The organism is Oceanospirillum maris DSM 6286 (genome assembly GCF_000422865.1).
GTDB lineage: Bacteria > Pseudomonadota > Gammaproteobacteria > Pseudomonadales > Halomonadaceae > Oceanospirillum > Oceanospirillum maris.
Genome location: NZ_AUGW01000017.1, coordinates 1 through 57671 on the forward strand (window position 1 = coordinate 1; position 57671 = coordinate 57671).

General features: G+C 45.8%; 43 protein-coding genes and 3 tRNA genes (1 of these 46 running past the window's edge). 14 read left to right on the forward strand and 32 right to left on the reverse strand.

Features of this window, described 5'->3' with window-relative positions; all coding sequences use genetic code 11:
* A partial coding sequence (locus G517_RS0107945; protein WP_028303965.1) for a PD-(D/E)XK nuclease family transposase occupies positions 1-444 on the forward strand: 444 nt, incomplete at its 5' end.
* Between the two features lie 193 nt (positions 445-637).
* On the opposite strand, the gene G517_RS0107950 is transcribed toward G517_RS0107945, so the two are convergent.
* The 7 genes from G517_RS0107950 to G517_RS0107980 form a co-directional block, all read right to left on the reverse strand.
* Complete coding sequence (locus tag G517_RS0107950) at positions 638-2146, reverse strand: hypothetical protein (protein WP_028303966.1); 1509 nt, start codon at positions 2144-2146, stop codon at positions 638-640.
* Between the two features lie 138 nt (positions 2147-2284).
* The gene (locus tag G517_RS0107955; RefSeq protein ID WP_028303967.1) at positions 2285-4402 is read right to left on the reverse strand and encodes a CHASE2 domain-containing protein; all 2118 of its coding nucleotides are present in this window, start codon (positions 4400-4402) and stop codon (positions 2285-2287) included.
* Positions 4403-4567: 165 nt separating this feature from the next.
* The gene (locus G517_RS0107960) at positions 4568-6451 is read right to left on the reverse strand and encodes a PIG-L family deacetylase (RefSeq protein WP_028303968.1); all 1884 of its coding nucleotides are present in this window, start codon (positions 6449-6451) and stop codon (positions 4568-4570) included.
* Positions 6429-7628: a glycosyltransferase family 4 protein gene (locus G517_RS0107965; protein ID WP_028303969.1), complete on the reverse strand. Its 1200-nt coding sequence runs from the start codon at positions 7626-7628 to the stop codon at positions 6429-6431. The genes G517_RS0107960 and G517_RS0107965 overlap by 23 nt, the downstream gene beginning before the upstream one ends.
* Positions 7625-8902, reverse strand: coding sequence for an ABC transporter ATP-binding protein (locus G517_RS18310; protein WP_051206221.1), 1278 nt, complete (start codon positions 8900-8902; stop codon positions 7625-7627). Before G517_RS18310 ends, G517_RS0107965 begins: the two co-directional genes overlap by 4 nt.
* Entirely contained in the window at positions 8892-9698 is an 807-nt protein-coding gene (locus G517_RS0107975) for an ABC transporter permease (RefSeq protein ID WP_051206222.1), read from the reverse strand. Before G517_RS0107975 ends, G517_RS18310 begins: the two co-directional genes overlap by 11 nt.
* 85 nt (positions 9699-9783) lie before the next feature.
* Positions 9784-10536, reverse strand: a complete 753-nt coding sequence (locus tag G517_RS0107980; protein ID WP_028303971.1) for a Crp/Fnr family transcriptional regulator — start codon at positions 10534-10536, stop codon at positions 9784-9786.
* 462 nt (positions 10537-10998) lie between these two features.
* On the opposite strand from G517_RS0107980, the gene G517_RS20055 reads away from it, so the two are divergent.
* The 9 genes from G517_RS20055 (at position 10999) to G517_RS18335 (ending at position 21638) form a co-directional block, all read left to right on the forward strand.
* Positions 10999-12777, forward strand: a complete 1779-nt coding sequence (locus G517_RS20055; protein WP_051206223.1) for a FecR domain-containing protein — start codon at positions 10999-11001, stop codon at positions 12775-12777.
* Positions 12778-12839: 62 nt separating this feature from the next.
* Entirely contained in the window at positions 12840-13640 is an 801-nt protein-coding gene (locus tag G517_RS20060) for a SapC family protein (RefSeq protein ID WP_028303973.1), read from the forward strand.
* A 348-nt stretch (positions 13641-13988) separates the two neighbouring features.
* Complete coding sequence (locus tag G517_RS18325) at positions 13989-15683, forward strand: type I secretion system permease/ATPase (RefSeq protein WP_051206224.1); 1695 nt, start codon at positions 13989-13991, stop codon at positions 15681-15683.
* A 105-nt stretch (positions 15684-15788) separates the two neighbouring features.
* On the forward strand, positions 15789-17228 hold the full coding sequence (locus G517_RS18330; RefSeq protein ID WP_157833172.1) for an HlyD family type I secretion periplasmic adaptor subunit: 1440 nt from the start codon (positions 15789-15791) through the stop codon (positions 17226-17228).
* 70 nt (positions 17229-17298) lie between these two features.
* Positions 17299-18699, forward strand: a complete 1401-nt coding sequence (locus tag G517_RS0108010; RefSeq protein ID WP_028303974.1) for a TolC family protein — start codon at positions 17299-17301, stop codon at positions 18697-18699.
* Between the two features lie 26 nt (positions 18700-18725).
* Positions 18726-19802: a dTDP-glucose 4,6-dehydratase gene (gene rfbB, locus G517_RS0108015; protein ID WP_028303975.1), complete on the forward strand. Its 1077-nt coding sequence runs from the start codon at positions 18726-18728 to the stop codon at positions 19800-19802.
* Positions 19803-19850: 48 nt separating this feature from the next.
* Positions 19851-20735, forward strand: a complete 885-nt coding sequence (gene rfbA, locus G517_RS0108020) for a glucose-1-phosphate thymidylyltransferase RfbA (RefSeq protein ID WP_028303976.1) — start codon at positions 19851-19853, stop codon at positions 20733-20735.
* A complete protein-coding gene (gene rfbC, locus G517_RS0108025) occupies positions 20722-21252 on the forward strand; it encodes a dTDP-4-dehydrorhamnose 3,5-epimerase (protein WP_028303977.1) in 531 nt (176 codons plus the stop codon). Before rfbA ends, rfbC begins: the two co-directional genes overlap by 14 nt.
* Before the next feature lie 44 nt (positions 21253-21296).
* Positions 21297-21638: a transposase gene (locus tag G517_RS18335; protein WP_157833173.1), complete on the forward strand. Its 342-nt coding sequence runs from the start codon at positions 21297-21299 to the stop codon at positions 21636-21638.
* On the opposite strand, the gene G517_RS0108035 is transcribed toward G517_RS18335, so the two are convergent.
* Positions 21630-22844, reverse strand: a complete 1215-nt coding sequence (locus G517_RS0108035; RefSeq protein ID WP_169447906.1) for a glycosyltransferase family A protein — start codon at positions 22842-22844, stop codon at positions 21630-21632. The two genes, G517_RS18335 and G517_RS0108035, sit on opposite strands and share 9 nt — an antisense overlap.
* 445 nt (positions 22845-23289) lie before the next feature.
* Between G517_RS0108035 and G517_RS0108040 the strand changes: the two genes are divergently transcribed.
* Together G517_RS0108040 and G517_RS0108045 are read left to right on the forward strand one after the other, a co-directional pair.
* Positions 23290-24249 carry a glycosyltransferase family 2 protein gene (locus G517_RS0108040; protein WP_051206227.1) on the forward strand — a complete coding sequence of 320 codons (960 nt, stop codon included), beginning with the start codon at positions 23290-23292 and terminating at the stop codon, positions 24247-24249.
* A gap of 57 nt (positions 24250-24306) precedes the next feature.
* A complete protein-coding gene (locus tag G517_RS0108045) occupies positions 24307-27186 on the forward strand; it encodes a rhamnan synthesis F family protein (RefSeq protein ID WP_028303980.1) in 2880 nt (959 codons plus the stop codon).
* A 692-nt stretch (positions 27187-27878) separates the two neighbouring features.
* On the opposite strand, the gene rhtB is transcribed toward G517_RS0108045, so the two are convergent.
* The 10 genes from rhtB to recA all read right to left on the reverse strand — a co-directional run bounded on the left by rhtB (position 27879) and on the right by recA (position 36490).
* Positions 27879-28499 (reverse strand): homoserine/homoserine lactone efflux protein, encoded by a 621-nt coding sequence (gene rhtB, locus G517_RS0108050; RefSeq protein WP_028303981.1) that lies wholly within the window; start codon positions 28497-28499, stop codon positions 27879-27881.
* An 81-nt stretch (positions 28500-28580) separates the two neighbouring features.
* Positions 28581-29111, reverse strand: coding sequence for a 2-thiouracil desulfurase family protein (locus G517_RS0108055; protein ID WP_028303982.1), 531 nt, complete (start codon positions 29109-29111; stop codon positions 28581-28583).
* Positions 29112-29297: 186 nt separating this feature from the next.
* A tRNA-Arg gene (locus G517_RS0108060) sits at positions 29298-29374 on the reverse strand.
* 203 nt (positions 29375-29577) lie between these two features.
* Positions 29578-29654: transfer RNA gene (locus G517_RS0108065), tRNA-Arg, on the reverse strand.
* Positions 29655-29687: 33 nt separating this feature from the next.
* Positions 29688-29780, reverse strand: a tRNA-Ser gene (locus tag G517_RS0108070).
* Between the two features lie 77 nt (positions 29781-29857).
* Positions 29858-30046: a carbon storage regulator CsrA gene (gene csrA / locus G517_RS0108075; RefSeq protein WP_028303983.1), complete on the reverse strand. Its 189-nt coding sequence runs from the start codon at positions 30044-30046 to the stop codon at positions 29858-29860.
* A 460-nt stretch (positions 30047-30506) separates the two neighbouring features.
* A complete protein-coding gene (locus G517_RS0108080) occupies positions 30507-31739 on the reverse strand; it encodes an aspartate kinase (RefSeq protein ID WP_028303984.1) in 1233 nt (410 codons plus the stop codon).
* An 84-nt stretch (positions 31740-31823) separates the two neighbouring features.
* Positions 31824-34499, reverse strand: coding sequence for an alanine--tRNA ligase (gene alaS / locus G517_RS0108085; protein WP_028303985.1), 2676 nt, complete (start codon positions 34497-34499; stop codon positions 31824-31826).
* 266 nt (positions 34500-34765) lie between these two features.
* Entirely contained in the window at positions 34766-35248 is a 483-nt protein-coding gene (locus G517_RS0108090; RefSeq protein ID WP_036590883.1) for a regulatory protein RecX, read from the reverse strand.
* A 150-nt stretch (positions 35249-35398) separates the two neighbouring features.
* Entirely contained in the window at positions 35399-36490 is a 1092-nt protein-coding gene (gene recA / locus G517_RS0108095; protein WP_028303987.1) for a recombinase RecA, read from the reverse strand.
* 178 nt (positions 36491-36668) lie between these two features.
* On the opposite strand from recA, the gene G517_RS0108100 reads away from it, so the two are divergent.
* Positions 36669-38633: a DNA topoisomerase III gene (locus G517_RS0108100; RefSeq protein WP_028303988.1), complete on the forward strand. Its 1965-nt coding sequence runs from the start codon at positions 36669-36671 to the stop codon at positions 38631-38633.
* Here the strand turns inward: G517_RS0108100 and G517_RS0108105 are convergent.
* From G517_RS0108105 to G517_RS0108115, 3 genes are read right to left on the reverse strand one after another with little or no spacing between them, the layout of a single operon-like run.
* On the reverse strand, positions 38598-39101 hold the full coding sequence (locus tag G517_RS0108105) for a CinA family protein (protein WP_028303989.1): 504 nt from the start codon (positions 39099-39101) through the stop codon (positions 38598-38600). The two genes, G517_RS0108100 and G517_RS0108105, sit on opposite strands and share 36 nt — an antisense overlap.
* A 50-nt stretch (positions 39102-39151) precedes the next feature.
* The gene (locus tag G517_RS0108110; protein ID WP_028303990.1) at positions 39152-40654 is read right to left on the reverse strand and encodes a methyl-accepting chemotaxis protein; all 1503 of its coding nucleotides are present in this window, start codon (positions 40652-40654) and stop codon (positions 39152-39154) included.
* Position 40655: 1 nt separating this feature from the next.
* The gene (locus G517_RS0108115) at positions 40656-41249 is read right to left on the reverse strand and encodes an SCO family protein (protein ID WP_028303991.1); all 594 of its coding nucleotides are present in this window, start codon (positions 41247-41249) and stop codon (positions 40656-40658) included.
* A gap of 471 nt (positions 41250-41720) precedes the next feature.
* Between G517_RS0108115 and mutS the strand changes: the two genes are divergently transcribed.
* Entirely contained in the window at positions 41721-44312 is a 2592-nt protein-coding gene (gene mutS, locus G517_RS0108120) for a DNA mismatch repair protein MutS (protein WP_036590885.1), read from the forward strand.
* Here the strand turns inward: mutS and G517_RS21215 are convergent.
* The 11 genes from G517_RS21215 to glnT form a co-directional block, all read right to left on the reverse strand.
* Positions 44305-46203 (reverse strand): methyl-accepting chemotaxis protein, encoded by a 1899-nt coding sequence (locus G517_RS21215; RefSeq protein ID WP_051206228.1) that lies wholly within the window; start codon positions 46201-46203, stop codon positions 44305-44307. The two genes, mutS and G517_RS21215, sit on opposite strands and share 8 nt — an antisense overlap.
* A 390-nt stretch (positions 46204-46593) precedes the next feature.
* A complete protein-coding gene (locus G517_RS0108130) occupies positions 46594-47292 on the reverse strand; it encodes an aminomethyltransferase family protein (protein ID WP_051206229.1) in 699 nt (232 codons plus the stop codon).
* A gap of 1 nt (position 47293) precedes the next feature.
* Positions 47294-50302, reverse strand: coding sequence for an FAD-dependent oxidoreductase (locus tag G517_RS0108135; protein WP_028303994.1), 3009 nt, complete (start codon positions 50300-50302; stop codon positions 47294-47296).
* Positions 50299-50631 carry a sarcosine oxidase subunit delta gene (locus tag G517_RS18345; RefSeq protein ID WP_084632135.1) on the reverse strand — a complete coding sequence of 111 codons (333 nt, stop codon included), beginning with the start codon at positions 50629-50631 and terminating at the stop codon, positions 50299-50301. The genes G517_RS0108135 and G517_RS18345 overlap by 4 nt, the downstream gene beginning before the upstream one ends.
* A gap of 61 nt (positions 50632-50692) precedes the next feature.
* Positions 50693-51949: an FAD-dependent oxidoreductase gene (locus G517_RS0108145; protein WP_028303995.1), complete on the reverse strand. Its 1257-nt coding sequence runs from the start codon at positions 51947-51949 to the stop codon at positions 50693-50695.
* Positions 51950-52051: 102 nt separating this feature from the next.
* Positions 52052-52909, reverse strand: coding sequence for a bifunctional methylenetetrahydrofolate dehydrogenase/methenyltetrahydrofolate cyclohydrolase FolD (gene folD / locus G517_RS0108150; RefSeq protein ID WP_028303996.1), 858 nt, complete (start codon positions 52907-52909; stop codon positions 52052-52054).
* 8 nt (positions 52910-52917) lie between these two features.
* On the reverse strand, positions 52918-53784 hold the full coding sequence (gene purU, locus G517_RS0108155) for a formyltetrahydrofolate deformylase (RefSeq protein ID WP_028303997.1): 867 nt from the start codon (positions 53782-53784) through the stop codon (positions 52918-52920).
* 173 nt (positions 53785-53957) lie between these two features.
* Positions 53958-55292: an FMN-binding glutamate synthase family protein gene (locus tag G517_RS0108160; RefSeq protein WP_028303998.1), complete on the reverse strand. Its 1335-nt coding sequence runs from the start codon at positions 55290-55292 to the stop codon at positions 53958-53960.
* Positions 55293-55319: 27 nt separating this feature from the next.
* On the reverse strand, positions 55320-56003 hold the full coding sequence (locus G517_RS0108165) for a GltB/FmdC/FwdC-like GXGXG domain-containing protein (RefSeq protein ID WP_028303999.1): 684 nt from the start codon (positions 56001-56003) through the stop codon (positions 55320-55322).
* 33 nt (positions 56004-56036) lie between these two features.
* The gene (locus tag G517_RS0108170; RefSeq protein ID WP_028304000.1) at positions 56037-56933 is read right to left on the reverse strand and encodes a class II glutamine amidotransferase; all 897 of its coding nucleotides are present in this window, start codon (positions 56931-56933) and stop codon (positions 56037-56039) included.
* Positions 56934-57073: 140 nt separating this feature from the next.
* On the reverse strand, positions 57074-57671 hold the final stretch of the coding sequence (gene glnT / locus G517_RS0108175) for a type III glutamate--ammonia ligase (protein WP_102043362.1). 734 nt of this gene lie beyond the right edge of the window; only the last 598 of its 1332 coding nucleotides appear in the window; its start codon lies off the right edge, out of view; its stop codon occupies positions 57074-57076.

Here is a 57671-nt window from a genome sequence, read left to right on the forward strand (position 1 = left end):
CCCAACTTTACTAAAACAGAAGACCAGCTAGAAAGCCTACAGGACAAATGGTTCTTCCTTTTTCGCCACCTACACACCCTGCAAAAACAACCGCCGCTACTGCAAGAACGCATCTTCGGCAGCCTCTTCCGTAAAGCCAACATCGCCCGCTTTAAACCGGAAGAACGCACCGCTTATGAATCCAGCTTAAAATACTACCGCGACCTCAAAAACGTTATCGACACCGCACGGGATGAAGGCCGAGAAGAGGGAAGAGAAGAAGGTAGGGAAGAGGGAAGAGAAGAAGGTAGGGAAGAGGGAAGAGAAGAAGGCAGGGAGGAAGGCATCGTTGAGATGGTACACAATATGTTAAATGCAGGGTTAGCCGATACGCAGATCTTAAGCATCGCATCCATCACCCCGCAACAATTAGACGAAATCAAAGAAAAAAATAGAGAACCGTAGGGTGCGAAAGGGCGAGGCACGAGCAACGTCTCGCACCATTGCCTCAAAGCAAGCACCTGATGCACGACGCTTTCGACGGGCTAAAGCCCGACCTACGGTTATGCTTACAACCATACCCCGTGAAATGTAGGTCGCCCTTTAGGGCGCCAAATGATGATAATGATGCACCATTGATGATTACGCCGATCTCTATCTAAAAGCGCCAATCTATACCTAGGTTGACTCGGGTGGCGTTGTAATCGAACAGTTCTATATTGCTTCGCTGGGCGCTGCGCTGAAGACTTAATTCGGCATCTAAACTAGAGGTGATTTGCTGTCGGACTTGCCCGCTAAACTGGGTGTTACTCACTTTTCTGGCGTTATTGTTATCCAATAATGGGCTGTAACCTTTCTGGTCTTGGGTGATGCTGTATCGGGTGTTTAAGCTCCATAGGCGTGTGCCTTCTATATATTGCATGGAGACTAATAGGTCTGCTAGCTTTCGGTCTCCGCCTACGCGCTGGTTTAAGGCGTTGCTAAAGCCTATGCCGCCTTGGGTATATAGCTGTACGTTGGGTAACAACCGACATTGAACGCTGGGCTGAAAGCGGTATTCCATGGCTTCTTGGCTGTGATCCTGCGGGTAATACTGTCGGCTAAACTGCAATTCTAAGTCGGTATAACACTGGTCGTTAATCAGTCTACGGGACTCTAGCTGTAACTCTATAGACTGGTACAGACTGCTACTATTATACCAAAACTGTTTAGCGGCCAATCCCCAAGCGATGTGCGGGCCTGCACTGCTACTCGCTTTCATTTTAGGGGCGGTAATGACGTTTTTATACAGTAGGTCTAGTTGCTGCTGATCATGTCGTAAATCGCTTTTACGCAGCCGGTCTTCAATACCTGTGCGCGTATACAGATTTGCCTGCCAGTAACTGATACTTTTTTTATGCAGCTGGGCGTGTTTTACCCCTGCGCTTAGGTTAAGCACTTGGCCGCTAATCGGCTTATTGGATTCACCCAAAACTAAGGTGGTGTTTAGGCCGTCGGTTAATGTTAACTGGTTTAAATCTGCGGCGGTGTTTAAGTTGCTGTCGTAACCTAATGCGGCGGATAGTCTAAAGTCTGTCCGTTTAAACTGTTTTGACCAAGCCTCTTCCCTTTGTTCTAGGTAGGTTTGTACTTTTTCTGGCAGGTCTCTGCGCTTTAGTAGCTGTTGATTAAGGTCGTAGGCGGCGAGGGGTTGTCCTACGGCATTTAATACTTGGGCATAGTCTATTAATGCCTGCCCGTGATTAGGATTAAGCATTAAGGTACGTTCTAGGGTGTCTTGAGCATCGGCTAAGCGACCGGTGTACAACTCTGCAGCGCCCATAAAAGACAAAAACTCGGCATGATGATAACAGGCCATTTTGTAGGGCTGTAGTAATTGGTAGCGTATTACCCACGGTGAGGCCGAGCTTGTAGATGGAGCTTGATCACTGGCGTTAATCGCTTGGCGCACTAAATCCCTACACTGTGCTAAGTCTAGGTTTAGAGTCTGTTTCTGTGATGACAACATTAAAGGGGGGAGTTGAGCATAACTCTTAGAAAAAATGCTTAATCCCAGCAATAAGATAAGGAGGGACATCATTCTTTTAGTCGCTTTCTTAGCAATTCTTTTAATAGATACTTCTAACAATAGGCTATTGCCTTGATCCTTAAAGCGTAATTGCATCATTGCGAATTCTTAAATTGAAAGGGTTAGCATTTTATTATTGTAAGCCTTTTATTATTGCAAGCCACAAGGAGCGCGATTATGCCCTAAACGCAATAGCCTAACCAGTATCAAAATGTTTTTTTGCGATAGACTCCACATCTATTTTGAGGCTTGACGATACGCTTGTAGAGAGGCAACACCATTATCTTGGAGGTGATGAAAATCATCTATATCATCCAGATCACTTAGGTCATTAGGGGGAACTTGCTTTAATAGCTCCTGCTGACTGGGCGCATATAAGGCTTGCGGTCTACGTACGCCTTCTAGCAGATAAGAGCCGATTGCTTGGTAGCTTTGCTCTGGCAAATACCGAGCTAATGCTTGACTGCACAGTGTAGGGTAGGCCAAATCTTGCGTCATACTTTGTAGGCTTAATGCTTGCGTTACCGCTTCACCAAGGATCATTTGCGTGCGATGACGGGCGGAACCTAGTCGCCCTTGAGTAACGCTACCGGCAGCGATTCCGATACCTAGTCCTAAGGGAGCAATATCGGTGAGGGCTGTTTTCGCTAGCAAAGGCTGCACGGCTTGATGTATTGCAGATGCGGCAAGCCATGCGTTTTCTGCCTGTTGCTGGTTGCTCTGAGATGCAATACCGTCATCTTCCAAGGGCCAGACAGCAAGCAGGGCATCGGCTCTTAATTCATAGAGTGTGCCGTGGTGTTTGCTGATATCTTGGCTTGCTAAGGTGAAAAAGCCATGTAATAGATGCACCGTGGCCTCAGGCGAGCTTTTTTGCTGAAAGGCAGAAAAATTCCTTAAATCTGCGCTTAAAATAATGCAGCGTGATTTCTCAGCATGTAGCTGGCCGGTAGGCAAGTGAAAGGCTATCTCACTGGCGATATTCTCGGGCAGGTAGCTGCTAAGGTTGTCGTAAAGCCGTTGTTTCTCATGCCGGTTACGCAGGTATTCTAGCCCGGTCAACGATAGGGCTGTCACCATGCCATACAGCGCCAGCGGCAGCCACCCTAGCCAAAGTTGGTGCTGTACTCCCCAGTAATGTATGCCAATAGCCACCAAGGGTAGCACCAAGGGCGCACTAAGGAGGGCACCACGGGCTAGCCGGTTATGATGCACATTAACACGACTGGCCAGCAATAATAGAAGCAGCAGTGCCGAGCTAACCGAGGCGACCTGATAAAAGGTTTGTACTTTTGGGGTGTAAGGTACGCTCTGGTCTAGCAGGCTGGTAATCATTCGGGCTTGTATTTCAACACCCGGTGTTAAGCCGCTATGGGGGCTAGGCACAAGATCACCCAAACCAAAGGCGGTAGCACCAACGACAACCCAACGGTTTTTTAGGCGGTTAGGGTCGATACGTCCGGCGATCACATCCGCTGCGGATATTTGAGTAAAGCTGCTAGGTGCTTTGCTGTAATCAACCCGCATTAAACCTTTATCGTTTACAGGGACTTGCAGCAAGGGATAGTCTGGAGAGGTGATGACCCAAGGGGCTTGGTTGGCATCCGAGCCGGTTAGCCACTCCAGATCTGTAATATTCAAGTTCTGCAATAATGTGGCTAGTGCCAGTGAGGGGTAAACTTGGCCTTTATAGCAAACCAGAGGAGCTTGAAAGCGCACGGCTCCATCGGGATCAATTTCTGGGCTGATATGACCGGCGTTAATGCTCAAAGCACTTGAACCACCCGCAATATCGGCTGAATTAACAAGACTGGGGCTGTTGGCTAAATAACCGTGGGCAACGGGCATACTAGGGTGGCACGCTTGGTTCAGTGCGCTGGTTAGCTCGCCAGTTCGATAGGATTTCTGTTGAGGATCTAACAGGGGTATTTGACCAATAAGGGCGTTATTGGCTAACAGGGCTTGGTTAAGCTGGCGGTCGCCTTCACGGGCTTCTGGAAAAACAAGGTCATAAATTTGGCTGGTAACGCCGTATTCATTTAGCTTGTCAGATAGTTCTGCGAAGGTGGCTCTCGACCAAGGCCAAGCACCTAATTCTTGTAGACTCTCATCATCAATAGCCACAATAACAACCCGCTCTTCTGGCGTGGTGTCAGGCTTGACCTGCCATACTAGGCTACCTGTGCGCTCTTCTATTAGGCGAGCAGGCTCTTCGAACAACCACTGCAAACCGAAGACCACCACACTGGTCAGCAGGATAACGCCCAAGCGCGAGCCTAGCGGTGTAACGCTAAGACTATAAGGCAAGGATGCAGGCATCTGCTTTTGTTGTGTGGTGCTTGGCTTATGTTTCATTATAAAACCTAGTGGGCGGTTTTGTTATTGCGTCATTATTACAGGACGATCATTAGTATATTCAGTCTAGTGTAATAAGTTACGTCTTTTGCTGACGTGATAGCGATCACATCAAAACACGCCTTTAGCAAAACCTGCCTATTAAGTACTCTTTTTTTCCTGTTTTTAACGGAAATCGGTATCTGCGCCGAGCATCCAGCAATGGTTTTTAATCTGCGGGGTGAGCGGGGCATCAAGGGTATCAGCCGGTAGGGCCATACGCCCTTGGTCAACCACGCTAGACTCCCCTGAATGATGCAGGCTTTGTGCATGGCGCTGTAGTTCATCTATCGCTAACCGTGTGCCCCATGCGGTAGTGCATTCTGCGCCTTGTTTGTAGCTGTGGTTAATAATAGCGGCGATAAGTTTCTGGGCACTGTCAGGGTGATTTCCCGCTAGGGCTAAGTCCATAATTTCTACCCGAGGAGTAGCTGCGCTATCAAACTGGTGCTGAATAATGGCGACACCACTTAATCGCCCCCAGCGGTAAAGGCGCAGTATTCGGTAGTCTTTTTTGGGGTGCTGTCGAAACCGCTGCTGCCAATAAGCCCCTGTTTTTTTTAGCCAAAATACATTATCCGCATCGGCCATAAAGGGCTTGAGTGCATTTACCCACTGCCATGCTTTCTGCTTACGGCATGATGTTGTCGTCACTTGCCAGCCTAAACCCATTCGATTGGGTGGGCTGCGGTGTTCCCAGTAAGCCAGATCGTCACCTTCTTGATACAAACCAAGCCGTATACCCAGCGTTAGGGCGCGGGCGGTGGGAAATCCGTAGGCCATTTGGTAAGCACGCTGTGAGCCAAGCTGCTCCTGTAGAAAAAGCCGACTGACAGCGGCAAAAACACCATTCTTTTTGGTCGCAAAACGATAGGGGCGAGCTACCATCACATCGGCCTGCTGGGCAGCATTTAACGTGCTGCCGTGCCAATGGCCTTGGCGCGCTAATGCACCGTAGTAGGCGATAACCGCCTGATTTTGATCAACGGCGACGGTTCCAGCCTGCGGCTCGTGGCCGTATTTTTTCAGCCACCAATCGGTCTCTGGGGTGTGTTCAAATACATTAATAAATAGGTTGCGTAGCTCCGCGGCATCTTGCTTACAGGCGTAACGCACCTGATACTTTTTTGTGGGAGCTGTAGCTGTGGTAGCTTTGGCTTTATCCAGGAAAGCACTGGGGGAGCTATCCAGAGTTTGTTCCGTTTTTTGTCCCACAAGCTGAAGATGATAATAAGCTTCGGCATATTCACCCTCTGCGGCCAAGTGCCCGCTTAACAGGCTTCGATAGGCCGCTAGTGCTTCTGTCGCCCGTAAATAATGACCACAGGATAACGCGGTTTTATGCTGTTGAAGGGCGGCCATTTTTTTATGCCAAACCGTGCTGATATTCAGAATATGAGTGGCGGGTAGCGGTGTCCACACTTCGTAAAACAGTATACCTTGGGATAAAACCGATTCTTTATGGGTGGACGCTTTATCGTCCGCTTCGTTATAAACAGTGTCTCTGTATACAGACAGCGCCCTATGACCTGTGGCGGCGTGGTCAGGATGCATATCCTGTAACCACGGAGCGATGATTACGCTAGGTTGGTAGCGGGTAATACTGGCTTGTATCTTTTCCTTTAGGCTGGGCTCTTGGCTCAAGCTGCCATCGGCAAGCTGCCAACACTCCCATGTCAGGCCGTCACCAAGCTGTTTGATCGCCTGATCGAGTTCTTGCTGTCGACGTTGGGCGGCACCTTCTGGTAAGCCACCGGCACCGGAGCCATCGCTGACAAGAATCAGGTGCGCAGGTATGTTCTGCTCTGCAAGTAGCGCCAATAAGCCTCCGCAGCCAATACTTTCATCATCGGGGTGCGGTATAAGGACAAGGGCTTTTTTGATCTGCTGAATATCCAGCGGCTCTGGTGGTATCTGCGCTTTAGCGGCTAAAAGCGCTAAGCTGGCAGTTTCTGTTGCTGTTTCTGTAACAGCCACGCTAAGTTGGTTACTTGATAAGCTGCTGTTCATAGTGATCCGCTATCTGTTCCCACGCCAGCCAAGCCCCACTCTCTTGCTTAGCTTTGTTGCGCCAGTAGTTGTAGTTGTTTGGTTGGTTAAGTACTTCCGCCATAGCAGCCCCTAGCCTTATAGCTCCTTGGTCGCTGTTATCAACGGGAATAAGATAGGCCCCTAAGCCTAATACTTCGCCACTGCCACCTTGGCTGGGTGCAATGACAGGCAGTCCCGCGGCTAAAGCTTCTCGGTTGGCTTGCCCGTAAGACTCTGCGGCACAGGTGCTAACGTATAAATCCGCAGCGGCTAATGTCCAGCTAATATCGGCCTCAAACTGAATGATCGGTTTATGGCTCAAATTCAGGCTGGCGGCTAAGTCCTGTAAGGGCTGGGGATCACCACCACCGGCGATAATAATCTGCACCGGCGTATCGTATTTATGCTCAAGCTGGGCACAGGCTTTGATCAGCAAAGGGAAATTCTTCACCGGCGCTAATCGACCTACCGCAACAACGGTCAATGTCTGATCGGTGGCTAGCTTGCCAAAGTGTCTCAACCCAGCGGCTTTGCTGGGCAGTTCAATCTCGGGGCGTCCGTATCCCATAACACTGATGTTATGCTGCGCACGCTCTAGATGTAGGTCTCTTACCAGTGCTGCCTTTGCGATATGAGACGGTATAAACACATGGTCGGCATGTATTAAAACTCGGCGTTCGGCTTTTAATAGACACTTATACATTTTATCGGAAATATCTAAGCCATCTTGAGTCACCGCCCATGTAAAACTGCCTAGGCCGTGCTCTGTAACGATCAGCTTAAAAGGTCGTCTTATATATTTTCTTCGCAATAAACCTAGCTTTATCCCCCAAACCAGCCAAGGATCATGAGCCCAGACATGGGTGGCATGGGTGGCGATTGCACGGGTAGCCGCAGCAATCCCCTGAACGATGCGCTCGGCTATGGCAGGAGCTAGATTAGTCAATATAGGTCTTAGCCACCGGCTAATTTTAGGGTGCCATTGCTGATGAGTATAAAGACAGCTGTCTTTAGAAAAATAGTCAATGTGGTGGCCTCGGTTCGCTAACGCTTGCAACAATGGCTGTAGGGTTTTACCTAAGCCGTAGGCTTTGTCTTGTTCGTTTTCTCGGGTAACAATCAAGAGCCTCATGGGGCTGTAGCTTAATGAACTCATTTTTGTGGCACTTTTTCTGTTTTTTCTTCTATTTTTTCTACGGTTGTCTTAGCTTGTGCTTCACTGTGCCATTCTCGCTCTAAATGAAACACGCCCTGCTCTAAGCTAAAATCTGGTGATTGCATTTTAAAACGAGCGGCGGGGATCTGTTGATCGTAAAACAGGATGCCTTGCTCACATAGCAGGTAAACCTCAACCCAGTATTCACCTTTTAATAGGGGTAGCTTGGGAAAATCCAAGCGTACATCGCCTTTGCCATCATCGCTTTGCTGCTGTTTATATTCGTCGATATGAGAGCCTGCACTGGCAATTAAGCGCCCGTCAGCCCCATGAACAGTGGCCGCAAGAGAGGGTGCGGGGTGTCCAGCGGCACCTTGCCAGCTCACATAGATACTTAAACAACTTTGTCCAGTAATGCCTTCGGGGACTTTTGTTTGAGTTGCGGTCTTACCATCAAGGGTGATGCGTACCTGTTTAAACTGTGGTCGCCCCGGATCTTGTGGCTTGTCGGGCACGGGAAGCGAGGTATCCCCCTGTTCAACACCATAAAGAAAGCTTTCGTAGCGGTGAATCACATCAGCGGGATTACCTTGAGCAACCACTGTTCCTTGGTGTAACCAAAGCGCACGATTACAGATCGCTTCCACTTGATACAGGTTATGAGAACAGAACAAGATAGTTTTACCGGATTCTTTTAACTGCATAATGCGGTCAAATGATTTTTTGGCAAAAGCGCCATCACCAACACTAAGAGCTTCGTCGATGACAAGCACGTCGGGATCAACACATACCGCTACGGCAAAGGCGAGCCGTACAAACATGCCACTGGAGTAGGTTTTTACCGATTGATCGATGGCATCGCCTATTTCAGAGAAACGGTGAATCTCATCAAACTTTGCCTCTAATTCACTACGACTTAAGCCTAAAATAGCGCCGTTGAGGAAGACATTCTCACGCCCTGTAAATTCAGGATTAAAGCCAGAACCAAGCTCTAATAAAGCCGCTACTCGTCCTTTGATCGAAACACTACCGCTACTGGGCTGTAGGGTGCCACAAATAAGTTGTAATAGCGTTGATTTCCCCGCGCCATTACGCCCCACTAAACCGATAATATCCCCTTCACCTACGGTTAAGTCCATAGGATTAAGGGCGATAAAAGGCTTGGACTTGGCTTTTACAAAGGGTAGAGATTCTATTAGCCGATCTGAAGGTTTACGAAACAGACGATAGGTTTTGCTGACGTTTTTTAATGCAATAACAGGATTAGAGGACATCGGCAAACCCTCGACGTAGTTTGGCAAAAATAAGCGCACCTAATAAGGCAACAAAAACGGAAAATGCGATAAAAATAGCTAAGGATGATGTATCAGGCCAAGGGTTGCCTAAGAAAATAGAGCGAGACAACTGTATAACCAGTGTTAACGGATTCAGATATATCCATTGTTGCGCCCAATCTGGCAACATAGATACTGGGTAAAAAATAGGCGATAAGAACATTAAGGGCGCGGTGATCATGGCGACAATATGCTGAGTATCCGTGAAATAGACCCCAAGAGCCGAAAAGGCTAGGGCCATACCTAAAAGCATCGGGATAAAGATCAACAACAGTAAGGGCAGGTAAATAATATTACTCGGAATACTACCGGCCAAAAAGGTTGCCCCCAGCAGTAGCACGCCTAAACTAATAAGCGCTTGAAACCCCGAAGACAAAACAATAATCCAAGGCAGCAACTGCAGTGGAAACACGACTTTTTTCACTAGATTGGGCTGGCTCAGAATTGCGCTAGCGGCGCGGGTCATAACATCACTAAAAAAGGTAAAGAAGATTAAACCGGCAAATAAATTTAAGGCAAAATGCCCGCCGCTGTTTGTGCTTTCAGCGACAGCACCAGGCCAACGTGCTTGAAAGACAAATTGAAAAACAAAGGTGTAAACAACCAGCATAATTAAAGGCGTTACAATCGACCAGCCAATACCAAGCCATGACCCTTTATAGCGCTGCACGACATCCCGCTGCGTCATCTGAAACAACAGACCAAAATACTCTTTTGGCCAAAAATATGTTCGCACTTTTTGTATCCCCTTTTCTTGCTTTGGTCGTTGTTTTATTAACAGCTATTGCGGTCAATTTTTATACAGGCCTGGTACGCCGACCCTACCCGTCGCCAAGGGCAAGATGATACAGTTTTTCCGGCTGTTTTATAATGAGGCTACTGGTGCCATTTCTTTGCACGATGTCTTCTGCCTGCAAGGATTGAAATACACGCGTGACCGTTTCTCGACTGGTATTGAGCATAATGGCCATTTCTTGATGGGTTGGCGGGTTGGCAATATTAATTTCTTGCGTAAGATCAGGAACCTTGGAACGGCCTCCTGCACCTTGCGAGCTAGCAACTGCTTGAGGGTTATCTATTAAATCCAGCCCGCTTAACTGGGCAAGCTGCCGGTAAATTCTCAAAGGAATACTGGTTAATGATAATACAGAGCGCTGTTGAGTCAGTTCAATCACCCAGCGTGCAAGACGCTGGCTTAACACTTTAATCAAGGGATGGATGTCATACATAACGCTCTCAATCGCACTAAAAGGTAATAGCACCACTTGAGACTTTGCCAAGGCCACGACAAACTCTGGGTTAGGATGATGGCCAAAAAGGCCGACTTCTCCACAGAAGTCCCCTGGCCTTACAAAGTAAAGGCCAACCTCTCTACCGTCCAAGGTAAAATCGACGCCTTGTAGACTCCCTTCAAAAAGAAAGCATAGGTTTGATTCAGCCTGACCGGGATCGATCACAATTTCACGACGTGAGAATTTGCGCAAGACAGCGTGGGCAGCTAGCGGCTCTAATGCGGAATCGGTTAATTCATGGAGAAGGTCAAATCGCCTTAGGACTTCAATAGAGACGGCCATTAATCCCTCAAAACAGCATGATCGAAAAAGCAGAATTAAATAAAAAACTGAATAAAAACAAGTAAAAAATAAAACAGTCGCCAACCCCATACCGTTACGTTTCAGGGATATTTCCAGTAGCCTTACATTTCAGCATTCAATCTTTAATCCTCTTTAAACCTTGATATACCAACCCCTAGCCCTGATATCGCTTTGGGTGGCGCGTCACCTTAGAATTTATGATCGAAACATTTAAGCATAGAATTTACGCATTATGTGTGATTGTCATCACGTATACTGCTCCACCGCCTTGCTATGATGATCGAATGGCAGGGATACAAAGTAAGCTTGAATGCCATGCTACAACTTAACGGACGTGTAACCAGCAGATTATCTATTAACCAGTTGATAGTATTGTCATTATTTATGTTTGCTTACAAGTACATTATGCATTTTTCCAATGCATCAGTAACAGGTGAGATTATGCAGCAGCAATCAACCAACAGGCACTTTACATCAAGCAAGCTTTGTTCAAAAACACTGCTTTTACCGCTTCGTGCCTTGCTTAAAAAGATGCGCTGGGTGCCTCTTCTTACCCTATTGGTGATATCTACCGTGGGATCACCTTTAACTTATGCGGCTGATCATAAGGTCGGAAAAATAACCTTAGCCCTAGGCCAAGCAGTTGTTGAACGTAGTGATGGCAAAAAGCAGGAAGCCAGCTCAGGCATGGAGTTGTACTCCGGTGATACCTTGGTGACATTTACCAGCGGTTATTTGCATCTACAGTTTATTGATAATGCGCTTCTGAGTATGCGCCCCGGTAGTCGGCTCTCTATCGAAATGTACGACTACGACCCAGAATCACCAGAGTTTAATGCGGTACGTTTTAATCTAGAGGAAGGTCTTGCTCGTTCCGTCTCTGGTAGTGCCGCTAAACAGAATAATCAGAAGTTTCGTTTAAATACGCCCATTGCGGCTATTGGTGTTCGCGGCACTGATTTTACAGTGCTAGCAGATGCAGACAGAGTTCGTACTTTTGTTAGCGAGGGCGCTATTGTTGTCTCTCCTTTTTCGAGCGAATGCCATTCGCTAGCGCTTGGCCCCTGCGCCAAAGACGGTATTGAGCTTAAAGGCAATAGCAACCAATTGGTCGAATTCAATTCATTTTCTGTTCGCCCCCAACTGCTTCAACTTGCCCTTGAAACAACGCCAACCTCTAACTTGCTATTAAATGATGAGCTTTTGGCGAAACTTACGCCTAGCTCTGGAAGCCTTCCTTTGGCAAGCTCTCAAATTCGCGTTGCAGCTCAGTCCTCAGAAAAACAAGACGACAGTAACCCGTCACAAAGTCAGACAGACTCTTCAAAAAACACCGCGAAAAACAATGTTGCAGATTCGACCGGAAGCGCTCAAACAAATACTGAGAATGGCACAAGTGCCACACAGACTAATGAGCAATCCCAGTCTGGGGATATTATTGTCGCAAATAGCGCAGGGGCTTCAAATACAGAGGTTTCAAATACAGGGATTTCTAGTACTGGGGCGTCAAGCAATACGGTAGCCTCTGGTGATACAAGTATCAATATTACATCCAGTGCGACGGAACCATCCAGCTTAGAGCAATCATCAACGGTGACGATTTTGGCGGACGCTAATGACCAGCACGCCGATCAGTTTGGTGGAGCGGAAGAAGTTGATGTTAATGAGTTTATGCCTAAAGATATCCCAAAGCAGCAAGATATGCTCTGGTCTTATACACCTTCCGACAAATTTAGCGCACCTGCGTTTATATACTCAGATCAACTCGTCACCGCAGGTATTAACAACAAGACGATAGACAAAAGCTTGATTGTAGCAACGGACAGGTTCTCACTCTATCGCCCCAATGAGCTATTCGAGACGATCAATCCAGAGAGAGGCAACATAAGCTTTACTCTGCAGGATGCGGCGGCATTTTATTATGCTGGAGGTAAACAGTTCGATCTCAATGTTGACAGTAGTATGTTGCAGATAGATTTTGGCAAAGGCAAGTTTTCTACCGCGCTTCAACTAAGCCATGAAGAAACAGGGCAGATTAGCTTTAGTACGTCTGGCGAGGTATTGAGTAACGGTCTGTTTAATAGCCAGCAACCCGATCAGATGCTGGAGGGGGCTTCTAGCTTAGATGCAAAAGCTGCCGGTTATTACTTTCAACAAAACATCCCTCACTTAGAGAGCACCATTGACGGTATAACGGTCTGGCAGGCTCCAAAGAAATAAGCGCGGGGATCAAGTCTCAGTAATGTTTATATTCATATTAATTAATTTCCATAGAGGGTTTTATGTCAAGCTTTGTTCCACTATCCCACAGCACTCATAAATCGGCCGGTTGGAATCTAATCTCTAGCTATTCCTTCGCCTCAGGTGATGCTCTGGCTCCTGTTAGCTTCGCTGAAATATCTCAGCTGTTACCACGCTATACGACGGCATTTTATCGAGCCAATCCTAGCGATCCACTTCAGCTTGTAGCTATTCAAGGTTTAGTTCCTGGTCAGAATCTCTTTGTAACGTCTCGGGGACAATGGCTAGGGGGTTATGTACCTGCGGTTTATCGTGGCTACCCGTTTCGCATGCTGCCCGTTCAAGAAAGCGACAAACTAGCACTCTGCATTGATGAGGATAGCCCCAACTTTAAAGCACAGTTGGATGAGGAAAGCCAAACTCTTTTCAGTGCAGAAGGGGAGCTGTCTGAACTTGCTTCTCGTGTTAAAGATTTCTTGATGGCACAGCACCATGAGCGCGCCAAAACAGAATCCCTTATCAGCCTGCTTGATGAATATGGTGTTATACAGCCTTGGCACATCAAGATCGACGGCTTGCCAGAGTCTATAGAGCCTCACTCCGGCCTGTACCATATCAGTGAAACAAAACTTAAAGATTTAACCGCAGAGCAGGTACAAGTACTGAATCTGCGCGGAGCCTTAGGTTTAGCTTATGCCCAGCTACTGTCTGAACACCGTATGCAGGAGCTATCCAGATTATTTGACCTTCACGCTCGCCATGCGCAAGAAAATGCAGATGCTAGCGACCTTGATTTAGAAAAGGTCTTTGGCGATGCTGAAGATGACCTTTTTCGTTTCTAAATCAACTAAAATACCTTAAACCTTGTTCTACCCCTATATATTCCACGTTTATATATAGGGGGTTTCCTTGGTGTGGTTTTTTGTTTGTCTGATTTTTTTTGCGTATGTTCTTTTTTGCAGGGTTTAAGAACTCTTTTCTTTATCGTGTACGACTTAAGGAAGGGCTCTTAAATGGCGCAGAGAGTGCAAAAGACCGAGGTTATTGACCCGACGTTGTTGGCCTCTTGTGTTTTTTATCTCTGCCCCCATTTGAATATTTTCCGGTTCTTGTTGCTTATGCTGGTGTGCTTAATAAAAAGCAGCCAAAAGCACCATTTCGGTCGTAAACACCATGAAAGAGAGTTGTAGATGAGTGTCGAAAGTATAGCCAGTGACCTAAAAGACGCACTGCGAGCCAGTAAAAAAGGCTTTATTGCAGCGGGCTTTTTTAGCTTTTTTATCAATATCTTAATGCTGACTGCTCCTCTATATATGCTGCAAGTATATGATAGGGTTGTAGCGGCTCGTAGCTTCGATACCTTGGTTTATTTGACCATCATTATGATAGGCATGTTTACCATTATGGGTCTACTGGAGTGGGTTCGCTCTAGGGTTCTTGTAAGGGTTGGTAATCAGCTAGATAACGCTTTAAGTCCACGCATTTATACGGCGATGTTTGAGCAAGGTATACGTCAGCCGGCAAAAAGAAACGCGCAGCCTTTGGCAGATTTAGCCACGGTTCGCCAGTTTATGACAGGGAATGGTTTATTCGCCTTTTTTGACGCACCTTGGATGCCTATTTATATCGGCCTTCTTTTTGTTTTTCACCCTGCTTTTGGTTGGTTTGCAGTGGGTGCGGGCATTGTTTTATTTATTGTTGCTGTCATTAACGAAAAAATGACTCGTAAGCCAATTACGGAAGCAGGCAGTGAAAATATTCAGGCCCAGAACCTTGCTAATAGCAATATCAGCAATACCGAAGTGCTTCATGCTATGGGTATGCTACCCAATATTCTGAGTCGCTGGAATGCAAAACACCAAGAAGTGTTATCAAAGCAAACCATAGCGAGCGATAAAGCTGGTGTCTTTGCCAATCTTAGTAAGATACTGCGCATGGTCTTCCAGTCTTCGATTTTGGGTCTAGGTGCTTTCTTCGTCATTCAAAATGAAATGAGCCCTGGCATGATGATTGCAGGTTCTATTTTGATGGGCCGAGCGTTAGCACCTCTGGATTTACTGATTGGTACATGGGCAGGCTTTAATGGAGCTAGAACAGCCTATGGCCGCCTTAATAAGCTTCTGCTCGACATACCCAGCAATCAGCGCAAAATGTCGCTGCCAAGCCCTGAAGGTACGTTGTCGATCGAAAATGTCCATGCTATTCCTCCTGGTGCAAAAGCTGCAGCACTTAAAGGGGTTAATTTCTCCGTAGAGCCTGGTAGCCATGTCGGTATTGTTGGCCCTAGTGCGGCAGGAAAATCGACGCTGTCTCGTATTATTCTAGGCCTGTGGCCTGTGGCTAGCGGTGTGATTAGGCTCGATAATGCTGATATCAACCATTATAACCGTGATGAATTAGGGCCGCACTTAGGCTACTTACCTCAGGATATTGAGTTATTCGACGGATCCATAAGTGAGAATATTGCCCGCTTTGGCGAATTGGATGCCGTGAAGGTTGTTGATGCCGCTAAAAAAGCAGGGGTGCATGAACTTATTCTTGAGCTTCCTGAAGGCTACGACACCTTAATTGGTAGTAATGCTGGGGCGTTATCTGGCGGGCAAAGACAGCGTGTCGGCTTGGCTCGGGCTTTATATGGTAACCCTAGATTAATTGTTCTTGATGAGCCAAATTCCAATTTGGATGATCAAGGTGAAATGGCTTTGGTTAATACCATGCAGATACTCAAACGTGAAGGTGTCACGGTTATTGTTGTTAGTCACCGCCCTTCTATTCTGAAAAATATTGATCAGCTACTGGTGCTTAAAGATGGAGTTATGCAGATGTTTGGTAGTCGAGATGATGTGATGCAGGCATTAGCCAAGCAGAAACAACAATCAGCATAAACGAATCCATTTTGATACCCGAGAGTTACCATGAAAAAGACACCCTTAAGTGAATCTAAGCTACAAGGGGCTTCGAAGAAGCCTCTTAGCGAGGATCAAAAAAAGATGCAAACAACTGAACCTGCCGCCAGCCAATCTACGTCGAGCCAATCTACAAAGCCTTCTGGTAAACTTGCAACGCTTGCTAATAAGCCAACAAGCAAGCCCGCGGCTAAGCCTGCGAGTCAATCGGCGGCGCAAGCTCAATCAGCAGTACCAACTAATGACCAGAAATATATCACTATTGGTCTTGCGATTTTAATCCTTAGCCTAGGAACCTTTAGCCTCTGGGCAACCTTTGCACCGTTAAGTAGTGCCGTCATCTCCCAAGGTGAGGTGATGGTTGACTCCTACCGCAAGTCTATTCAGCACTTAGAAGGCGGACTGGTTAAAGATATATTCGTCAGTAATGGCGATCTTGTTCAAGCAGGAGACCCTTTAGTTCAGCTTGATACTACTGCTTGGAGTGGCGAGACAGAAAGTAATCGCAAGCGGATGTTTAGTACCCTTGTGCAGTTAGAGCGCCTACGCAGCGAGCAGATGCTTCTTGATGATGTAATCTTCAGTCAAGAAGTGCTTTCAGCGGCCAAAGAAGACAATGATTTAGCCGGTGTATTAGAGCAAAACAGACAGCTTTATAAAGCCCGAGTTGCAGCCCATAAACAAGAGCAGGAAGCTTTGCTATCTCGTGCAGCACAGGCACGAGAGCAGGTTGAAGGTCTTCAAGATCAACAAGCGATCGTTAATGAGCAGATCAGTCTTTTAGAAAAAGAGTATGACGCTTACAGGACGCTTTTAGATGAAAAATTGGGCGATGGTCAACGGTCTAGGGAGCTGAGCCGTCAAATTCTTTCATCCAAGAATGAGTCTGCCCGTTTACTGTCTGATATTGCGAGAACAAAGCTGGTAACAACAGAGTATCAAGTTCAGCTAGTGAATAACCGCCAGAATTATCTTAAAGATATTGGCGAGCGTATTCAGGCGGCTCAGGCCGAGTACTTTGATACACAAGAACGCTATAGAGTATCTCTGAATCGTTTAAATCGAGGTACGATACGTGCGCCAGAGTCTGGCTATATTGTAGGGCTTAAAGTTCATACGGTAGGTAGTGTTATTCGCCCAGGCGATACGTTAATGGACTTGGTGCCAGAAAAAGATAAGTTTGTTATTGAGACTCAAGTGGCAACCACCGATATTAACAGTCTGTATCGTGGCCAAAAGGCGGATATTCGCTTCTCTGCATTCAACCAAAGAACCACGAAGGTTATCGAGGGTGAGGTGATGAGCATCTCTGCCGATCGTCTTATCAATGAAAAAACGGGGCAAGCTTATTACTTAACACGTATTAAAGTGACCGATGCAGGCCTTAAAGATATGGACGAAGATATGAATCTTATCCCAGGTATGCCTGCGGAGGTTATGATTCGTCGCGCTGATCGTACTTTGCTTAGCTATATGATAAAACCCATTGCCGATAGCTTTGCCCGTAGTTTTAGAGAGAAGTAATATTCTGCAAGAGAAGCCTTTAGCGCAAGCGTGCTAAAGCTTCTCTAAAGCAAATAGGAGCAGCAATTTAATGATATCGTTTTTTTCTCTTGGTCGATGCAATGTGCGCAAGAAGTATGCACATCTGTCGATATCACCAATAGTTATAGCTTTGCTACTCAGCCCGAAGCTGGCATCAGGCAATGAATTAACGTTTTACGATGCTGTAGAATCAGCGATGACCCACGATGCCGAGTACAGAGCTGCAAAAAGCACTTTCGAGGCTAACAAAGAGGATATTGCTATTGCCCGCAGTGCACTTTTACCACAAGTAACACTGTCTGCCAGCTACTCTTATGAAGACTCTACAAATATTTATACTGATCAAGATAGCAGCTACTATGACCCTAATCAGCCGAGATCTTCCGGCGAGCTTAACGATACATTTTGGCAACTTGCACTTAGTCAACCGTTAGTCGATTTTAGTGGCCGCAGAAGACTTAAAGCGAGCTATGCTGGGGTTGATGCTGCTCGCTACCGCTTTTTGAAAGCGGAACAAGATCTTGTCTATAGAACAACCGAGCATTATCTAAATGTGCTCTACAAAGCCCAACTTGTTTATTTGAATAAAAATATTCATGATGCTTTAACGCTTAAGTATGAACAGGCGAAACGAAAAACTGCTCTGGGTGTGGGTGACGAATTAGAATCCCTTGAAGTAGAAGCAAGGCGAGATTTAGCTCAAACGGATTACTTGAAAGCAAAAAGTGATCTCGAAGATGAGCAAACAAAACTGAATATTATTACTGGCCTGCAGTTTACTCCACCTGTTAAGTGGATTAAAAATGCACACCATATTACTCCGCCGATGGTGAATGAGCCTGAAGACGAAGTACTGATAAAAGCTTTAGACAACAATGACTATCAAGAGAGTGTTGCAAGGGTTCAGCAAGCAGATCTGACGCAATCTGCGAATAATGCTTTGCATTACCCAACACTGTCTTTGGGTGTACGATACAGCGAAAGAGAGTCTGATGATCCTTTTAGGGACAGTGAAAACTTAGTTGCATCGGTGAACTTCAACCTTGATCTTTATGGTGGTGGTAAAACAAGCGCCTATATCAGACAGTCCCTTGCCCAGCATCAAGCACAAAAGGCTAATGCTGAGAGTATCCTCTCTGATACAAAACAAAAAATTAGCTTGGCTCATGCTCGAAAACGCAATATTAGCGAACGCCTACAAGCTTTAAAGCGTTCTGCGCAATCAAGTCAGCGTTATTTAGATGCCGCTGAACGTGGCTTAGATTTGAACTTAAGAAGCCAAGTTGATGTTCTCGATGCTAGAACACAGATGCTGGATGTTCAGTTGCGCTTAGCAGAGGCGTTGAATCAGTATCTGCTAGCAGACTTACAGCTTCAGTATCAGATCGGAAAATTATCCGCTGACTACATCAATTTTTATGATGAGCTATTTAAGCAGGCAACCCTGTAATCAAATAACTGATATTGGAATTAAACATGCGCTTTTTAGTGACAGGTGGTGCAGGATTTATTGGTAGTGCTGTGGTTCGTTTTTTGATTCAACACACGGATCATGATGTTGTTGTTGTTGATAAACTAACCTATGCAGGGAATCTTAACTCATTAGATTCTGTTAGTAACAACCCTAGATTTTCCTTCTCTCAGGTTGATATTACAGATGGAGAAGCATTAGCCGCAGTATTTGAGCAATTCTCTCCTGATAAAATAATGCACCTTGCAGCGGAAAGCCATGTTGACCGCTCTATAGATGGGCCTGCAGATTTTATACATACCAATATTGTTGGTACGTATACGCTACTAGAAGCGGCTAGACATTATTGGCATTCCTTGCCTGATAAACGGAAGAGTACCTTTATTTTTCATCATATCTCCACGGATGAGGTTTATGGTGACCTTGAGTTTGATGACTCGTTGTTCACAGAAACGACACCTTATGCGCCAAGTTCACCGTATTCCGCCTCTAAAGCAAGTTCTGATCACTTGGTTCGTGCTTGGGGACGAACGTTTGAACTACCATTTGTTATCACCAATTGCTCAAACAATTATGGGCCTTACCATTTCCCTGAAAAACTCATCCCCCATATAATCTTAAACGCGCTGCATGGCAAACCACTGCCTGTTTATGGCGATGGAAACCAAGTTCGCGATTGGCTTTATGTTGACGACCATGCCAGAGCGCTTGTCAGCTGCGCGACAAAAGGTAAGCAGGGAGAAACCTATAATATTGGTGGCCATAATGAGAAGGCTAATATTGAAGTAGTAAGATCCATTTGCTCTTTACTGGAAAAACATTACCCCATTGCTAAAAATCCAAATAATCTCTCTGTTGATACCTATGAGTCTCTTATCACTTTTGTCAAAGATCGCCCAGGTCATGATAAACGCTATGCCATTGATGCAAGTAAAATAGAGAATGATTTAGGGTGGACGCCTGAAGAAACCTTTGAGAGTGGGTTAGAAAAAACGGTTATTTGGTATCTTTCAAATGAGGTTTGGTGGAAGAATGTTCTTTCAGGCGAGTATTTAATGCAGAGAGCCGGTCATTCTATTTAATATAGTATTCATATAATTAATTAAAAATAATATAGTAAAGGCTTAAAAATGAAAGGAATTATTCTTGCAGGTGGTTCAGGAACACGGTTGCACCCCGTTACATTAGGTGTTTCTAAACAGTTGTTGCCAATTTATGATAAGCCGATGATTTACTATCCGTTATCTGTACTGATGTTGGCGGGTATTCAGGAAATACTGATCATCACGCCCCCCCATGACCAAGCAAGCTTCCAAGCCCTACTTGGCGATGGCTCAGACTTTGGGGTTGATATCACTTATGCGAAACAAGAAGAGCCTAATGGTTTGGCTGAAGCATTTATTATCGGCGAAACTTTTATTGGAGATGACTCTGTTTGTTTAGTTCTGGGCGATAATATTTTTTATGGTCAAGGTTTTAGTGATCAACTGAAAAAAGCAGTAAAAACCAATGAGGGTGCTACTGTTTTTGGTTACTTAGTTAACGACCCTGAGCGCTTCGGCGTTGTTGAATTTAATAATGAAGGGCGTGCCATCTCGATCGAAGAGAAGCCCAAAAAACCGAAATCTCATTATGCTGTCACTGGGCTTTATTTTTATGACAACCGAGTGGTTGAGATTGCCAAGACAGTAACGCCTTCTGAACGAGGTGAGCTAGAGATTACCAGCATCAACCAAGCCTACCTAGACGCCGGTGAACTCAACGTACAGTTATTAGGTCGTGGCTTTGCCTGGCTAGATACTGGCACTCACCATAGCCTGTTGGAAGCGAGTATGTTTGTGGAAACGGTAGAAAATCGCCAAGGGTTAAAGATTGCCTGTTTGGAAGAGATTGCCTTTAACAATGGCTGGCTGAATGTTCAGCAGTTGCACAAAAAAGGCACCGCTATGGCTAAAACAGATTATGGGCAATATCTTTTAAATATTGCAGAGGACGCCAATAATGAAAGTCACTGACACTCTGCTAGATGGCGTAAAAATTATAGAGCCTGATGTCTATGGCGATAGCCGAGGTTTTTTTAAAGAAAGCTTCAATGCTGAGCGATACCAAAAAGAAGCCGGTATTGATCTGGCATTTGTGCAGGATAACTACTCTCGCTCTAGCTATGGCGTGTTAAGAGGTCTGCACTATCAGCAAAACTTCCCCCAGGGTAAGCTCGTTAGTGTCCTTCGGGGTTCTGTTTTTGATGTTGCCGTGGATATTAATCCAAATTCACCAACATTTGGGCGCTATGTTGGCGTCGAACTATCGGATGAGAACCATAAGCAGCTTTGGATTCCACCCGGTTATGCCCATGGCTTCTGTGTACTATCAGAAAGTGCTGATTTTTTCTATAAGTGTACGGAATACTACCACCCTGAAGATGAGGCTGGTGTGGCTTGGGATTGTGGTTTAATCAATATTCCTTGGCCTATAACTGAGCCAATACTTTCAGAAAAAGACCAGAAATATAAGGGTCTGAGCAGAGACTGATAAATCAAAAGCCTGTATGTTTTTACGCAGGCTTTTAGCTCGTTTTGAGGGTATTCATAGTTCTGTGTCACCCATTACGAAACCGTAGCCGTCTAAGTAAACAAGGGCCCGCTAATATCAGAGCAAAGCTGTATATGGCGGCGGTTGTTTGCTTGAGATATAACCCGGATATCCAGGCACAATGCCAGCGTCTTATGGAAAACGGTAAAAGCAAAATTCAGGCTTTAGGAGCTGGAATGCGCAAGCTGGTACAGATTTGTTTTGGTGTTGTAAAACATCAAAGCGAATACCACCCGCAAGTCGTTTTACATAACCCTTTACGGATGGTTCGGAGAGATGATATCTACATTTTGCATGATGTTATAGGAGTCGGGGTCCTACTTTAAAGCGTGACGGATTTTTCTAAAAACATTTTTTATGTTTTTAAACAAGTGTACTTTGATACCTTGTAAGTTACCGCCCGCCAATAAACTAAAAAATGTAAAGGTTTTGCGTTTTATTTTTACTAATAATGGAACTTTAGAAAGCATTTTTCCTACTTTTTCATATCCGGCGGCTATGCCCTTTTTTTCTTGTAGAAGCAGTGTAATATCAGCCAGACTTTTTCTTAAAGAGTCTAACTCTTCTTTTATGATGGCCTGCTCTTGTTCTCGTTGCTGGTTATTAGCCAGTTGTTGTTGCTGTTGTTGCTGTTGTTGTTGCTGTTGTTGCTGCTGTTGCTGTTGTTGCTGCTGTTGCTGTTGCTGTTGCTGTTGCTGTTCACGCTGACGGCTGCTGGCTAATTCTAATTGCAGCTCTGCAAACAGTCCTTCGTTGTGTTTTTTAGATTGTTCAAGACCAAAAAAATTCCAGCACATAAAAAGTAATGCATTAATTTGTTTGTCAGTATAAAAGGGTGTTGTTAATCTGAAAAACTTAGCCAATTCTGCACTGTAATCTTGTGGTTCCAGACCTATACCCATGCCACTTAACTGGGCGCTATACCAGGCAGTTACCCCTGGCACGCGTTTCATTTGTCCTTTAGCGACCAGTTGCACCCAAAAATTCCAGTCCTCATACATATCTAACCGGGTATCAAACTGGCAGGCCTGGCTTAATTCATTGTTTTTAAACAGGACTGAATGAATAGGTAAATAGCTTTCATAAACCAGCCGTTGTGAGTCAAACTCGTAATCAAAAACTTTCAGTATCTCTGGTTTAGCTGCTGAAAATACACAGGCAGTGTCTGAATAAACAGCAACAAGATCAGGATTTTCTTGTAACACCAGAAGCAATTTAGACACATGATCTGGATCTATCCAGTCGTCATCATCTAAAAATAACAGCGCTTCACCCTGAGCATTTTTTAAAGCCACATTAGCCGCGTTAGAGCGTCCTTGATTAACCTCTAAGTTAATGACATTAATTTTAACTTGCTGCTTGTTCGCTCGGTTTTCTAATTCAGGGTCAGGCGCTGACCCACCATCATTAACAATAATAATTTCTAACGGACGATGGGTTTGCTGTAATGCTGAATCTACCGCTTTAGCAAGAGTGACAGGGCGGTTAAAGGTTCTGATTAAAATTGAAACAAGGTTTGCATCTGTTGACACCATCAACTCCTATCCATGCTAACGTGCTGTATTTATTAATTATTTTAATGTGTTTATCAACCCCATAAAACCTTTTATTCGTTAGTGAGCTTTTTGGCTCTGTTTTAAGCTGGTTTTCGGCGTTCTGTTGCCTTGTGATAAACGAAGAGGCTGGATATGCTCAGCATACCAGGTTGACATTGTCTCAGATTTTGCTGAGCGAAGCAGAAAAGATTTAGCTCATTCGCAGCGATTGACGCAATGCAGAGCCAACAAAAATACTGCATACGCGCATCACTTTTTAATCTCAGGCCGTTTTGCTACAATCCGGATGTGCTGGTTTGGCTACTCTTGTCCGCATTCCTTTTTGGTGTCTACGGCTTATTTTTTGTAAGGACGGCTCCTGTCTGTTAGCTGCCTGGTTTATGTGTTGACTTAAATTTTGCTATGCAGGTTTTTTAAAAAAATGTCTGAGAACATCGCCAAAAAAGACCAGAGTGCTTCCTGCCCTAAAGTAGCTATTTTACTGTGTACCTATAATGGTCAGCACTTTCTTAACGCACAGCTTGACTCTTTTTCAGCGCAAACCCACTCCAGTTGGCAGGTCTATGCATCAGACGATGGTTCAACGGACACCACCTTACAAATTCTGAAAGAACGTCAGCAAAAGTGGCCCGATCAGGCGCTGGAAATCCTTTCCGGCCCAGCCAGGGGTTTTGCTGCCAACTTTCTTTCTTTAACCTGTAATACTGACATCGTCGCGGATTACTATGCTTACTCTGATCAGGACGATATCTGGGATGCAGACAAACTGGAACGTGCACTCGGTTTTCTTCAATCAGTACCTGCTGATATACCTGCTTTGTATTGCTCCCGCTCTCGCTTAGTTAATACTGAAAATAATGAAATAGGTCTGTCTCCTTTATTTAACAAAAAGCCCGGCTTTGCTAATGCATTGATGCAAAATATTGGTAGCGGTAATACGATGGTGTTTAATAATGCAGCGCGTGCACTATTAGTTGAAGCGGGTGAAAATTTACCGATTACTATCCATGACTGGTGGGCTTATATTTTAATTACTGGCTGTGGAGGTTTGGTGCATTATGATAGCCATCCTTCTATACGTTATCGCCAGCATCAGCATAACTTAATTGGTATGAACTCTTCTTTTGCTGCTCGTTTTAAACGTATATTGATGCTCTGGCAAGGTCACTTTAAAACCTGGAATGATCAGCATATTAGTGCTCTGCGTGTCCTTGATCACAGACTCACACCTGAAAACCGGCAAATAATAGATAACCTTATTGAAGCACGACAGAAAAAAATGATTTCGCGTTTGGTTTTAATAAAACGTTGCGGCTTTTACCGTCAGACTTTCCTGGGTAATCTGGGATTAATTTTTTCTGCTATTTTTAATAAAGTATAATAATTTATAATTTATTATATTAAACCTAATTAAATTTTACGGAAACTACTCCACGTTATGAACACCCTGATTCAATCAGCTAAAAATAAAGTATTACGGTTGCGCGAGCTTTTTTTATCGTTGGCTAAGCGTGTTTACTGGAAGCTACCAGTAAAGATAAGAAACCCATTGGTGAACTTTATTTATCGGGCTTTTCCTTGGGTTTTTTATGGAACCCCACACTTTAATATGTGGAAAAACAGCAAAATTATGACGCCTGCTATAGATCAGTGTGGCGACTTGGTTTTAATTGAAGACTTACCAGCAGCAAAAAAGTCACTGGGGCGCATAGCCATTCATCTGCACATGTATTACACAGATTTGTCTGATGAGTTTGTTGGCTATTTAAAAAACATGCCGTTTAACTATGATTTATATATTTCTGTAACGGATGAACAAAGCCAGGCCGTCTGTCAGAAGAAATTCAGCAATCTACCTCTACTTGGGCAACTTAAAGTAGACATAGTTGCTAACCGTGGGCGTGATATTGCTCCCATGTTTTGTGCATTTGGTCAACAGCTGGCTCAATATGATTACGTTGCTCATTTACACAGCAAGAAGTCTTTGTACAACAAAGGTGCTACCGAGGGTTGGCGTCAATACCTAGGCAGTAGCCTGCTGGGTAGCCCGGAGCAGATTCGCAGAATTTTTACTTTGCTACAGGGCAATCATGCCCGAGGCCTTGTTTACCCGCAGAATTTTTATCTGATACCTTATTTTGCCAACCATTGGCTTGCTAATAAGGCTTTGGGTGCTCAATGGTGTGCACGTCTGGGTATTAGCCACTGCCCTAATGTTTATTTTGATTTCCCTGCCGGTACTATGTTTTGGGCACGTACAGCAGCTCTAAAGCCACTGTTTGATGCCGGAATTACCCTAAACGACTTTGCTGAAGAAGCTGGACAAACCGACGGCACTTTTGCTCACTGCCTAGAACGCCTGCTAGGCTTGGTTGGCCCTAGCCAAGGCTATCCGATTGGGATTATTAAAGACAGGCAAACACCCAGCTGGTCAGCCTGGCGTTTTAATACCGTGTTAGAGCGTAGTTTTGAAACAATCCATAATGAGCTTAATGCTGCAAAAGTTAAGCTGATCGGTTTTGATATTTTTGACACCCTGCTCAGTCGCCCTATGCTCGACCCTGAAGCAGTTAAAGAAATTGTTGCGCTTCGGGCAGGCAATTCCGTAGGTAACCAAAATTTAGGCAAAATCTATCTGGAATACCGTGCACAGGCTGAATCAAGTGCCCGACAACAAGCCGGTCGAGATATTAATCTACACGTTATTTATCAACATTTTCAAAAGATGACCGGCCTACCGCAAGAACAAGTCAGTCAGTTGCAGGCATTGGAAGAGCAGGTTGAATACGCCAGCGTTAAACCGCGCAAAGGCGGTTTAGAGCTGTATCACAAGGCACTGGCCACCGGCAAACCTGTTGTGCTTATCTCGGATATGTTTCTCCCCATAGAACACATAAAAAACACTTTGCAACAACATGGTATTGAAGGCTGGCAATCACTGTATCTTTCCAGTGATATTGGTCTGCGTAAAGACACTGGCGAGCTATATAAGTACCTGCTCGACAAATACGCTCTGCAGCCCCAGGAATTTCTTATGGTGGGTGATAACGAGCGTTCAGATTTACAGATTCCACTCGATTTAGGCGCAAATGCACTGCATACCTTACGTGCCACCGATATTGCACGTTCACTACCTCGCTGGCGTCGACTGCTGGAAAGCATTGAGCAACAGGGCACTTTAAATGACCAGCTAACCTTGGGCTTAGTGTTACAAAAAAACTTTGCTGCAGTTTCTTACCCGCAGCTCAATCCCTACAACTTAATTAAACCAACAGCATTTAATGTAGGTTATAGCCTGGTTGGGCCTTTGTTAACGGGTTTTGCACACTGGCTGTCAGAGCAAGCGCGGGACAATAATATTGAGCGATTGTATTTTCTTGCCCGGGAAGGCGAGCTTATTAAACAGGTATTTGACCGCTGGACGGCTAACCTTGAAGTGCCTGCCAGCAGTCACTATCTGGTTGTCTCGCGCCGCGCCGTTAGTGTGCCATCGCTGAAAAACTTGGATGATATTCTGAAAATTGCACGGAGCAATTATTACGCTAACAACCTAGCTAGCTTTTTGAAAGAACGCTTCGGCCTTAGTTTAAGTACAGAGCAATGGCAAACCATCTCTGAGAAAACAAACTGGCAGGCAGATAAACAAGTTGAAGTACGCGATGGAAACACTGAGCACCTGCTCGAACTATTCAAGCTGCTGGAAGCTGATATTCTTGCTGCTGCAGCGGTAGAAAAAGCCGCATTACTGAAGTATTTAGCCAGTCAGGGAATGGAAGCTGGTGGCAAACAAACGGTCGTTGATGTGGGTTATGGCGCCACCATTCAGGGATACCTTAATGAGCTGCTAACCCAATCAACCCAGGGCCATTACCTGCTGACCGATGACCGTTCGGAGGCTGTAGCACAACGCCATAATGTTGATATTACAGGCTGTTACTATGGGCAGGTTCACCCTGCTGTTGGCGCACCCTTAATGTATCGCTACAATTTTGAGTTAGAAAAACTCTTAAGCTCTGACTCTGCACAAGTTGTAAAATACACCGAGACTGAGCAGCAAATAGCTGGTGTTTTCCGTGATTTGTCTTTACAGGAAACCGCTTGCCAACCGCTGCGGGAAGAACTACAACAAGGTGTATTGGCTTATGTCGACGATGCCATCAATATACGCGAGCAGCTACTGCCAGAGTTTGCACCCTCAACTCAAGTGGCTTGCCGACTCTATGAAACCTTTGTAAGCCAACTATCAGACGAAGAAATAACATTTCTGAAAAAAATAACTTTAGATGATTACTACTGCGGTCGCGGCCTTGTAAGCTAAAATGTAGGTCGCCCTTTAGGGCGTCAACGTGGGGCTTGGCATTTATTGATGGATTCTCGACGGGCTAAAGCCCTACCTTGTATCTCCCCTGGAACTGAGGTTAGCTACCTCTGTTCCGATGAGTTTGGTGACGCTGCGGCCGACCTTATCACTTGATGCTGTTATGTAGATCAGCGCCCAGACTCTTTTTTTCTCATGCATTGAATGGTATCCAAACACCTATTTTCAGTGATGCTGTATGTACAAGGGTAGTGAGAGATGCATTATATCGGTATTGATGTCGGTAAAGCGAAGCTCTGTTGCTGGCTACGTGATGTAGAAAAAACAAGGTCAAAACAAAGAAATTGTCATTGTTAGCGAATCTAGCAATATAAGTTTAATACAAAGAAATGCTAATAGCTCGGTAAAGAAAATACAACATGACGTTATTAGTAAAAACAGAGTCATAGACGAAATTTCTAGAGCGATATCCTTTTACAAAGCCAAAGTAAATAAGGGTAACCTCAGTACTTTGCTATTTTTTGTTTACTTTGATGAGTTTGACTACAGCATTGATTTAGAAATAGGTGGCATCCAAAACAATGAGGCTGCCAAAGCATTGGTATACATAAATGCAAATAGATAACTAGAAAGACTTCGCCTTCTCTTCCCTAGCATCAAGGGAAGAAGAGGCGTTCTCTTGGCCTCTAAAATCAACGACTATAAGACGCTAATGCTGTTCCCGCCGCCATAAACATTCCACCAAATATTCGGTTCTGAGATTTTTGATGTTTAGGATCTTTAAACCAACGGCTCAGTTTAGATGCCAAAGAGGCATATCCGATCATCACCATAATATCAACGATGATTAAGGTGCTTCCCATAATTAAAAACTGAGGAAGTTGCGGGGCATCAGCCACAATAAACTGCGGAAATAGAGCAACCAGAAAGACTGTTGCCTTAGGGTTAACCAGATTAACGAAAGCAGCCTGCCAAAAACGTTTCTTTGCACTTACCGTTAGCTGCTGTTGACCCTCTTCGATAGCCAGTGGCTTTTCTCGCCACTTTTGGTACCCCAGCCAGATTAAATAACCTGCACCTAACCATTTCACCAACGAGAAAGCCAACTCTGAAGAGGCAAGTAAAGCACCAAGGCCAACTCCCACAATCACAACCTGTGCGCCGTACCCAACCTGCAATCCAAAGATAGCGGGCATACTTTGACGCACGCCATAGCGCAACCCGTTACTCATCGTATTAACCGCTCCAGCCCCCGGCGAAATACTGATTAATACGGATGCCAACAAAAAGGCTAAAAAAAGCTCTAAACTCACGAAAAACCTCCTACGACAGAAAAAAACAGCTGTGGATAAAACATTCATTAATCTCCCTTGTGATATGACGTATAGGAAATGCTACTCACAGGACATGTTATTCACAGGGGCTTTTTGCTCTAAAGTCGATAAATAAGCTTGGGCTTGGTCAAGCTGATGCTCATTAAATACCTTAATACCCGCCTCTGTAAGAGCTGCGGCAGTAACACCTTGACCATTACGAAGCGCCTTACTAAATTCACCGCTATAGATCTGCTCGTTGCCACAGGATGGGCTATTAGCTTTCAGTATCGCTATGGCAATATCCGCCTGCTTTGAAAGCTCAAGTGTCTTGCGGGCTCCACGAACAAAATACTGACTTACATTGTGGCCCTGTCGAGTGACGACCTTACCTGCTTCGTGGAAAATATCCTGCCCATCAAAATCTGGCTGAATCTCAGCAGCAAGACGAGGGACAAGCAGCCCTCCCAGCATTTCAGGACAGACAGAGACAAGTCGCTCTTCTTTTTTCCATTGCTCTAGAACAGGGTGAGATACAGGACGCGAGGAGCCGTCATAACGCACGCGCTCACCCAGTAGACAGGCACTAACAAGTACTTTATTGCGGTTCATTATTTCTTCCAGATACTTAAAAAAGTAGTCTATCAGGCTTTAATCAACGGGGGAACTCCTGCTGCTGCAGGTGCTAATAGGGGAGGGCAATCTTGTTAGCATATTAGAATGCTCATTACCGTAAATATATTGTATAAAACGCAGACAAAAAAAAGCCGTAGTTCAAAAACTACGGCTTTTAAAAGATGGCCCGCTCGGGAGGATTCGAACCTCCGACCGCCTGGTTCGTAGCCAGGTACTCTATCCAGCTGAGCTACGAGCGGGTGAAACCTTTTACAAAGTAACTACTTTTTATCGATAATCTAAATAGTACTTACTTTAATAATCTTTGAAACATTAAAGCTGTTTCTAGCATGGTACTGAAATTATACGGCACTATTAATTAGTATGTTAGTTACTAATAGTAATACCTAATGTCGCGCTAAACCTAAATACTTATTTCAAGTAATTAGTCGACAATAAAAATTGGCCCGCTCGGGAGGATTCGAACCTCCGACCGCCTGGTTCGTAGCCAGGTACTCTATCCAGCTGAGCTACGAGCGGGTCACTGATCATCTAAACGATCAACTAAAATCGTGGCGGAGAAGGAGGGATTCGAACCCTCGATAGAGCTATAAACTCTATACTCCCTTAGCAGGGGAGCGCCTTCAGCCTCTCGGCCACCTCTCCAAACACGCGGCAAATAATACCACACTTTATTTTCTTGTCTACCCTTTTTATCAAAAAAATTTATTTAATTTCGATAGTTACGTATTTCCGTGAGAATCTTCTTTCTCTCTTTGGATACGCTGGTAGATTTCTTCACGGTGAACCGCGACTTCTTTAGGTGCGTTCACACCAATGCGAACCTGATTACCTTTAACGCCAAGCACTGTTACAGTCACTTCATCGCCAATCATCAGGGTTTCGCCAACACGACGGGTTAAAATTAACATGGTTGAATCTCCTTATTTCCTCGGGGGTACCATCTGCTATCTCGGTTAGCATCCGGCTCTATAAATAAGGTGGATGTAGAGGCCACCTTGTAAAAAAGAGCGCACATTATGCGGCAAATTTTCCTCAGCTCAACACTTTCCTGATATAACTTAGTGCAAGTTGTCGTTTAGCTGTAAAAAATCCACCACAAATACATCTTTAATATTCATTACTTATTACGTTAGCAGAATAAGAACAGATTGTCGGCAAAAGATCATTAAGAACAACATTCCAAGATATTGCATATTCAGTATATGAAATATTCACTTTTCCGTACATTCAAGATGCCAAATGGGCACAAAACGATAATAAGGGCCAAAAATGGCCCTCAAAAAAATAAAGCCCGCTAAATGATCAGCGAGCTCTAAATAAGCGTAGACGGTAATTCAGTGATTAACCGCTGAATCGATAAAGAAACATTTAATCTTCTTCTTTATCTAGACCGAATGCCGTGTGCAAGGCACGTACCGCAAGCTCCATAAATTTCTCATCGATAACCACAGAGATTTTGATCTCTGAAGTGGATACCATGCGAATATTAATGCCTTCGTCCGATAGAACTTGGAACATTTTAGACGCAACACCGGCATGAGAACGCATACCTACGCCAACAAGTGATACTTTAGCGATGGCATTATCACCGGAGATCTCTCCTGCGCCTAATTCGGCCACAACGCCTTCTAATACGCCCTGAGCCTTTTTATAATCGCCACGGCTTACGGTGAAGGTGAAATCGGTGGTTTTACCATCGGGTGCAACGTTCTGAACGATCATATCGACTTCAATATTCGCAGCACCCACAGGGCCAAGGATCTTAGAGGCAACACCGGGTACGTCTGGTGCGTTAAGAACAGTCAGTTTGGCTTCATTCGCAGTAAATGCGATACCTGAGATTAATGGATCTTCCATCGCGTCAACTTCCTCAGCAACAATCAGAGTACCGGGGCCTTTGTCGTCAAAGCTTGACAGGACCCGCAGGGGAACATTGTATTTACCCGCAAACTCGACAGAACGAATCTGCAGCACTTTAGAACCTAAACTTGCCAGCTCTAGCATCTCTTCAACCGTAATGGTTTCTAGGCGCTTAGCTTTTGAGCAAACCCGAGGATCTGTGGTGTAAACACCGTCAACATCGGTAAAAATTTGGCACTCGTCTGCTTTTAATGCCGCAGCCAGAGCTACACCAGTGGTGTCAGAACCACCACGACCCAGCGTGGTAATATTGCCGTTCCCATCAACCCCCTGAAAACCTGCAACAACCACAACACGACCTTCATTCAGATTCTGGCGAATCTTTTGATCATCGATTTGCTTAATGCGAGCCTTTGTATGGGAGCTGTCGGTCGTAATACTGACCTGAGGGCCAGTATAAGACACCGCTGGGCAACCTATCGTATTGAGCGTCATCGACAGTAGAGCGATCGTAACCTGCTCTCCGGTGGATATCAGCATATCCATTTCCCGGGGATTCGGTTCTTCATTAATTTCATGAGCCAGTGCGATCAAGCGATTGGTTTCACCACTCATTGCTGAAACCACGACAACAACGTCATGGCCTTCAGCACGGTAACCTTTCACTTTTTCAGCTACGGCCTTGATACGCTCGATAGAACCCACGGAGGTTCCACCAAATTTTTGAACGTAAAGAGCCATTATAAGCATTCCGTTAGGGTTTGTTGTTCACCCGGCAATACCGGGCTTGTTTTGGGTACGGCTTGTTTTAGGTAGTAGCAGAGCCTATGCCAGCTTTGCTTCCACCCACGCCTGTACCGATTCCAGGGCTGCAGGTAATGCTTTAGGATCACTACCGCCCGCTTGAGCCATATCAGGACGACCACCACCTTTACCACCCACTTGGGTCGCAACGTGGTTAACCAGTTCACCGGCTTTAACTTGGCCCGTTAGCTCTTTGCTAACACCTGCAATCAGTGACACTTTTTCGCCTTGAACCGCTGCCAATACTAAGATGCAACGACCCAGTTTGTTTTTCAGCTGATCCATTAGATCACGTAGAGATTTGCCATCTGCGCCTTCAACATGGTGAGCCAGCAATTTCACATCACCCAATTCAATCGCCTGACCCGCTAAATCAGAACCTTTAGCATTGGCCAGCTTAGCCTTAAGTTGCTCCAGCTCTTTTTCCAGCAGTTTACTGCGATCCATCGAAGCGGCTAAACGTTCAACCAGTTGCTCAGGCTTCGTTTTTAGCTGAGCAGCGGCTTGGCTTAACTGTGCCTCACGGGCTTGGGTATAAGCCAGAGCTTCTGCCCCAGCAACCGCTTCTACACGACGTACGCCAGAGGCAATACCACCTTCAGAGGTAATACGGATAAAGCCGATATCACCCGTGCGCTTGGCGTGAATACCACCGCACAGCTCAATAGAGAAGCTATCACGGCCTTCAGAACCTGCGCCCATGCTTAATACACGAACTTCACCGGTGTATTTCTCACCAAACAGCGCCATTGCGCCTTTAGCTTTCGCCGCATCCAGATCCATGATTTCGGTTTGAACGACAGTATTAGCCTGAATTTGGGCATTAACAATGGCTTCAGCTTCGGCCAATTGCTCAGCGGTAACCGGTTCAAAATGACTAAAGTCAAAACGGAAACGCTGACTGTCTACGAGTGAGCCTTTCTGTTGAACATGCTCACCTAAGACCTGACGTAAAGCCGCGTGCAATAAGTGCGTTGCCGAGTGATTACGAGCCGTGCGCTCACGCAGATCCGCTTCCACTTGAGCGGTGACGGTTTCACCTTTTTTCAGGCAACCTTCAGCAACAATACCGTGATGCACATGGGCACCGGAGGCTTTTTGAGTATCGCGCACATCAAAGCGATTTGCGCCTGCCGCCTTAGCCCCTGATATCTCAGTCCCTGATATCAAAGTACCGCAGTCACCAACCTGACCACCGGATTCAGCGTAGAATGGTGTCTGATCCAGTACGATCACGCCTTCTTCACCGGTGCTCAGCAGATCAACTTCCTGACCTTCACGGAACAGGGCAATAATCTTACCCTCTCCCTGGGTGGCTTCGTAACCGGTAAAACGGGTGTCCTGATCCACTTTAATTAGGCTGTTGTAGTCCAAGCCAAAGCTACTACCGGCACGGGCACGCTCACGCTGGGCTTCCATCGCCGCTTCAAAACCGGCCTCATCAACGTCCAGTTCACGCTCACGGGCGATATCCGCCGTAAGATCCATCGGGAAACCATAGGTATCGTACAGCTTGAAGACCACATCACCAGGAATAACCTTACCGTCCAGCTCCGCAAGATCTTGCTCCAGAATACGCAGCCCCTGTTCTAGGGTTTTAGCAAACTGCTCTTCTTCTGATGTCAGCAAGCGAACGATAGTGTCACGCTGGGTTTTCAGCTCAATGAAAGCCTCGCCCATTTCAGCCACTAAAGCATCGACAATCTTGTTAAAAAACAAGCCTTTCGCGCCCAGCTTGTTACCGTGACGGCAAGCACGGCGAATAATACGACGCAGCACATAACCACGGCCTTCGTTAGAAGGAATAACGCCATCGGCAATTAAGAAACTACAAGAACGGATATGATCAGCGATCACTTTCAACGACGGATTATCATCGTTAGCGCAACCCACCGCATCAGCAACCGCTTTTAGCAGGTTCTGAAATAGGTCGATCTCATAATTAGAGTGAACGTGCTGCATAACCGCACTGATACGCTCCAGACCCATACCGGTATCGACCGACGGTGCAGGCAGCGGGTGCATAACACCATCAGAGGTACGGTTGAACTGCATAAAGACCACGTTCCAAATTTCGATGAAACGATCGCCATCTTCTTCCGGTGTACCTGGCAAGCCGCCTTCAATATCGGCACCATGGTCGTAGAAAATTTCAGTGCAGGGACCACAGGGGCCGGTATCACCCATCGCCCAGAAATTATCTGAAGCGTACGGCGCGCCTTTATTATCACCAATGCGGATCATGTGCGCTTCTGGCACACCCACTTGCTTGGTCCAAATATCAAAGGCTTCATCATCCGTTGCATAAACGGTGACGTAGAGCTTTTCTTTTGGGATGCCCATATAAGCCGAAGAGGTTAAAAACTCCCAGGCAAAGTTGATTGCATCTTGTTTGAAATAGTCACCAAAGCTGAAGTTACCCAGCATTTCAAAGAATGTGTGGTGACGGGCGGTGTAACCGACGTTTTCAAGATCATTGTGCTTACCACCGGCGCGCACACACTTTTGAGAGGTGGTGGCACGGGTATAAGGACGTTTCTCTAAGCCGAGAAAGCAATCTTTGAACTGGTTCATCCCTGCGTTAGTAAATAACAGGGTTGGATCATCGGCGGGCACCAGTGAGCTACTGGATTCAATCTGATGGCCTTTTGACTTGAAGAAGTTCAAAAAAGCCTGGCGAATTTCTGCGCTTTTCATACAACTGGGTCCGTTGGCTAATACATGGTCTAAGGGCCTGTTCCTAGCAAGGAAGCGGGCAAGGAGGGAGAAATTATCCACCGACTATTATAATTATCCACCGACTATTATAAGAGTATAAATGTGGCTTATCTTTATCCCAAACAAAAGGCAAACATTATAAGACCTAACCACAGGAAAGGTAGTATTACTTTTTTGGGCGAAGCCAAACGGATAGATAACGACTGGATAATCACTGGACTGGATAACGGCTGGATAGAAAACCCTCACCCATCCGTTTCATGAAACCGCGCCTGCGCCCAACGAATATGATCACCGGAAAACCCCCGCTGATAAAGATGCCGTTGCTGTTTTTGTCGTACTTTGATCTCTTTGCTTGGCTGACGGAATTTTTTCTCTAATTGATTTAATGCCCGCTGATTCCATTCTGAGTCTTTTGGATCAAGATACGCTTCAACCAATAGGCTATCGATTTGGTATTGCTGAAGATATTGGCGAATATATTGAGGGCCGTAACCGCGCTCGGTTCTAGCTCGCACCAACATTTCAACATAGCGCTCATCACTTTGATAACCCAATGCCTGCAACCGTTGAATAACGCTATCCAACCATGCACTAGCCTGCTCATTCTCTCTATCCAGCTTTTGACTGAGCTTCTGACGCAGCTCCTTTTCGGCATAGTCTCGGCGGGAAAGGTATTCAATGGCCGAGTGAAAAAGCTCAGATTCTGTATCTACTATTTTTGCCATGCTTAAAGCCTTTACTCTTAAATTTTATATCGCTCTTTACACCTATCTCTATCTCGGCACCAGCCTCTGCACAGCAATAAAAAAGCCAGCTCCTTTTGGGAGCTGGCTTTTTCAATGATACAAGAATTCAGCACTTGAACACGTCAGTGTTTATTCTGCATCTTTTTCCGCTGCGGTATCTTTAGCAGCGTCTTTGCCTGCCTTAGACGATTTCTCGGAAGCTTTTTCCTTTGCGTCCGCTACTGGTGCTGGACTTAGTAACATCTCACGCAGTTTCGTATCAATTTCTTTCAGAATTTCAGGATTATCCAATAGGAATTGAGCGGCATTGGCTTTACCTTGACCAATTTTAGTACCGTTATAGCTGTACCAAGCACCGGCTTTATCCACCAGTTTATGCTGCACGCCCAAGTCGATAACTTCACCGGAGTGGAAGATGCCCTTGCCATACATAATCTGGAATTCTGCTTGCTTGAACGGCGGTGATACTTTGTTCTTAACAACCTTAACGCGAGTTTCGTTACCGATAATTTCATCACCCTGTTTCACAGAGCCAATACGGCGAATATCCAAACGTACAGAGGCGTAGAATTTTAGTGCGTTACCACCGGTTGTGGTTTCTGGATTACCAAACATAACGCCAATTTTCATACGAATCTGGTTAATAAAGATCACCAGACAGTTAGCGTTTTTGATATTGCCGGTAATCTTACGCAGGGCTTGGGACATCAAACGAGCTTGTAGACCCATATGGGAATCGCCCATTTCACCTTCAATTTCTGCCCGAGGAGTCAAAGCAGCAACAGAGTCAATAATGACCACATCTACGGCGTTAGAGCGTACCAACATATCGGTGATTTCGAGTGCTTGCTCACCAGTATCAGGCTGAGAAACCAACATATCATCAATATTGACGCCTAATTTCTCTGCATAGACGGGATCCAGTGCATGTTCAGCATCGACAAAAGCACAGGTTTTACCTTGCTTTTGTGCCTCGGCAATCACTTGCAGTGTCAGTGTGGTTTTACCTGAAGATTCAGGGCCGTAAATTTCAACAATACGGCCATAGGGTAAACCGCCAATACCTAAAGCAACATCTAGCCCCAGAGAACCGGTAGAAACAGCAGGCATTGCTTCACGGGGCTGCTCACCCATGCGCATTACCGCGCCTTTACCAAACTGACGTTCAATCTGGCCTAATGCAGCGGATAAAGCTTTCTGGCGATTTTCTTGATCAGACATGACACACCTTTTGATTGTGATCCTTAACTGCAAGATACTGTATATGAAAACAGTATAGGTGTACAGTATCCGCAGAATCTATCTAGAGCCTAAAAAGAGAGAGCCTGAAAAGAGTAAAAATCTCGTCAAGGCTATGCTAGAAATTATCAAGAATAAATCATAACGGTCTAATACGTCGATGAAACTTTATATTGCGGAAAAACCTAGTTTAGGTCGAGCCATCGCCGCTGTTTTACCTAAGCCCCACAAAAAGCATGAGGGTTATATCGAAGCCGCTAACGGTGATTGCGTTAGCTGGTGTATCGGCCATTTGCTAGAGCAAGCCGACCCTGAAACCTATGATGCCGCCTTAAAGAAGTGGCAGCTTAACACCTTGCCGATTATCCCTGACCAGTGGCAACTTAAACCTAAGCCTCAAACCCGCAAACAATTAACGGTATTGCGCCAACTGGTAAAAAAAGCGACGCAACTGGTTAATGCTGGAGACCCAGACCGTGAAGGTCAATTACTGGTCGATGAAGTTATCAGCTATCTGAAGCCCCCGATAAATAAAATCAAAAATGCTCAACGGGTACTGATCAGCGACTTAACACCGACAGCGGTTAGCAAAGCCTTAGCAGCCCCTAGAGCGAATCGAGAATTTATTCCTCTTGCAACATCGGCCCTAGCTCGCAGCCGTGCAGATTGGCTCTACGGTATTAATTTAACCCGAGCATTTACAGTTAAAGGTCAGCAGTCGGGTTATCAAGGCGTGTTATCCGTTGGCCGAGTACAAACTCCGGTACTAGGCTTAGTAGTGCGCCGAGATGAAGAGATCAGCCATTTTAAACCAAAGGATTTTTTCGAGGTCATCGCCCATATTCAACCTTCGCCTAATACCAGCGCGAATATTGACCCCAGCACGAATATTAACCCTAGCCCTGAAAACCAAGCACTGTTTACCTTCACCGCCAAGTGGCAACCTAGCGAAGCCTGCCAACCCCATCAAGATGAAGAAGGGCGCGTGCTCAACAGAAAGCTAGCGGAGCATGTTGTTCAGCGTATCCATCAACAGCCTGCAACCGTAACCTCGTTGGAAGAAAAGCAAAAAAGCGAAGCACCGCCCCTGCCGTTTAATCTATCCCAACTGCAGATCACCGCTAACAAAGCTTTTGGCTTATCAGCACAGCAGGTCTTAGACAACTGTCAAAGCCTATATGAGAAGCACAATCTGATCACCTACCCTCGGTCAGACAGCCGTCATCTACCTGCAGAACAATGGGGCGACCGGCATCAAGTGCTTGATGCGATGAAAAACAACCTTGGTAACGAACACCCTGCCACCTTTATCCCCCAAGCCAATACTGATCTAAAAAGCAAAGCATGGAACAGCGGTAAAGTCGATGCCCATCACGCCATCATTCCCACGGGGAAAAAGTCTGCTATAGGCCGCTTATCCTCGTCGGAACAGAAACTCTATCAGTTGATAGCTCAATATTATTTGGCGCAGTTTTTTCCGAGCTATCGCTATAAAGCTCAAACCGCAAAATTTGATATTAATGGTGGTTTATTTATTGCCAAGGCACGACAGAATCAGGAGCTAGGCTGGAAACCACTATTGAAGCAGCGACCAGAAGAACAGCATCTACCACCGATAAAACAGGGCGACACTTTTTATTGCCATCACGGTGAATTGCTCAGCAAACAAACCCAACCACCTAAGCATTTTAATGATGCGACTTTATTAGCGGCCATGACCGGTATTAGTCGCTATGTAAAAGACACTCGTATCCGAAAGATTCTCAAAGAAACCGATGGCCTAGGTACAGAAGCAACCCGAGCGGGCATCCTTGAATTACTGATTAAACGAGGCTTTATCAACCGTCAGGGCAAGCTTATTCTATCCACCGATTCCGGTCGCGCCCTGATAAAAAATCTACCAGAATCGACCACCCTACCGGATCGTACCGCCCAGCGGGAAAGTCAGCTAGACGCCATTAGCCAGAAAGCCCAGTGCTATTCTGATTTTATGCAGCCCATGGTAGAAGAACTGAAGCAGTTGGTTGAACAAGCAAAGCAGAGTCAAATGAGCGGACTTGCAGGACTAAAAGGCCAAGGCGGCTTTAAATCACGGAGCAAAAGAAGTCGGCGACAAAAAGCCTAATAAACCTTGCAAGGCGGCATCAATGGTCTGCTCTCGCACCGCGTCTCGGTCACCTTCAAACTGAAACCGCACAGCGTCCACCTGATCACCGGAGCCCCAAGCAACCCAAACCGTACCGACCGGCTTTTCAACGCTACCGCCACCGGGGCCTGCAACACCGCTAACAGCCACAGCATAAGAAGCCTCGCTATGGGCAATTGCTCCCTGAACCATCGTCTTAACCACGGGTTCACTAACGGCACCATGGCCCGCAATAACCACCTCAGGCACACCGAGCATACGATGCTTGGCCTGATTGGAATAGGTGACAAAGCCACTATCAAACCATAAGGAACTACCTGCTACCGCTGTAAGTGCCTGGGCGATTCCTCCGCCAGTGCAGGATTCAGCCGTTGCCATAACCGATTTCTTTTGCAGTAATTGTTCTGACAGCAGTTGAATGATCTGTGCGCGGTTCCCATTATCCATAACCATCTTAGCCTCTTAATTAACCCATCAATAGCATAGCAACGAGGTTATCAGGTTCGATAACCACTGATCAAAGTGTCTACCTGACAAATTTTCTCGTCAAGCAGCTCAGACATAGTGCGTGCTTTTTGCGCACCTTCAATCAGCCCTTGCCCTGCGTGAGCAACTGCTTGAACATTATTATGAATCTCAGAAGAGGCCGATGACTGCTCTTCACTGGCCGCGGCAATTTGCATATTCATCTGTTTCACATCAGTGATCGCCGCTTCGATATGCTTAATCTCTTCTCCTGCCGATTTGATCACATTCAATGTCTCTTGAGATCGAGCTTGCCCTTGCTCAATAGCATTTAAAACAAGGCCACTAATTTCAGTTAGTTGATCCGCAGTATTACGAATATCCAAAGTAAACTCTTGGGTACGTCTCGATAAAGTTCTTACCTCATCTGCAACTACAGCAAAGCCTCTACCGTGTTCACCAGCCCGAGCAGACTCAATAGCTGCATTCAACGCCAATAAATTGGTTTGATCTGAAATAGCACTAATGGAACCCGTGATATCTGAAATAGAAGTTACCTTAACGACCAGGTCGTTAACTTGAGCAATAGCACTTTGCAATGCTTGATCCGTTGTCTCTGTTTTACTAATAGATAAACGCACACTGGCGGAACCTTTAGCTGCCGCCTCAACGGCTTGGTTGGCAGAAACTGAAGCATGCTGGGCATTTTCAGCCACTTCATGGGTGCTTGCCGCCATCTGTTGAGTCGCATTAGCAGCAGAATCCATTTGTATTTGTTGCTCTGCAGAAATACGACGGGTGTACTCACTGACCTCTATTAACTCTTGAGAATTAGTATGCAAATGTCCCGATAAAGCCCGAACTTGCCCAACAAGCTCCGAGAACTGCTCCATCAGATGGTTAAAAGAAGCACCAGCAGCATTCCCCCCAGTAACACGACCTGAAATATCTTTTTCATTGCGGAACTGATCAACCAGTTCAATAACCTGAAATGCCTGATCCCGCTCCGCGCCCATCTGTTTGGCAAATACCACTAAGATACTAGATTCAAACACCACAAAAGCAGCATGTAAGAAGGTTACACTCCAACTGCAGCCATAGTTAAAGATCATTACCGGTGTATCGCCTAACTCGACACCAGAAAGCTGCAGTGCGGTCAGTAGTAAATGATGGGCCGCAATGACTCCGGCAGCGACAAGAACAGGTAACCAGTCACGATAAACAATCAATAACGCAAGCGCGCCAAAGATATGAAAGTGCATTTCAATACGCCCCATTTGAGCTTGAATCATGATCGCCGAGAAAAGCATGATACAGGCGGCAAATAATACCGAGCAGGCCCGAGTTCCTTTCAAAGAGGTATAACCAAGATAGGCTATACCACCGACTAAAAGCGACGCCACTAAAGCAAACCCCGTTGTGCCATAGCCGTAGGGGATCAAAAAACCCACTACAGGAATATGCAGCATCAACAACAGTAACATCTGCTTATCGACGGCCAGAAGCTGCTGTTTAGAATAGGAGTGTTGCGTCATTTCATTGATCCTTTCTATCAATATTATCGATTAAATGCGCAAGATCCTGCTCTACTCGGTCAAGATCTAGTGCTGGGGAGGTATAAATTAATTCAAGCTTTTTGTTGCCAGTAACAACATATAAAAAGCCACTATGATCAATTTCATAACCACCTTCTACAGGCCTCATGGCCGCCCCATCCGAAAAAATTTGCGCTAAATCTTGAGCTTTCTGACGGGTGTCTGGGCGCAAAGCAATAAAATTCTGCCCAAAACTAGCCATTGCTTTATTTAGTTTCTCTTTATCATCACGTTCTGGATCAAGAGTAATAAAAATAAAACGAACCGGTTCGCCTTCGAGACGATCGTGAAGTCTTTTTAAATTCATAAACTGCAGGGGGCAAACGGTACCGCATTGTAAGTAGCCAAAAAATACGATGGCTATTGCTGATTCATCTAAACGCAGCTCAGAAAACTTGGTTACATCTAGCTCTCTTTTTAAGCCGTAATACAGAGAGTTATTTAATAGCGACTGTAAAAATGGTAGTAAAGAAAAGAGTACTGCCACTAAAAAAAAGACAACAAACTTGCGCTTTAAAGCATTTAAAATAAACAAAAGAGGTCAAATCTCTAGAGGAAATATTAGTAGTAAATATCAGGGAGGCGAAATATATACAATCCGTAAAGACAAAACAATATTACAGTTATTTATTTTGCAACAAGACCGTTACTTATAAAAAGCCTCATAGCAAAAACACTTAAACTAAGATAAAAAATAAACGCACAAAAACACATACATACTACTGACCATATACCACCAACAAAAAGCACTCATACAAAATCCATATAAAATAAATGGATATAAATCATGCAATATTATTAACAACAAATAACTGGTAATATTTATTTAAAGCCACAAACAACCACTTTAAATCCATTTAAAATCAAACACATAGTAAGCAAATAAAACAATGAGATAATCAAAAGCAGCAAATCCCCCTTTTGTTGGCGGTATATTTTTTATGTTTTTCACCTGTATCCCTAGACCACATTTCAGTAAAATGGCCGGTTCGAATTCAGCAACCTTATGCCAACCAGGCAGATAGGAAATGCCGTGTCCAGCGAGAAGCATACCCCCATGATGGTGCAGTACTTTAGCATCAAAAAAGATCACCCCAATGAGCTTGTCTTTTACCGTATGGGGGATTTTTACGAGCTATTTTTCGAGGATGCAAAAAAAGCGGCCAACTTGCTGGATATTACGTTAACCGCCCGTGGAAAAACCGGCGGGCAGCCGATTCCAATGGCAGGTATTCCTTACCATGCAGCGGAAAACTATCTCGCACGGTTGGTACGTAACGGGCACTCTGTCGCCATCTGTGAGCAGGTGGGTGATCCTGCAACCAGTAAAGGGCCGGTTGAGCGTAAAGTAGTACGGGTTCTAACGCCGGGAACCGTGAGCGATGAAGCCCTTCTGGATGAACGCAAAGATAACCTTTTAGTGGCGCTAACCCGCCGCGGTGAACGGTTTGGCCTCTCAACACTGGATGTTTCTAGCGGTCGCTTTACCGTACAGGAGCTGACTAACGATGCGGCGCTATTGGCTGAAATTCAGCGCCTAAGCCCCGCTGAGCTACTGATTGATGAAGGGGAATTATTTGACTCAGCTATTAGCCAGCGCAAAGGCGTTCGACAGATATCACCCTGGCAATTTGACACCGAAAGCGCGACCACCCAGCTGTGTCGTCAATTTGAAACCCGTGATTTAGCAGGCTTTGGTTGCCAACAACTGGAAGTGGCGATTGGGGCAGCCGGTGCTTTGCTGGAGTACGTACGCGATACTCAACGTACTGGTTTACCCCATGTACGGGCGCTGCAAACAGAATCCAGCGATGAGTGTATTCAGATTGATGCGGCCAGCCGTCGTAATCTTGAAATTGATATCAATATCAGTGGAGGCACGGAAAACACTCTCGCATCGGTTATGGATAACACCGCTACAGCGATGGGTAGCCGTCAGCTTCGCCGCTGGTTAAACCGTCCTATTCGTTGTCGAGATCAGCTACATCTGCGTCAATCTTGTGTGCAGGCGATCCAGAACAGCTTTCAATGGCAGGGCATTTACGACCATCTCAAGGCGATTGGTGATATTGAGCGCATTCTAGCCCGAGTCGCCCTAAGAAGTGCCCGCCCCCGAGATCTGGCTCGCCTACGTGATGCCCTACAAGAACTGCCGGAATTTACAAATCTGCTGGCGGATATTAAAGAATCCGCACTGGATCACCTTCGCACAACGATTATTAACTTCCCGACCGAAGCCGACTTACTCCGCCGTGCCATCATTGATAACCCACCCGTTGTCATACGTGATGGCGGTGTCATAGCTGATGGTTTTGATGAAGAACTGGATGAGCTACGTCAGCTGAGTGAACATGCCGGTGATTTTCTGATCAAGCTAGAAGAACAGGAACGCGCCACAACCGGCTTATCAACCTTAAAAGTCGGTTACAACCGAGTTCATGGCTACTATATAGAAATCAGCCGAGCTCAGTCTGATCAAGCGCCAGCACACTATATTCGTCGTCAAACCTTGAAGAATGCAGAGCGCTTTATCACACCAGAACTCAAAGAGTTTGAAGATAAAGTTCTCAGCAGTAAGTCCCGTGCGTTAACCCGAGAAAAAGCATTATATGAACAGGTCATTGAGCAACTGAACGACAACCTAATGGGACTGCAGAATTTGGCAATATCTCTATCGGAACTGGATGCGCTTAACACCTTTGCGGAACGGGCTGAAACACTCGACTTCTCCCGCCCAACACTTATTCGAGATAGCGGCATTTTTATCGAAGGTGGCCGCCATCCTGTGGTCGAGCAAGTTTCTGATCAGCCTTTTGTGCCTAATGATTTAATCTTTTCTAACGACAGCCGGATGGCAGTTATTACCGGCCCGAATATGGGGGGTAAATCGACCTATATGCGGCAAATCGCCTTAATCGTACTGCTGGCTCATACCGGAAGCTATGTTCCTGCTAAGTCCGCCAAAATCGGCCCTATTGATCATATTTTCACCCGTATTGGTTCTTCAGATGACCTTGCCAGTGGCCGCTCGACCTTTATGGTTGAAATGACGGAAACAGCCAATATTCTGAATAATGCAACACCTTGCTCATTGGTTTTAATGGATGAAATTGGCCGAGGCACCAGCACCTTTGATGGCTTATCTCTCGCTTGGGCCTGCGCTGCACATTTGGCAAGACAGCTTAAAGCTTACACCCTATTTGCGACCCACTACTTTGAACTTACCGCGCTACCGGAGCAGTTTGACGGTGTTGTGAACCTGCACCTAAATGCGACCGAGCATAACGACAATATTATCTTTATGCACAAAGTACAGGAAGGCCCTGCCAGTCAAAGTTATGGTTTACAGGTCGCAAAATTAGCAGGGATTCCACCGAATGTGGTGGGTGAAGCAAAAGAAAAATTACTGCAACTGGAACAGCAAGACAGCCATTCACCGATATCACCTCAACGAGCTTACTCCCCCGTGCAGAACGATCTATTCTCTGTCGCGGAGCCAGACCCAGCCCTTGAAAGGCTAGAAGGAATTAGCCCTGATGATTTAACGCCTAAACAAGCCCTTGAACTGCTCTATGAACTAAAAGCTTTGATTAAATAGGGCGCTTATCCCTTAGGCTATCGACTATTTTAGGCGTGATTTTAAACTGAGCACAATGTTGGTCATAACGGACTTTAAGTTCAGGTTCTCCGATAAGGTTACCAAGTTCATCTTGGTAGCCCGCTTTTCCTTGTACTGGTTGCCCCTGCCAACGTTGTTCAACTTTATTACGTTCAGGCTGAGTGTTAAACCAGCGTATAAAGCGATTGGCCTGAGCCAATAATCGGTACCCTGAAGCAGAGCCTGATACCGCCATCGTGTAATAGAAAGGTTGCAGCTCAACATGTCCTGGGAGAATTTCTATCTTGTCATACCAAGGGCTACTGGAGCTTTTACACGCCCAATAATAGATCGGTAAATCAACACCAAAAGCATCAACCACCCCATCGGCTAAACAGTTATGAATTCGAGATTGATCTGAGTATGCAATCAAGTTACCCAACATAACCTTGCCGCCAAGTTTATTAGCATTAGCACTCCAGCGCAAGCCATTATCCTCCAATACCTGTAGGGCGGCAGGGTCATTAATAACACCTAATACTTTGCCTTCCAGATCCTGAATCGTTTTAATCCGATTATCACCTTTACGTCTTGCCAGCACCCAGTGTAAATAGATGTAAGCATCGGAATACGCCACATTGCCGTATTCCTCCGAAGGCGGCAAAGCGCTGATTACAATATCCGCAGGCGGAGCCCCAAAAGTTTTACCTGCGACCAACAGCTCCGTGCACATATCCCAAGGAGCTTCGATAAATTCACAGGTTACGCCAAGATAACGGGCGAAAGCTTGGGCATAATCAACATCTAAACCTTTTAAAGGTTCACCTAACCGTTCTCGAAAGGATAGGCCGACAAAGTTAGGCTCCAGCGCTACTCTTAAAGTCCCTCGCTGTAAAATATCATCTAACTGATCATGGCTAGGATCTGGTACTAAGTGTAGCTTTTGGCTTATTCGATCAAAGGCCGTCACGGCTTGATCAATCTGACCACTGATCAGATCAATTTTTTTGAGTCCCTCACTCATATCCTTAGCGACACTGCTAATATGTTGGCTTTTATTGTTGATTCGGTTCATCGCGCCGGAGCTTAGTTTTAACGTTTCAAAAATAACGCCGGTGTTATCCATGATAGCGCTGAGCTGCTGCTCTATAGACTGGAATAAAGTTGTTAACTGCCCCGTAGAACTTTGTATCGTATTCACAAGTTCGGAAAGCCTATCCATGTTACTGGTTCGGACATTGCTAAGCTCGGTATTTACGGCAGAAAAATCAAGCTGATCAGCGGCCTGTTGAGCTTGCTCCATAGTCACCGCTGCTAAACGACGGACTTCATCCGCAACAACCGCAAAACCACGCCCATGTTCTCCTGCTCTGGCGGCTTCTATTGAAGCATTCAAGGCTAGTAAATTAATTCCCTTGCCAATATCCTGAATACCATTGAGTACGGTTGTGACATTTTTAGACTTCTCATCCAAAGCGGTAGAGATCTGGCCTAGCGCCCCATTCAACGTATCATTGACCTGATTCACCTCTCGGTCCATCAGCTCCTGCATTGAGCCAACCGTTGTGTTGGAACTGTTAAGGTATTCTTTAGCATGATTTAGCTCATCATCCAGCTTATTAGCTCGATGACTCACCTCTGACAGAAAATTATCCTGGGCCTCCAAAGCCCTAAACATCTGCAAAGATAGTAAAGAGGTATGCTCACTAACCAACTGCACCGCTCGGTAAAAGCGTTTATTTTTTGGAGAGCTGAGCGCTTCATTAGTGCTAAGGTCGCCTTCTCGCAGGGCGCTTGATGCCGTATCTAAAGAAGAAGAGGAGGTCGTACTAGATATGGAAGTATCCTCTCGCGAGAAAGATTTAAATACAGATCCGAGCCTACTTTTCATTTTTATATCCTATAAACAGCATTCCAATCCCTGTCAGCAAGTAACAAGGGCTATTACTTAGGACAACGCAATAGCTATGCCAGACTTATCCTCTGTCTTAATAATGTGGCTAAAATAACAAAGTCACAGCCTAAAACGTCAAGCTCAAATATCCATGCCAAAAAAGCGCATACAAATATGTCACTCGATGCACTAAAAATGAGCACAACCTAAGCCATTCTTGTATTTCTAATCTGAGGTAAAAATAGGAATAACAGTGGGGAAATATAGAAATAGCAGAGGGAAATAATAGCTTGAGTTAACAGAATGAAGCGGCTCGCCTTTACATCGAGCCGCCTTATTATCAGTACTGTCGTTATCGATACTGTTGATGAGATAACTTAAACAAGATCAGATCAGACATGCCGTACCACATAGCCCACCTTGATACTCGGTGAGCGCATCCAGCAATATTCCAAGCATGTATTCGCCAGCAGTAGCATCACTTAGCAGCATAAAACACGGCACACCCTCTACCTGGTGACGAACAACAATACAGCTTGTTCTGGCTACCGACGTTTGAGCAATATGGCCCACAGGAAAAGCGTCTTCACGCAAGTTTACAGCACACAGTTTAGCCATAACGTTTGCGATATGTTCTCCGGTCAAGACAAAGCAGGCGTGGCTGTCTTCACAGAAAAGGGGATAACAGCTCGCTGGCGTTTGCGTATGCTGACGCGGTAATTCCATTACCGAGCGACCAAGGTCTTTTAAGCTACCCAGCACCCAAAATTCGGTAAGGCTCAAGCGTAGCACAAGCTCACCGTCTGGGCTTATAGCAGCTCGATTCGGCTTATTAGGCACGGCAATACCTTGAGAGGAAAGAAATGATTCAACCCCTTTCCCTCGGTAGCCAACTCGCGGCAATAAACTTAGATCAATTAATCCGGCGGATTTGACTCGCGAATCATCGTTAGCATCAACCACCTGAATCATACGTCCACCCATTGCTGAATGGGTGAAATCTAAGCCAGAAACCGTGCGGTAGTGGCAGCTCCGTACTGGTTCTAAATCGGATGAAACGTATTGTGACTGTCTTAGTGATTCCATACTAAGCCTCCTGCCGTGTTTGTTCTTTGTCATAAAATGGCAAACTTACAACGCTAGCCATCACCACCGAACCACCATCAACGCGAATAGGAAACTGGCCGCCTTCTTCAGATTGTTCGATACCCACGTAGGCCATACCAATAATGGCATTAGCAGTGGGAGAGTATTCGCAGGATGTCACATTCCCTGTAATGGATGAATCAGACCCTGTATCTGACAACACAATATGGCCCTCTTCTGGTTTCTGATTTTGGACAAGATATTCAGCGGATAAACGAAAGCCCACAAGCTTACGGGTCTGGGGCCGCTTCATCACAATATCCACCGCCCGACACCCGTTGAAATAAGGTTTTTTCTTGCTTACAGCCCAGCCAAGAGAGACTTCACTAGGATGGCTCATACCATCGGTATCTTGGCCTATAATGATATGACCTTTTTCCAAACGAAGAAGACGCTGGGTTTCAACACCGAAGGGTTTGATATCAAATGGCTGACCTGCGGCCATCAGAATATCCCAAAGTACCTCGCCATAGCGGGATGGTACATGAAGCTCATAGCCTAGCTCTCCAACAAAACCAACTCGTAAGAATCGAGCAGGGATCTTGTGTTCACAACCCGGCACATTCAGAAAACCTTCTCGGCAAGCTAGATAAGGAAAGCCTTCTCGACTTAAATCCAAATCCGTTAGTCCTTCCAGAACCTTGCGACTATCAGGCCCCGCCAGATTCACGGCGGCATAAGCTGAACTGACGTTAGTAATATCCACATCCAGTTGCCACTGAGTATTCCAGAAGGTCATCAATCGATAGACATTATCCACACCGGTTGTTGTCGCTGTCACATAGAAGTGATCTTCGTCAAACCGGCAGGCCACGCCATCATCAATCACAACACCTTGTTCATTGGTTAGAACCGCATAACGTGTTTTTCCCACCGGCTGTTTGAGAAAGCCAAAGGTATAAATACGATTCATAAGCTCTGCGGCATCCGGCCCCCGTAGTTCAATGCCCCCTAGCGTAGAGACATCAATCAACCCTACCTTAGTACGCACATGCAAGGACTCATTCTCGATACAAGCATTTCGAATGTTTCGGGCTTGAAGTAACAAAGGGCTGGCAGCACTTCCCGTAAGCCGTTGTCCTTCCTTTGGATAAAAAGCAGGCCGCATCCAAAGTCCAGCGGGAATCATTTTCGCACCAAGCTCTAGATGGCGATAATGCATGGATGTTAACCGGTAAGGATCAAACCCACGGCCAGCCATATAAGCTAGTTTTTCGGGCGTTAATGGTGGTCTTGCAGTGGTAACACCGGTTTCAGAAACGGTTCTCTGAGTCGCTTTAGCAACAAGCCGTGCCGTTGGCAATGCCGAATGCCGACCCTGCGACGGCCCCATTCCAACAGTAGAAAAGCGCTTCACAAGCTGTATATCGCGATAGCCCATTCGGGTAGCATTGACAATATCTTTGACCTGAAGATCTTCATCAAAATCGACAAAGTCTTTACCTTTTGGATGCTTAAAGATAGGCCAGTGGAAATTGACTTTTTGATCACAGAAAACATCTGGAACCGCTTCATCGCTAAGCTCAAGCGCGTTTAATGCCTCAATAGCAGCCCGTTCACCATCCTTCATCACCGCAGACAAACGATGAATACCGTTTACCGAGCCTGCAATATAAAGATTATCCGGCAGGTTTCTAAGTGAAAAAGCGGCTCTTTGATCATCATAAGAAAGTTGGCCACCCGCTTGGCATATCAATTGGTAAGCGGGCATATAGCCAGCGGACATACACAGCAGATCACAGGGAATAGTCTCTAACGAGGCAGAAACTTCACCGGGAGAAGTAATCGCCCTCACCTCAATGAACTCTAAGCGCTGCGAACCTTTTGCTTCATAAACCGTTTGCCCAAAACGTACCTGAACACCTTTTTGATGAAGCTGATCAACCAGATTTTTCTCCGTATGAGATAGCTCCGACGCCTGTCGCATATCAATAACCGCACACAGTTGAATCCCTTGACGGTTGAGCATCAACGCCGTCAGATAACCATCTTCATTGCCGGTCAGTACAGCGGCCCGTTCTCCTGGTTTAACCGCATACAGTTTCATCAAACGCATCACAGCACTGGAGAAGATAACGCCCGGAATATCATTACCCCGAAAAACCACATGCTGCTCATAGGCACCTGTGACCATAATGCACTGCTTGGCTCTTACTTTATAAAGGCGCTTTCCTTGTAGTACTGGTAACCAGTTATCGGTAAACCATGCATTACAAACCGCCTCGGTCATTACAGTAATATTGGCGTGCTGGCGAACCTTGGCCATCAATTCCTGACGTAGCTGTTCAGGGTTATTACAATCACTAAACTCAGAATAAGCTAAGGAGCCACCTAAAAGAGTATGCTCTTCCAATAGCAAGACATCTGCACCGGCATCCGCTGCTTTGAGAGCAGCCATCATACCCGCAGGGCCAGAACCGACCACCACAAGATCGTGATGCAAAAAAGCTTTATCGTAATATTCAGGCTTAAATTTAAGATCAGCAATGCCAAGCCCTGCTTTCACTCGTATCTGCTTCTCCCACCAGTCCCAGACACCTTTTGGCTTATAAAAAGCGCGATAATAAAAGCCAACAGGCATAAATCGCCCAAAGTGGTTTAAGACAGCATCTTTGTCTTTTTTTACACTGCCGTTTACATTCTGACCGGTCACGTCTAGGCCATCAATTGCAGGTACACGATCAGCTAAAGCATTAGGTTCATTCGGTAGCTGTACAAGACTGTTAGCATCATGCCCTGCCAAGGTTAGAGGCCCTCGAGGACGATGATACTTAAAAGAGCGAGACCAAACCCATTGTTGATTAGCCAATAAAGCACTACCTAGCGTATCCCCTTTAATTCCAGTGATGCGCTCGCCTTCAAATATAAACTCAACGGTTTTCTGACGCTCTAGCATCAGCCCCATAGGTTCTGGTAGACGATCCCTAAAAACAGGTGCAGGGTTATTCACGGTGCAACCTCCTCTGTTTTACGCTCAACACCAAACATTTTACGATCAACATCAAGCATGGCCGTTCGGATGTCCGCTGCTAATTCACTTGGATCATAGGTCTTGATAATCTGATCTGTTGTGCGATCACGCTCTGCCACAAACCAGTAACCTGATGCACTGTGGAACCACCACTCACGCACAACACCCGTACCGTTGTAGCTATAAAATGTATGCTCTGCCCACGCCTGATCCGGTGCTTGTAAATCCGGCAACGGCGTAACTTCGCCACCAAAAACAAATTCATTAATATTTCTTGGCCCATTTAGAGGGCAAGTCATAACCTTCATAATTCATCCCCGATATCGAGTATCATTAGCCCACGCTTAGCAACGGGGCAGTTCCTTTCAATCAGTGTGAGGCCGCGGTAGCACCCATTTCATTGACTTGCCTAAAATCGTTAAATCGTTCGGCACCAAAGGGTTTTATCAACGAAGGTGTTTTACCTGTCGCCACCAGTTCCGCCATCGTCTTTCCACAGATCGGTGTCGCTTTAAAGCCCCACGTTCCCCAGCCCGCATCAAGGTAATAGTTCTGAACAGGGCTCTCGCCCATAATCGGGCTGTAGTCTGAGGTCATATCTGTCAATCCTGTCCATTGACGCATCAATTTCAAATTAGCCATAAATGGAAATAACTCAACGGCATGGGCTAATAACTCTTCTTTTAGCTCAAGGGTTGATCGGCTGTTATAAAGCGGATACGGATCAGAACCGCCACCAAAAACCAGCTCACCTCGCCCTGTTTGCTGAACATAGCAATGGAAAGCAGGGGAGCTAACTAAAGGATCAAGAAAAGGTTTAACAGGTTGCGTCACCATGGCTTGTAATGGGTAGGTTGTAATGGGCAGGCGAAAACCGGCTTTCTCGGCTAATAATGAGCTATGCCCTGCCACCGCTTGCACGACAACACCGCATTCGATGATGTGATCGACACTACCTTGCTTCGCTTTTACTGCGGTTACTTTGCCATTCTCGACGACAACATCAGTCACTTCAGTAAGCTGATGTAGCTCAACGCCGCGCTGAGTGGCACCTTTTGCATATCCCCAAGCTACGGCATCATGTCGCGCTGTCGCACCATCCATATGCCATAAACCCGCAAGCACAGGTTGATGGCCGGGATTCATATTCAGCGTAGGCACCAGCTCTTTAATTTCTTTAGGCCCGATTAACTCGGTCTTACCACCAAAATGTTTATTCACTTCTGTACGCTGGCGAAAGCCTCGAATAGCCGCATCCGTATGCGCCAACGTCAATTGCCCCCGCTTGGAATACATAATATTGAAGTCAAATTCATTCGACAGATTTTGGAACAGCTTCACCGACTCGCTGTAAAACTTCACCCCATCAGATGTCAGGTAGTTTGAACGAATCACGGCTGTGTTGCGGGCTGTATTGCCACCACCCAAATAACCTTTTTCCAATACAGCAACATTGGTAATACCGTGGTATTTTGCTAAATAATAAGCCGTGGCCACCCCGTGCCCTCCACCGCCAATAATCACGACGTCATAGCGTTTCTTTAGGGAGACTGGTGGGGGTAAGTCAGCGTCTTTCTCAAAGGGAAAGTCACCGTTAAGACCGTATTTAAGAAGTGCAAAGGGCATAAACCTTCTCCTGTATCATCAGGTCTACTGATGCAGTATGTTTCATCTGGCAGCTGACGGGCCGCCAATCTCTGAGTTTTTCTGTCTGGCTAGGATGCTTCCCTAGTGCTGCTGCCGAGCAGCGATCAGCGTATTTCTCATCAGACAGGCAATCGTCATTGGCCCAACACCACCAGGTACAGGCGTAATAGCGTTAACCAGAGGCTCAACTTCCGCATAATTCACATCACCTACCAACTTACGCTTACCTTCACGCTCAATCACATTGATACCAACATCAATAACCGTGCAGCCGGGTTTAACCCAATCTTTACCGATCATTTCTGGGGAGCCTACAGCCGCAACAAGAATATCGGCCTGCTGACTGAGTTGTTTGGGATTGGTCGTACGAGAGTGAATAACCGTAACAGTGCAGTTTGCCTTGAGTAGCAGGGATGCCATTGGCTTACCAACAATATTAGAGCGACCCACAACAACCGCATGTTTGCCCGAAAGATCACCAAGCGTCTTTTCCAGCATAATCATGCAGCCTTGAGGTGTGCAGGGAACTAATGACTTTTTACCAAGACTTAGAGCACCGACATTGACTGGATGAAAACCATCCACATCTTTCTCTGGAGCAATAGCGGCAATCAGTTTCTCTTCGTCCAGATGATCAGGTAGAGGAAGCTGTACCAAAATGCCGTGAACATCCGGTGCATTATTTAGCTTTTCAATTAGAAGATTGAGTGTTTGCTCAGAGGTATCTTCAGGGAGGCGATACTCAATAGAATTCAGTCCAGACTCCGTGGCTCGGGCGGTCTTATTGCGCACATAAACCTGACTTGCGGGATCCTCGCCAACCAGTACAACGGCCAATCCTGGCTTAATACCAAACTGCTGATAAAATTCAGCAGCATCTTTTTTGACCTCTTCAAGCACCTGAGAGGAGATCACTTTCCCATCAATTCGCGTGGACATGCTCTCTCCTATTTAAAGATAACGGTTTTATTTCCATCAACAAAAACACGGTGTTCAGAATGTAGTTTTGCCGCTCGAGCTAGCGCAACGGTCTCAGTATCACGGCCCGCTATTGTTAGTTTTTCTGGCCCCATAGTGTGGTCAACACTCTGAACAGACTGTTCAATAATAGGCCCTTCATCTAGATCAGCGGTTACATAATGAGCAGTAGCACCAATTAGCTTTACGCCTCGGTCATAGGCTTGATAGTAAGGTCGAGCACCTTTAAAGCCTGGAAGGAATGAGTGGTGAATATTAATTGCCCGCCCTGCCAGTTGAGCGCAAAGCGCATCGGATAAAATCTGCATATAGCGGGCAAGAATAACCAACTCCGTTTCAGTTTCATTCACAATATCCAGCAAGGCTTTTTCCTGCTGAGATTTGTTTTCTTTATTAACCGGAAGATGTACAAAACGAATACCTTCTCGCTCTGCCATGTGTCGCAAATCTTGATGGTTAGATACAACGGCAGTAATCTCAATATTCAGATCCCCCTTGTTCTTGCGATACAGTAAATCGCTTAAACAATGATCAGCCTTGGAAACCATAATGATGGTTTTTATCGGTGCGCAGGCATTATGAAAACTCCACTGCATATCAAAACGCTGTGCGACCTCTGCAAAGCCTTCTCGAATATGGTCGGCTTTATCTTCACCCTGAAAGTGGAAACGAGTACGCATAAAGAATTTGCCACTATCTTCATCATCAAACTGAGCTTGCTCACTAAGATAGCAACCCTGCTTTGTCAGATAGCCAGCAACATCCGCGACAATGCCGCTTCCGGCTGGACACATGGTTTGAAGAATATATTCGGTTCTGTTCGTTGCATGAGGCATTTTCAAAATCCTGTCACTTTTTTCAGGGTGCAAAAAACCGCAAAGCATTACGCTTTGAATTAAAATCTACGTTGGGATATTAGACTCGAATAGGAGCTATCCAATCAGCTCCTATCCTTTTGCTATTTTTCCATTAGCTATCTGCTTGATATTGATATCTAAGGCCTGTCAGATTAATACGACTGACTCGGAATCCAGCTGGTTCCTGCAAGGGGGACACGTGCCATTGCTGCAGCCTCTACATTCAGTGCCACCAGATCTTCCGGCTCTAAATTACGCAGATCATTCTTACCACAGGCCCGCGCTAACGTTTGCGCCTCCATGGTGAGTACACGCAGATAATTAGCTAAACGATGGCCCGCTTCAACGGGATCAAGACGTTTACTCAACTCAGGGTCTTGGGTCGAGATACCAGCAGGGTCTTTACCTTCATGATAGTCATCGTAATAACCGGCAGCGGAACCGATTTTCTTAAACTCTTCATCCCATTTTGGATGGTTACAACCCAGAGCGATCAATGCCGCCGTACCAATAGCAACCGCATCGGCACCTAGCGCCATCGCTTTCGCTACATCAGCACCGTTACGAATACCGCCGGAAACAATTAACTGAACCTTACGATGCATCCCCATTTCTTGCAGGGCTTGAACCGCCTGTGGAATAGCCGCCATGGTAGGAATGCCAACGTGTTCAATAAACACTTCTTGAGTCGCTGCGGTACCGCCTTGCATACCATCAACTACAATCACATCCGCCCCAGCTTTAACGGCCAGTTTAACGTCGTAGTAGGTACGGGTTGCCCCTACTTTGATGTAGATAGGCACCTGCCAGTCGGTAATTTCACGCAGTTCTTGGATTTTAATCGCTAGGTCATCAGGGCCAGTCCAGTCAGGATGACGACAGGCGGAACGCTGATCTACACCCATCGGTAGGGTTCTCATTTTAGCGACACGATCTGTGATTTTCTGCCCCAGCAACATACCGCCGCCGCCCGGTTTGGCACCTTGGCCAAGTACCACTTCAATCGCATCCGCTTTGCGCAGATCATCAGGGTTCATACCGTAACGGGACGGCAGGTACTGATAAACAAGTTTGGTCGACTGCCCACGTTCTTCTGGTGTCATACCACCATCACCAGTGGTAGTCGATGTACCCACTGCAGAAGCACCGCGGCCTAACGCTTCTTTTGCGTTAGCAGACAATGCACCAAAGCTCATGCCGGCAATAGTTACGGGAGTTTCAATAACAATCGGCTTCTTCGCAAAGCGAGTACCTAAGGTGACTTGGGTGTTGCACTTTTCACGATAACCTTCCAGCGGGTAGCGCGACATGGATGCCCCAAGGAATAACAGATCATCAAAGTGAGGCACTTTACGCTTGGCACCAAATCCGCGAATGTCGTAGATACCGGTTTCGGCAGCTCGGCGGATTTCAGTCATGGTGGCTGCATCAAATGTCGCAGACTCACGCAGGCCCGTTTTTACATTCAGATCGTTTGAATCACTCATCTCAATATCTCCAAACTGCGTGATTAATTAGTAAGCGGAAGCATTATCAACTTTAAAATTGTATAGCTGACGAGCAGAACCATAGCGCTTAAAGTCCTTTGGATCTTCGTCAACGCCTGCACGGTTAAGCAGATCCGTTAAATATTCCAGATGTTCTTGTCGCATCTCTTTTTCGATACAGTCGGCACCTAAAGAAGACACGCTACCTTTAACAAAAATTTGGGTCTCATAAAGAGAATCCCCTAAAGCATCACCAGCATCACCGCACACAACCAATGCACCTGCCTGCCCCATAAAGCAACTCATGTGGCCAACATTGCCACCAACCACAATTTCAACACCCTTCATGGAGATACCACAGCGAGCGCCAGCATCACCTTCAATAACCAGTAAACCACCGTGAGCTGTAGCCCCCGCAGACTGAGACGCTTGCCCTTTTACCCGCACGGTGCCGGACATCATATTTTCCGCTACACCTTGACCAGCATTACCATGTACGACGACATGGGCTTTCTTATTCATACCAGCACAGTAGTAGCCCGCATGACCTTCAATATCGACACTCAGTGACTGGTCTAAGCCGCAGGCAATATTATGGTTGCCTTTGGCACCCGTAATTTTCCATTCACGCTCTGTGCATTCGCTACTTTGTTCATGCAACGCCTGATTGATGTCGCGTAGCGAGGTAGTAGTCAGATCAAATGTTTTCATAAAGATGATTCCTCGTCGTTAATTCGCCTGCGCTCAGGTGCGTTCCCAAACATAAATTTTAGCCGCTTCTGGCTCCCATACTCGGGCATTTTCAATACCGGGTAATGTCGTCAGCGCCTGATACTCTGAGGCCATTGCCACATAGTCATCTGTCTCTGCCAACACCGCAGGTTTACAAGCGATAGGGTCACGTACAACGGCAAAACCATCACGGGTACCAATAGTAAACGTGAAGAAGCCATCTAGGTCTTTCAGGGCATTTTCTAGGGCTTGCTTTAAGGTGTCGCCTTCTTGCAGGCGATGCATCAGATAACCGGCTGCTACTTCGGAGTCATTGTCGGTTTCAAAGTGAATGCCTTGACGCTTCAACTCCAAGCGTAAGCGGTTGTGGTTAGATAGCGAACCGTTATGGACTAAGCAAAGATCTTCACCGGTAGAAAATGGGTGTGAACCGGCCATGGTGACAGCTGATTCCGTCGCCATTCGTGTGTGACCTATGATGTGTGTGCCCTTCATACCTTTAAGGTTAAAGTTATTGGCAATAATTTCAGGCAGACCTACTTCTTTTAGAATTTCGATGGAATGACCGGCACTTAAGATCAAAACATCCGATGCATGAGCTTCAATAAAGGCGGTAGCCCTTGGCGCATCACAGTGCATTTTGAAAACGGCTACGGTGGCATTCTGGAACCAGACCACTTCGGCATTCAACTCTGCTCTGGCTAATTCAGCCAATGCTTCCCAGTTATAATTTTCATCTTCATGGCGCAAAGTCAGCTTAGTGCCGTCAACTACTTCATCACCGTAGATTGCAAAGCCTGCGCTGTCAGGGCCTCGATCCGTCATGGCAATCAACATGGGTTCAAACAAGGCACCCAATTCGCTCTCAAGAGCAGGGTTTTTCAGGTAGAGACCTACGATTCCACACATCGCATCATCCTCATTATCAAAACAGATAGTTAGACAAAACAGGTTTAGAGAAATGACAGAGTTAAATAAACGGTTCGCTAGGCTTAGGCTGCGCCATTTATAAAAAGTACTCTAAACATGTTTTAAAAAGTAAAATCGGATTAGAAAAATTCGCCGTAACGGGCCACTTCCCAGTCACTCACATGTCGGCAGTAATCAATCCATTCATCGCGTTTAAGCTTGATAAACTCCGCCATCAACCCTTCGCCAATAGCGTCAGTCAGTACGGTATCCGCTTCTAATGCATCCACCGCTTCGCCCAAAGTCTGTGGCAAAATCTCGATACCTTTAGCCGCTCGATCTTCTGCACTCATGGTGTAAAGGTTTGCGTTGACTGGATCACCGGCTTCCAACTCACGCTCAATGCCATCCATACCAGCGGCAATCAAGGCAGCGTGAACAAGATATGGATTACAAGCCGAATCAGGCAAACGGAATTCCAACCGCCCATATGGCACACGTACCATGGCGGAGCGGTTGTTATCGCCGTAACAAATATAGGCCGGTGCCCACGTTGCGCCAGACGCTGAGCCACCAACCACTAATCGTTTGTAAGAGTTCACCGTTGGCGCAGAGATAGCGCATAACGCTTTAGCGTGATGTAGCAAACCTGCAGTGAAGTGATAGGCCATCTTCGACAGCCCCATACCATGTTTGTCGCTGTCATCACCAAATAGGTTTTTGCCACTTTCATCGCAA

Bases quoted from the DNA above. Each gene is read 5' to 3' on its own strand.
- G517_RS0107950 (WP_028303966.1), bottom strand. From the start codon at position 2,146: ATGATGCAATTACGCTTTAAGGATCAAGGCAATAGCCTATTGTTAGAA.
- G517_RS0107955 (WP_028303967.1), bottom strand. From the start codon at position 4,402: ATGAAACATAAGCCAAGCACCACACAACAAAAGCAGATGCCTGCATCC.
- G517_RS0107960 (WP_028303968.1), bottom strand. From the start codon at position 6,451: ATGAACAGCAGCTTATCAAGTAACCAACTTAGCGTGGCTGTTACAGAA.
- G517_RS0107965 (WP_028303969.1), bottom strand. From the start codon at position 7,628: ATGAGTTCATTAAGCTACAGCCCCATGAGGCTCTTGATTGTTACCCGA.
- G517_RS18310 (WP_051206221.1), bottom strand. From the start codon at position 8,902: ATGTCCTCTAATCCTGTTATTGCATTAAAAAACGTCAGCAAAACCTAT.
- G517_RS0107980 (WP_028303971.1), bottom strand. From the start codon at position 10,536: ATGGCCGTCTCTATTGAAGTCCTAAGGCGATTTGACCTTCTCCATGAA.
- G517_RS20055 (WP_051206223.1), top strand. From the start codon at position 10,999: ATGCAGCAGCAATCAACCAACAGGCACTTTACATCAAGCAAGCTTTGT.
- G517_RS20060 (WP_028303973.1), top strand. From the start codon at position 12,840: ATGTCAAGCTTTGTTCCACTATCCCACAGCACTCATAAATCGGCCGGT.
- G517_RS18325 (WP_051206224.1), top strand. From the start codon at position 13,989: ATGAGTGTCGAAAGTATAGCCAGTGACCTAAAAGACGCACTGCGAGCC.
- G517_RS18330 (WP_157833172.1), top strand. From the start codon at position 15,789: ATGCAAACAACTGAACCTGCCGCCAGCCAATCTACGTCGAGCCAATCT.
- G517_RS0108010 (WP_028303974.1), top strand. From the start codon at position 17,299: ATGATATCGTTTTTTTCTCTTGGTCGATGCAATGTGCGCAAGAAGTAT.
- rfbB (WP_028303975.1), top strand. From the start codon at position 18,726: ATGCGCTTTTTAGTGACAGGTGGTGCAGGATTTATTGGTAGTGCTGTG.
- rfbA (WP_028303976.1), top strand. From the start codon at position 19,851: ATGAAAGGAATTATTCTTGCAGGTGGTTCAGGAACACGGTTGCACCCC.
- rfbC (WP_028303977.1), top strand. From the start codon at position 20,722: ATGAAAGTCACTGACACTCTGCTAGATGGCGTAAAAATTATAGAGCCT.
- G517_RS0108040 (WP_051206227.1), top strand. From the start codon at position 23,290: ATGTCTGAGAACATCGCCAAAAAAGACCAGAGTGCTTCCTGCCCTAAA.
- G517_RS0108045 (WP_028303980.1), top strand. From the start codon at position 24,307: ATGAACACCCTGATTCAATCAGCTAAAAATAAAGTATTACGGTTGCGC.
- G517_RS0108055 (WP_028303982.1), bottom strand. From the start codon at position 29,111: ATGAACCGCAATAAAGTACTTGTTAGTGCCTGTCTACTGGGTGAGCGC.
- csrA (WP_028303983.1), bottom strand. From the start codon at position 30,046: ATGTTAATTTTAACCCGTCGTGTTGGCGAAACCCTGATGATTGGCGAT.
- G517_RS0108080 (WP_028303984.1), bottom strand. From the start codon at position 31,739: ATGGCTCTTTACGTTCAAAAATTTGGTGGAACCTCCGTGGGTTCTATC.
- alaS (WP_028303985.1), bottom strand. From the start codon at position 34,499: ATGAAAAGCGCAGAAATTCGCCAGGCTTTTTTGAACTTCTTCAAGTCA.
- G517_RS0108090 (WP_036590883.1), bottom strand. From the start codon at position 35,248: ATGGCAAAAATAGTAGATACAGAATCTGAGCTTTTTCACTCGGCCATT.
- recA (WP_028303987.1), bottom strand. From the start codon at position 36,490: ATGTCTGATCAAGAAAATCGCCAGAAAGCTTTATCCGCTGCATTAGGC.
- G517_RS0108100 (WP_028303988.1), top strand. From the start codon at position 36,669: ATGAAACTTTATATTGCGGAAAAACCTAGTTTAGGTCGAGCCATCGCC.
- G517_RS0108105 (WP_028303989.1), bottom strand. From the start codon at position 39,101: ATGGATAATGGGAACCGCGCACAGATCATTCAACTGCTGTCAGAACAA.
- G517_RS0108110 (WP_028303990.1), bottom strand. From the start codon at position 40,654: ATGACGCAACACTCCTATTCTAAACAGCAGCTTCTGGCCGTCGATAAG.
- mutS (WP_036590885.1), top strand. From the start codon at position 41,721: ATGCCAACCAGGCAGATAGGAAATGCCGTGTCCAGCGAGAAGCATACC.
- G517_RS21215 (WP_051206228.1), bottom strand. From the start codon at position 46,203: ATGAAAAGTAGGCTCGGATCTGTATTTAAATCTTTCTCGCGAGAGGAT.
- G517_RS0108130 (WP_051206229.1), bottom strand. From the start codon at position 47,292: ATGGAATCACTAAGACAGTCACAATACGTTTCATCCGATTTAGAACCA.
- G517_RS18345 (WP_084632135.1), bottom strand. From the start codon at position 50,631: ATGAAGGTTATGACTTGCCCTCTAAATGGGCCAAGAAATATTAATGAA.
- G517_RS0108145 (WP_028303995.1), bottom strand. From the start codon at position 51,949: ATGCCCTTTGCACTTCTTAAATACGGTCTTAACGGTGACTTTCCCTTT.
- folD (WP_028303996.1), bottom strand. From the start codon at position 52,909: ATGTCCACGCGAATTGATGGGAAAGTGATCTCCTCTCAGGTGCTTGAA.
- purU (WP_028303997.1), bottom strand. From the start codon at position 53,784: ATGCCTCATGCAACGAACAGAACCGAATATATTCTTCAAACCATGTGT.
- G517_RS0108160 (WP_028303998.1), bottom strand. From the start codon at position 55,292: ATGAGTGATTCAAACGATCTGAATGTAAAAACGGGCCTGCGTGAGTCT.
- G517_RS0108165 (WP_028303999.1), bottom strand. From the start codon at position 56,003: ATGAAAACATTTGATCTGACTACTACCTCGCTACGCGACATCAATCAG.
- G517_RS0108170 (WP_028304000.1), bottom strand. From the start codon at position 56,933: ATGTGTGGAATCGTAGGTCTCTACCTGAAAAACCCTGCTCTTGAGAGC.